This is a genomic window from Pseudomonas sp. FBCC-B1667 (genome assembly GCF_059133255.1).
Genome location: NZ_CP101437.1, coordinates 3,735,701 through 3,789,799, shown reverse-complemented (window position 1 = coordinate 3,789,799; position 54,099 = coordinate 3,735,701). Strand labels below are relative to the sequence as shown.

Annotated in this window: 64 protein-coding genes and 3 tRNA genes (2 of these 67 only partly in view); 36 read left to right on the top strand and 31 right to left on the bottom strand. The window is 57.9% G+C overall.

Going from position 1 to position 54,099, the window contains the following annotated elements; all coding sequences use genetic code 11:
• The 7 genes from NL116_RS17405 to NL116_RS17375 form a co-directional block, all read left to right on the top strand.
• Positions 1-487: the 3' portion of an amino acid ABC transporter permease gene (locus NL116_RS17405; protein ID WP_008015908.1), read on the top strand. It extends 176 nt beyond the left edge of the window; only the last 487 of its 663 coding nucleotides appear in the window; its start codon lies beyond the left edge, outside the window; the stop codon is at positions 485-487.
• Positions 488-496: 9 nt separating this feature from the next.
• Positions 497-1,159: an amino acid ABC transporter permease gene (locus NL116_RS17400; protein ID WP_494373263.1), complete on the top strand. Its 663-nt coding sequence runs from the start codon at positions 497-499 to the stop codon at positions 1,157-1,159.
• The gene (locus NL116_RS17395) at positions 1,156-1,947 is read left to right on the top strand and encodes an amino acid ABC transporter ATP-binding protein (protein WP_494373262.1); all 792 of its coding nucleotides are present in this window, start codon (positions 1,156-1,158) and stop codon (positions 1,945-1,947) included. The genes NL116_RS17400 and NL116_RS17395 overlap by 4 nt, the downstream gene beginning before the upstream one ends.
• A gap of 41 nt (positions 1,948-1,988) precedes the next feature.
• Positions 1,989-2,378: a RidA family protein gene (locus NL116_RS17390; protein WP_494373261.1), complete on the top strand. Its 390-nt coding sequence runs from the start codon at positions 1,989-1,991 to the stop codon at positions 2,376-2,378.
• A gap of 173 nt (positions 2,379-2,551) precedes the next feature.
• On the top strand, positions 2,552-3,316 hold the full coding sequence (locus NL116_RS17385) for an IclR family transcriptional regulator (RefSeq protein ID WP_494373260.1): 765 nt from the start codon (positions 2,552-2,554) through the stop codon (positions 3,314-3,316).
• Between the two features lie 39 nt (positions 3,317-3,355).
• Positions 3,356-4,573 carry an amino acid deaminase gene (locus tag NL116_RS17380; protein WP_494373259.1) on the top strand — a complete coding sequence of 406 codons (1,218 nt, stop codon included), beginning with the start codon at positions 3,356-3,358 and terminating at the stop codon, positions 4,571-4,573.
• 73 nt (positions 4,574-4,646) lie between these two features.
• The gene (locus NL116_RS17375) at positions 4,647-5,579 is read left to right on the top strand and encodes a sugar kinase (protein WP_494373258.1); all 933 of its coding nucleotides are present in this window, start codon (positions 4,647-4,649) and stop codon (positions 5,577-5,579) included.
• A gap of 111 nt (positions 5,580-5,690) precedes the next feature.
• On the opposite strand, the gene NL116_RS17370 is transcribed toward NL116_RS17375, so the two are convergent.
• Positions 5,691-5,966 carry a peptidylprolyl isomerase gene (locus NL116_RS17370; RefSeq protein WP_007898282.1) on the bottom strand — a complete coding sequence of 92 codons (276 nt, stop codon included), beginning with the start codon at positions 5,964-5,966 and terminating at the stop codon, positions 5,691-5,693.
• 65 nt (positions 5,967-6,031) lie between these two features.
• The gene (locus tag NL116_RS17365; RefSeq protein ID WP_494373257.1) at positions 6,032-8,569 is read right to left on the bottom strand and encodes a PAS domain-containing protein; all 2,538 of its coding nucleotides are present in this window, start codon (positions 8,567-8,569) and stop codon (positions 6,032-6,034) included.
• A 121-nt stretch (positions 8,570-8,690) separates the two neighbouring features.
• Between NL116_RS17365 and NL116_RS17360 the strand changes: the two genes are divergently transcribed.
• Positions 8,691-9,791 (top strand): PilT/PilU family type 4a pilus ATPase, encoded by a 1,101-nt coding sequence (locus tag NL116_RS17360; RefSeq protein ID WP_494373256.1) that lies wholly within the window; start codon positions 8,691-8,693, stop codon positions 9,789-9,791.
• 112 nt (positions 9,792-9,903) lie between these two features.
• Here the strand turns inward: NL116_RS17360 and NL116_RS17355 are convergent, their stop codons facing one another.
• From NL116_RS17355 to NL116_RS17305, 11 genes are all read right to left on the bottom strand, one after another.
• Positions 9,904-11,859, bottom strand: coding sequence for an acetoacetate--CoA ligase (locus tag NL116_RS17355; RefSeq protein ID WP_494373255.1), 1,956 nt, complete (start codon positions 11,857-11,859; stop codon positions 9,904-9,906).
• Between the two features lie 123 nt (positions 11,860-11,982).
• Positions 11,983-12,756 (bottom strand): 3-hydroxybutyrate dehydrogenase, encoded by a 774-nt coding sequence (hbdH, locus tag NL116_RS17350; protein WP_494373254.1) that lies wholly within the window; start codon positions 12,754-12,756, stop codon positions 11,983-11,985.
• A 7-nt stretch (positions 12,757-12,763) separates the two neighbouring features.
• Positions 12,764-14,155 carry a GntP family permease gene (locus NL116_RS17345; RefSeq protein ID WP_494373253.1) on the bottom strand — a complete coding sequence of 464 codons (1,392 nt, stop codon included), beginning with the start codon at positions 14,153-14,155 and terminating at the stop codon, positions 12,764-12,766.
• A gap of 286 nt (positions 14,156-14,441) precedes the next feature.
• Positions 14,442-15,857 carry a sigma-54 interaction domain-containing protein gene (locus NL116_RS17340; RefSeq protein WP_494373252.1) on the bottom strand — a complete coding sequence of 472 codons (1,416 nt, stop codon included), beginning with the start codon at positions 15,855-15,857 and terminating at the stop codon, positions 14,442-14,444.
• Positions 15,858-15,982: 125 nt separating this feature from the next.
• Entirely contained in the window at positions 15,983-17,557 is a 1,575-nt protein-coding gene (locus tag NL116_RS17335; protein ID WP_494373251.1) for an ABC transporter ATP-binding protein, read from the bottom strand.
• Between the two features lie 14 nt (positions 17,558-17,571).
• Complete coding sequence (locus NL116_RS17330) at positions 17,572-18,594, bottom strand: ABC transporter permease (RefSeq protein ID WP_494373250.1); 1,023 nt, start codon at positions 18,592-18,594, stop codon at positions 17,572-17,574.
• Positions 18,594-19,655 carry a microcin C ABC transporter permease YejB gene (locus NL116_RS17325; protein ID WP_123431829.1) on the bottom strand — a complete coding sequence of 354 codons (1,062 nt, stop codon included), beginning with the start codon at positions 19,653-19,655 and terminating at the stop codon, positions 18,594-18,596. Before NL116_RS17325 ends, NL116_RS17330 begins: the two co-directional genes overlap by 1 nt.
• The gene (locus NL116_RS17320; RefSeq protein WP_494373249.1) at positions 19,655-21,523 is read right to left on the bottom strand and encodes an extracellular solute-binding protein; all 1,869 of its coding nucleotides are present in this window, start codon (positions 21,521-21,523) and stop codon (positions 19,655-19,657) included. Before NL116_RS17320 ends, NL116_RS17325 begins: the two co-directional genes overlap by 1 nt.
• A gap of 136 nt (positions 21,524-21,659) precedes the next feature.
• On the bottom strand, positions 21,660-21,941 hold the full coding sequence (locus tag NL116_RS17315; RefSeq protein ID WP_494373248.1) for a peptidylprolyl isomerase: 282 nt from the start codon (positions 21,939-21,941) through the stop codon (positions 21,660-21,662).
• Positions 21,942-22,023: 82 nt separating this feature from the next.
• On the bottom strand, positions 22,024-22,905 hold the full coding sequence (locus tag NL116_RS17310; RefSeq protein ID WP_494373247.1) for an esterase/lipase family protein: 882 nt from the start codon (positions 22,903-22,905) through the stop codon (positions 22,024-22,026).
• 307 nt (positions 22,906-23,212) lie between these two features.
• Positions 23,213-24,286, bottom strand: a complete 1,074-nt coding sequence (locus NL116_RS17305; protein WP_494373246.1) for a 3-deoxy-7-phosphoheptulonate synthase — start codon at positions 24,284-24,286, stop codon at positions 23,213-23,215.
• A 626-nt stretch (positions 24,287-24,912) separates the two neighbouring features.
• On the opposite strand from NL116_RS17305, the gene NL116_RS17300 reads away from it, so the two are divergent.
• The 8 genes from NL116_RS17300 (at position 24,913) to NL116_RS17265 (ending at position 29,842) form a co-directional block, all read left to right on the top strand.
• Positions 24,913-25,671 carry a carbon-nitrogen hydrolase family protein gene (locus NL116_RS17300; RefSeq protein WP_494373245.1) on the top strand — a complete coding sequence of 253 codons (759 nt, stop codon included), beginning with the start codon at positions 24,913-24,915 and terminating at the stop codon, positions 25,669-25,671.
• A complete protein-coding gene (locus NL116_RS17295) occupies positions 25,672-26,115 on the top strand; it encodes a GNAT family N-acetyltransferase (RefSeq protein WP_494373244.1) in 444 nt (147 codons plus the stop codon). It abuts the gene before it with no gap.
• A gap of 127 nt (positions 26,116-26,242) precedes the next feature.
• Positions 26,243-26,884, top strand: coding sequence for a response regulator transcription factor GacA (gene gacA, locus NL116_RS17290; RefSeq protein WP_082356623.1), 642 nt, complete (start codon positions 26,243-26,245; stop codon positions 26,882-26,884).
• Position 26,885: 1 nt separating this feature from the next.
• Positions 26,886-28,709, top strand: coding sequence for an excinuclease ABC subunit UvrC (gene uvrC / locus NL116_RS17285; protein WP_494378081.1), 1,824 nt, complete (start codon positions 26,886-26,888; stop codon positions 28,707-28,709).
• A 32-nt stretch (positions 28,710-28,741) separates the two neighbouring features.
• A complete protein-coding gene (gene pgsA / locus NL116_RS17280; protein WP_027923802.1) occupies positions 28,742-29,302 on the top strand; it encodes a CDP-diacylglycerol--glycerol-3-phosphate 3-phosphatidyltransferase in 561 nt (186 codons plus the stop codon).
• 63 nt (positions 29,303-29,365) lie between these two features.
• Positions 29,366-29,441, top strand: a tRNA-Gly gene (locus tag NL116_RS17275).
• Positions 29,442-29,486: 45 nt separating this feature from the next.
• Positions 29,487-29,560: transfer RNA gene (locus NL116_RS17270), tRNA-Cys, on the top strand.
• A gap of 195 nt (positions 29,561-29,755) precedes the next feature.
• Positions 29,756-29,842, top strand: a tRNA-Leu gene (locus NL116_RS17265).
• A gap of 82 nt (positions 29,843-29,924) precedes the next feature.
• On the opposite strand, the gene NL116_RS17260 is transcribed toward NL116_RS17265, so the two are convergent.
• The 13 genes from NL116_RS17260 to NL116_RS17200 all read right to left on the bottom strand — a co-directional run bounded on the left by NL116_RS17260 (position 29,925) and on the right by NL116_RS17200 (position 38,809).
• Positions 29,925-30,959, bottom strand: a complete 1,035-nt coding sequence (locus tag NL116_RS17260) for a tyrosine-type recombinase/integrase (protein ID WP_494373243.1) — start codon at positions 30,957-30,959, stop codon at positions 29,925-29,927.
• A gap of 1 nt (position 30,960) precedes the next feature.
• Positions 30,961-31,176 carry a DUF4224 domain-containing protein gene (locus NL116_RS17255; RefSeq protein WP_494373242.1) on the bottom strand — a complete coding sequence of 72 codons (216 nt, stop codon included), beginning with the start codon at positions 31,174-31,176 and terminating at the stop codon, positions 30,961-30,963.
• A 41-nt stretch (positions 31,177-31,217) separates the two neighbouring features.
• On the bottom strand, positions 31,218-32,144 hold the full coding sequence (locus tag NL116_RS17250; RefSeq protein WP_494373241.1) for a phosphohydrolase: 927 nt from the start codon (positions 32,142-32,144) through the stop codon (positions 31,218-31,220).
• A 143-nt stretch (positions 32,145-32,287) separates the two neighbouring features.
• Positions 32,288-32,761, bottom strand: coding sequence for a hypothetical protein (locus tag NL116_RS17245; RefSeq protein WP_494373240.1), 474 nt, complete (start codon positions 32,759-32,761; stop codon positions 32,288-32,290).
• 51 nt (positions 32,762-32,812) lie between these two features.
• Positions 32,813-33,001: a hypothetical protein gene (locus NL116_RS17240; protein ID WP_494373239.1), complete on the bottom strand. Its 189-nt coding sequence runs from the start codon at positions 32,999-33,001 to the stop codon at positions 32,813-32,815.
• 446 nt (positions 33,002-33,447) lie between these two features.
• Complete coding sequence (locus NL116_RS17235) at positions 33,448-34,605, bottom strand: RNA-directed DNA polymerase (RefSeq protein ID WP_494373238.1); 1,158 nt, start codon at positions 34,603-34,605, stop codon at positions 33,448-33,450.
• A gap of 214 nt (positions 34,606-34,819) precedes the next feature.
• A complete protein-coding gene (locus NL116_RS17230) occupies positions 34,820-35,176 on the bottom strand; it encodes a four helix bundle protein (RefSeq protein ID WP_494373237.1) in 357 nt (118 codons plus the stop codon).
• Positions 35,177-35,232: 56 nt separating this feature from the next.
• Positions 35,233-35,856 carry an Lcl C-terminal domain-containing protein gene (locus tag NL116_RS17225; protein ID WP_494373236.1) on the bottom strand — a complete coding sequence of 208 codons (624 nt, stop codon included), beginning with the start codon at positions 35,854-35,856 and terminating at the stop codon, positions 35,233-35,235.
• A 70-nt stretch (positions 35,857-35,926) separates the two neighbouring features.
• Positions 35,927-36,511: an Lcl C-terminal domain-containing protein gene (locus NL116_RS17220; RefSeq protein ID WP_494373235.1), complete on the bottom strand. Its 585-nt coding sequence runs from the start codon at positions 36,509-36,511 to the stop codon at positions 35,927-35,929.
• 73 nt (positions 36,512-36,584) lie between these two features.
• Positions 36,585-37,400, bottom strand: coding sequence for a YfdQ family protein (locus NL116_RS17215; RefSeq protein ID WP_494373234.1), 816 nt, complete (start codon positions 37,398-37,400; stop codon positions 36,585-36,587).
• Between the two features lie 26 nt (positions 37,401-37,426).
• Complete coding sequence (locus tag NL116_RS17210; protein WP_494373233.1) at positions 37,427-37,774, bottom strand: YfdP family phage-associated protein; 348 nt, start codon at positions 37,772-37,774, stop codon at positions 37,427-37,429.
• Between the two features lie 91 nt (positions 37,775-37,865).
• Positions 37,866-38,132 carry a hypothetical protein gene (locus NL116_RS17205; RefSeq protein ID WP_494373232.1) on the bottom strand — a complete coding sequence of 89 codons (267 nt, stop codon included), beginning with the start codon at positions 38,130-38,132 and terminating at the stop codon, positions 37,866-37,868.
• A 257-nt stretch (positions 38,133-38,389) separates the two neighbouring features.
• Positions 38,390-38,809, bottom strand: a complete 420-nt coding sequence (locus tag NL116_RS17200; RefSeq protein ID WP_494373231.1) for a hypothetical protein — start codon at positions 38,807-38,809, stop codon at positions 38,390-38,392.
• Between the two features lie 119 nt (positions 38,810-38,928).
• Here NL116_RS17200 and NL116_RS17195 point away from each other — a divergent pair, with 119 nt between their 5' ends.
• The gene (locus tag NL116_RS17195) at positions 38,929-39,249 is read left to right on the top strand and encodes a hypothetical protein (protein WP_494373230.1); all 321 of its coding nucleotides are present in this window, start codon (positions 38,929-38,931) and stop codon (positions 39,247-39,249) included.
• Positions 39,250-39,619: 370 nt separating this feature from the next.
• Here the strand turns inward: NL116_RS17195 and NL116_RS17190 are convergent, their stop codons facing one another.
• A complete protein-coding gene (locus NL116_RS17190) occupies positions 39,620-39,763 on the bottom strand; it encodes a hypothetical protein (protein ID WP_494373229.1) in 144 nt (47 codons plus the stop codon).
• 11 nt (positions 39,764-39,774) lie between these two features.
• On the opposite strand from NL116_RS17190, the gene NL116_RS17185 reads away from it, so the two are divergent.
• A complete protein-coding gene (locus tag NL116_RS17185) occupies positions 39,775-39,978 on the top strand; it encodes a hypothetical protein (protein WP_494373228.1) in 204 nt (67 codons plus the stop codon).
• Between the two features lie 100 nt (positions 39,979-40,078).
• Here NL116_RS17185 and NL116_RS17180 read toward each other — a convergent pair whose 3' ends face one another.
• The 3 genes from NL116_RS17180 to NL116_RS17170 form a co-directional block, all read right to left on the bottom strand.
• Positions 40,079-40,300, bottom strand: a complete 222-nt coding sequence (locus NL116_RS17180) for a hypothetical protein (RefSeq protein WP_494373227.1) — start codon at positions 40,298-40,300, stop codon at positions 40,079-40,081.
• A 63-nt stretch (positions 40,301-40,363) separates the two neighbouring features.
• Positions 40,364-40,543, bottom strand: coding sequence for a hypothetical protein (locus NL116_RS17175; RefSeq protein WP_494373226.1), 180 nt, complete (start codon positions 40,541-40,543; stop codon positions 40,364-40,366).
• Positions 40,544-40,963: 420 nt separating this feature from the next.
• Positions 40,964-41,614, bottom strand: a complete 651-nt coding sequence (locus NL116_RS17170) for a helix-turn-helix domain-containing protein (RefSeq protein WP_494373225.1) — start codon at positions 41,612-41,614, stop codon at positions 40,964-40,966.
• A 95-nt stretch (positions 41,615-41,709) separates the two neighbouring features.
• Here NL116_RS17170 and NL116_RS17165 point away from each other — a divergent pair, with 95 nt between their 5' ends.
• Genes NL116_RS17165 through NL116_RS17155 form a run of 3 tightly spaced genes read left to right on the top strand, consistent with a single transcriptional unit; the run spans position 41,710 to position 42,767 of the window.
• Positions 41,710-42,018: a transcriptional regulator gene (locus tag NL116_RS17165; protein WP_494373224.1), complete on the top strand. Its 309-nt coding sequence runs from the start codon at positions 41,710-41,712 to the stop codon at positions 42,016-42,018.
• Positions 42,019-42,067: 49 nt separating this feature from the next.
• Entirely contained in the window at positions 42,068-42,532 is a 465-nt protein-coding gene (locus NL116_RS17160) for a YmfL family putative regulatory protein (protein WP_494373223.1), read from the top strand.
• A 46-nt stretch (positions 42,533-42,578) separates the two neighbouring features.
• Positions 42,579-42,767, top strand: a complete 189-nt coding sequence (locus tag NL116_RS17155) for a hypothetical protein (protein ID WP_494373222.1) — start codon at positions 42,579-42,581, stop codon at positions 42,765-42,767.
• Here the strand turns inward: NL116_RS17155 and NL116_RS17150 are convergent.
• Positions 42,736-42,930, bottom strand: a complete 195-nt coding sequence (locus NL116_RS17150; RefSeq protein WP_494373221.1) for a hypothetical protein — start codon at positions 42,928-42,930, stop codon at positions 42,736-42,738. The two genes, NL116_RS17155 and NL116_RS17150, sit on opposite strands and share 32 nt — an antisense overlap.
• Positions 42,931-43,084: 154 nt before the next feature.
• Between NL116_RS17150 and NL116_RS17145 the strand changes: the two genes are divergently transcribed.
• The 15 genes from NL116_RS17145 to NL116_RS17075 form a co-directional block, all read left to right on the top strand.
• Positions 43,085-44,077, top strand: a complete 993-nt coding sequence (locus NL116_RS17145; RefSeq protein WP_494373220.1) for a DnaT-like ssDNA-binding domain-containing protein — start codon at positions 43,085-43,087, stop codon at positions 44,075-44,077.
• Positions 44,074-44,718, top strand: a complete 645-nt coding sequence (locus NL116_RS17140; protein ID WP_494373219.1) for a hypothetical protein — start codon at positions 44,074-44,076, stop codon at positions 44,716-44,718. Before NL116_RS17145 ends, NL116_RS17140 begins: the two co-directional genes overlap by 4 nt.
• Entirely contained in the window at positions 44,715-44,918 is a 204-nt protein-coding gene (locus NL116_RS17135; protein WP_494373218.1) for a hypothetical protein, read from the top strand. Before NL116_RS17140 ends, NL116_RS17135 begins: the two co-directional genes overlap by 4 nt.
• Complete coding sequence (locus NL116_RS17130; protein WP_494373217.1) at positions 44,915-45,256, top strand: antiterminator Q family protein; 342 nt, start codon at positions 44,915-44,917, stop codon at positions 45,254-45,256. Before NL116_RS17135 ends, NL116_RS17130 begins: the two co-directional genes overlap by 4 nt.
• Positions 45,257-45,449: 193 nt before the next feature.
• Positions 45,450-45,899 (top strand): DUF1737 domain-containing protein, encoded by a 450-nt coding sequence (locus NL116_RS17125; RefSeq protein ID WP_494373216.1) that lies wholly within the window; start codon positions 45,450-45,452, stop codon positions 45,897-45,899.
• 217 nt (positions 45,900-46,116) lie between these two features.
• On the top strand, positions 46,117-46,725 hold the full coding sequence (locus NL116_RS17120; RefSeq protein WP_494373215.1) for a terminase small subunit: 609 nt from the start codon (positions 46,117-46,119) through the stop codon (positions 46,723-46,725).
• A gap of 4 nt (positions 46,726-46,729) precedes the next feature.
• Positions 46,730-48,763, top strand: a complete 2,034-nt coding sequence (locus NL116_RS17115; protein WP_494373214.1) for a phage terminase large subunit family protein — start codon at positions 46,730-46,732, stop codon at positions 48,761-48,763.
• A gap of 1 nt (position 48,764) precedes the next feature.
• Positions 48,765-48,971 (top strand): phage head-tail joining protein, encoded by a 207-nt coding sequence (locus tag NL116_RS17110; protein WP_494373213.1) that lies wholly within the window; start codon positions 48,765-48,767, stop codon positions 48,969-48,971.
• Complete coding sequence (locus NL116_RS17105; protein WP_494373212.1) at positions 48,971-50,458, top strand: phage portal protein; 1,488 nt, start codon at positions 48,971-48,973, stop codon at positions 50,456-50,458. The genes NL116_RS17110 and NL116_RS17105 overlap by 1 nt, the downstream gene beginning before the upstream one ends.
• Before the next feature lie 2 nt (positions 50,459-50,460).
• Complete coding sequence (locus tag NL116_RS17100; RefSeq protein WP_494373211.1) at positions 50,461-51,615, top strand: head maturation protease, ClpP-related; 1,155 nt, start codon at positions 50,461-50,463, stop codon at positions 51,613-51,615.
• Positions 51,612-51,956, top strand: coding sequence for a head decoration protein (locus NL116_RS17095; protein ID WP_494373210.1), 345 nt, complete (start codon positions 51,612-51,614; stop codon positions 51,954-51,956). Before NL116_RS17100 ends, NL116_RS17095 begins: the two co-directional genes overlap by 4 nt.
• A 64-nt stretch (positions 51,957-52,020) precedes the next feature.
• Positions 52,021-53,016: a major capsid protein gene (locus NL116_RS17090; RefSeq protein WP_494373209.1), complete on the top strand. Its 996-nt coding sequence runs from the start codon at positions 52,021-52,023 to the stop codon at positions 53,014-53,016.
• 2 nt (positions 53,017-53,018) lie between these two features.
• Positions 53,019-53,333 (top strand): head-tail joining protein, encoded by a 315-nt coding sequence (locus NL116_RS17085; RefSeq protein WP_494373208.1) that lies wholly within the window; start codon positions 53,019-53,021, stop codon positions 53,331-53,333.
• Positions 53,330-53,965, top strand: a complete 636-nt coding sequence (locus NL116_RS17080) for a hypothetical protein (RefSeq protein WP_494373207.1) — start codon at positions 53,330-53,332, stop codon at positions 53,963-53,965. Before NL116_RS17085 ends, NL116_RS17080 begins: the two co-directional genes overlap by 4 nt.
• Positions 53,958-54,099, top strand: partial view of a hypothetical protein gene (locus NL116_RS17075; RefSeq protein WP_494373206.1) — the beginning only. The gene runs 389 nt beyond the window's last position; the window shows 142 of its 531 coding nt (coding positions 1-142); it begins with the start codon at positions 53,958-53,960; its stop codon lies beyond the right edge, outside the window. The genes NL116_RS17080 and NL116_RS17075 overlap by 8 nt, the downstream gene beginning before the upstream one ends.

Genomic DNA, 54,099 nt, shown 5'->3' with positions numbered 1-54,099 from the left:
GTATGTGACGGTGATCCGTAATACGCCGATTCTGGTGTTGATTCTGTTGATCTACTTCGCCTTGCCGAGCCTCGGTATCCGACTGGACAAGATCCCGTCGTTCATCATTACGCTGTCGCTGTACGCCGGGGCGTATCTGACCGAAGTGTTCCGAGGCGGTTTGTTGAGCATTCCCAAAGGCCAGCGTGAAGCCGGACTCGCCATCGGTTTGGGCGAATGGCAGGTCAAGGCGTACGTGACCGTCCCGGTGATGCTGCGCAATGTGCTGCCGGCCCTGTCGAACAACTTCATTTCGCTGTTCAAGGACACCTCGCTGGCCGCAGCGATTGCGGTGCCGGAGCTGACCTATTACGCACGCAAGATCAACGTCGAGAGCTACCGGGTGATTGAAACCTGGCTGGTGACCACCGCGCTCTATGTGGCGGCCTGCTACCTCATTGCCATGATGCTGCGGTACCTCGAGCAGCGTCTGGCGATCCGCCGATAGGAGCCCCCCATGTACGAATCCCCCAGTTGGTTGCATGAGTTATGGGTCGCGCGCGAAGTGTTGTGGCAAGGCTTCTTGACCAGTGTGCAGGTATCGGCGCTGGCGATTTTGCTGGGCACGATGGTCGGCATTGTCGCCGGTCTGGTGCTGACCTACGGCAAGTTCTGGATGCGCGCGCCGTTTCGCTTCTACGTTGACCTGATTCGCGGCACGCCAGTGTTTGTATTGGTGCTGGCCTGCTTCTACATGGCGCCGGCACTGGGTTGGCAAATCAGCGCGTTTCAGGCCGGTGCCTTGGGACTGACGTTGTTTTGCGGTTCCCACGTCGCCGAGATCGTGCGCGGCGCGCTGCAAGCATTGCCCATTGGTCAGATGGAAGCGAGCAAGGCGATTGGCCTGACGTTTTACCAATCCCTCGGTTACGTGCTGTTGCCCCAAGCATTGCGACAGATCCTGCCGACCTGGGTCAACTCGTCCACCGAGATCGTCAAGGCCTCGACGCTGTTGTCGGTGATCGGTGTGGCGGAACTGCTGCTCAGTACACAGCAGATCATCGCCCGCACGTTCATGACCCTGGAGTTTTACCTGTTCGCCGGATTTCTGTTTTTCGTCATCAACTACGCCATCGAATTACTCGGCCGGCACATTGAAAAGCGGGTGGCCTTGCCATGACTCAACTCTCCAACACGCAAAACGGTCAGGCCCTGCTGGACATACGCGGCCTGCACAAACAATACGGCAAGCTCGAAGTGCTCAAGGGCGTCGACCTGACCATGCAGCGTGGCAACGTTGTCACACTGATCGGCTCCAGCGGTTCGGGCAAGACCACGTTGCTGCGCTGCGTGAACATGCTCGAAGAATTCCAGGGCGGGCAAATCATGCTCGACGGCGAATCCATCGGTTATGACGAGGTCAACGGCAAGCGCGTACGCCACCCGGAAAAAGTCATCGCCCGGCACCGTGCGATGACGGGCATGGCGTTCCAGCAGTTCAACCTGTTTCCGCACCTCACCGCGTTGCAGAACGTCACCCTGGGTTTGCTCAAGGTGAAAAAACTGCACAAGGATGAAGCGGTTGCCCTGGCAGAAAAATGGCTGGAGCGCGTCGGCTTGTTGGAGCGCCGAGATCACTATCCCGGTCAGTTGTCCGGCGGTCAGCAACAGCGCGTGGCGATTGCCCGGGCGATTGCGATGAACCCGAGCCTGATGCTGTTCGACGAAGTCACCTCGGCCCTCGACCCGGAACTGGTCGGCGAAGTGCTGAACGTGATCAAGGGCCTGGCCGACGAAGGCATGACCATGCTGCTGGTCACCCACGAAATGCGATTCGCGTTCGAAGTGTCGGACAAGATCGTTTTCATGAATCAGGGGCGCATCGAAGAGCAGGGGCCACCCAAGGAGCTGTTCGAGCGACCTCAATCACCGCGGCTGGCTGAATTTCTCAAGAACACGCGGTTCTGACTTTTACAAAAAATACTCATTTTCAATCAGGAGAAACACTCATGAGCATTACTCGTTACGGCACCGGTAGCACCGCCGCTGGCGGTCAACCTCGCCCTTTCGCCCGAGCCGTTGAAGCCGATGGCTGGCTGCACGTTTCCGGGCAGGTGCCGGCGCTGGATGGCGAGATCATTACGGGTGGCATCGTCGAACAGACGCACCAGGCCATGAAGAATCTGATTGCGATTCTGCAAGAGGCCGGTTATGGCCTGGAAGATGTGGTGCGTGCTGGCGTGTGGCTGGAGGATCCACGAGACTTCACGAGTTTCAACAAGGTCTTCTCCGAGTACTTCAAACCTGAACACGCTCCGGCCCGTGCCTGCGTGCAGGCGAACATGATGGTCGACTGCAAAGTCGAGATCGACTGCATCGCGTACAGGAAAAAAGCTTGAGCCGAATCGCGCCCATCGCGGGCAAGCCACGCTCACACAGGGTTTTGTGTGCTGCCATAGATTGCAGGCACACCTTCATCCCCCTGTGGGAGCGAGCTTGCTCGCGATGGCGGCCTAACGGTCGCCACCGCACTCTAGGTAAACTCCCGGCACTTTGAATGGGAACCACAGACATGACCGAAGACACCATCAAGCGCCGGGCACGCGGTCTGGACCGGGCGTTCGATATCCTCGACTTCCTCAAGGAAATCGGCAAACCCCTGCGCCCGAATGAAATCGCCAGCGGCATCGGCAGTCCGAAATCCACGGTCTACGAACTGGTCGCGTCCTTGCTGGAACGGCGCATTCTGGAAGCCGTGGGCAAGGACGGTCACGTCTACCTCGGCCGTCAGCTCTACTTCCTCGGTCAGGCACATTTGCGCCATTTCGACCTGACCCGCGAAGCCGATCAGGCCTTGCAGCAGATCGTCAGCCAGACCCACGAAACCGCCCAGATGTGCCTGCTCAACGGGCGCAAATACACCGTGGCGTTGATGAAGGAGGGGGAGCGGCATTTCCGCATTTCCTCGGACATCGGCGAGAACGCGCCGATTCCCTGGACGGCGTCCGGACGCCTGCTATTGGCCCATTTGAGTGACGAGGAAATTGTCGACCTGATCGACCACGACGATTTCGTCATGCCCAACGGCGAACGCCTGCCGCTGGAACAGTTTCTGGCTGAAATTCGTCAGGCCGGCATCGACGGGTTTTTCTCCTTCGATAGCGTCGCCGACACCTTTACCCATTGCTTCGCCGCCCCGGTCAAAGACCCCGGCGGCGTGGCCATTGCGACCCTGTGCATCGTAGCCCCACGGGCCGATGCCAAGACCCATTACGACGACTATCGCCGAGTGCTGATCGACAACGCCAACACTCTGGCCCGGCGTATCAACGAATAAATGCGGCTGTCTGCGGCCGCGAATGTGAGGAGTTCGACCATGTCTACTGCCAACAATACTGCCGCCGTGGAAAAGGGCTTTGCCCAGACCGGTGCCAATCTGGTCCGCGACGTCAGCCTGCCTGCGCTGGTGCTGCACCGTGAAGCGCTGGAACACAATATTCGCTGGATGCAGGCCTTTGTCAGCGACAGCGGCGCCGCGCTCGCGCCCCACGGCAAAACCAGCATGGCCCCGGCCCTGTTTCGCCGCCAACTGGACGCCGGCGCCTGGGGCATCACCCTGGCCAGCGCCACGCAAACCCGTGCGGCGTACGCCCACGGTGTGCGTCGGGTGCTGATGGCCAATCAGTTGGTCGGTACGCCGAACATGGCGCTGATCGCCGATCTGCTGACAGACCCGACGTTCGATTTCCATTGCATGGTTGATCATCCGGACAACGTCGCCGACCTCGGCGCCTACTTCGCCTCGCGCGGCGTGCGCCTGAACGTGATGATCGAATACGGCGTGGTCGGCGGTCGTTGCGGTTGCCGCACTGAAGATGAAGTCATCGCACTGGCCAAGGCCATCAACGCGCAACCGGCGCTGGCCCTGACCGGTATCGAAGGCTACGAAGGTGTGATCCATGGTGATCATGCGGTCACCGGCATCCGCGCATTTGCCGGGTCGCTGGTGCGTTTGGCCGTGCAGTTGCAGGACAGTGGCGCGTTTGCGATTGCCAAGCCGATCATCACCGCATCGGGATCGGCCTGGTATGACTTGATTGCCGAGGAGTTCGAAGCGCAAAACGCTGGCGGGCGTTTCCTCAGTGTGTTGCGTCCGGGCAGCTACGTGGCTCACGACCATGGCATCTATAAAGAAGCGCAATGCTGCGTGCTCGACCGCCGCAGCGATCTGAATGAAGGCCTGCGCCCGGCGCTGGAAGTCTGGGCGCACGTGCAGTCGATGCCGGAGCCGGGTTTTGCAGTGATCGCCCTGGGCAAGCGCGATGTGGCCTACGACGCCGGTCTGCCGGTGCCGTTGCTGCGTTACAAGGCCGGTGTGGTGCCGGCGAAGGGCGATGACGTCAGTGCCTGCAAGGTGACGGCGGTGATGGATCAGCACGCGTTCATGACCGTGGCGCCGGGGGTTGTTTTACGGGTGGGTGACATCATTTCGTTCGGCACCTCACACCCGTGCCTGACGTTCGACAAGTGGCGCACGGGGTGCCTGGTGGATGAGCAGATGAATGTCATCGAAACCATGGAAACCTGTTTCTAAGGCTTCAGACCGAGGCGCGGCCTTCGCGAGCAGGCCCGCCCAGACAACAAAGAAACACCAGAGACCCCACACCATGCACACCATCAACACCCTCGGCCCCAACACCCCGCGCATTGCCCTGATCGGCGAATGCATGATCGAGCTGCAACAACGCGCCGACGGCAGCCTGCAACAAAGCTTCGGCGGTGACACGCTGAACACCGCCGTCTACTTGTCCCGTGAAATGGGCGCGAACGGCATCGTCGATTACGTTACCGCCTTAGGCGACGACAGCTTCAGCGATGCGATGTGCCAGAACTGGGCCAGCGAAAATATCGGCCTGGGCATGGTCCAGCGTTTACCGGGACGTTTGCCCGGCTTGTATTGCATCCAGACCGACGCCGCCGGCGAGCGCCGCTTCCTGTACTGGCGCAACGAAGCGGCCGTGCGCGAGTGTTTCACCACCCCGGCTGCCGCGCCGATTCTCGCGGCACTGCCGGATTATGACGTGCTGTATTTCAGCGGCATTACCCTGGCGGTGCTCGGTGTGCAAGGTCGGGAAAAATTGCTGGAAACGCTGATCGAAGCCCGCCAGCGGGATGCGCGAATCGTCTTCGACAACAACTACCGGCCACGTTTGTGGGCGTCGGTTGAACAAGCGCGCGGGGCGTATCGCAGTGTGTTGCCGTATGTGGACCTGGCATTGCTCACCGTTGAGGACGAGCAAGCGCTGTTCCATTTTTCCAGTAGTCAGTCGGTGTTCGATGCTTATGAGCAGATCGGCACGCCGGAAGTGGTGCTCAAGCGCGGTGCAGAGGCGTGCCTGATTCGCTGTGATGGCGAGACGTTTGAAGTGCCGGCGCACAAGGTCGCGCGTGTTGTGGATACGACGGCGGCGGGGGATTCCTTCAGTGCAGCGTACTTGGCCTGTCGGCTCAAGGGCGGGAGTGCGGTTGAAGCGGCTGAGGCGGGGCATCGGTTGGCGAGTCGGGTGATTCAGGTGCCGGGAGCGCTGATCCCTGGATAAGAGGTGAATGGCCGTTTGCTGCGCAATCGGATCGCGAGCCGCTCACACACATTGGAATGCATTTCCCTGTGGGAGTGAGCCGGCTCGCGATGAGGCCCTGAAGGCAAACCATCAATCCCGGTAAAACACCTGCACCAGGTGATATCCGAATTTGCTCTTGATCGGCCCATGCACCACTCGCAGCGGTTTCTTGAAAATCACCGCATCAATCACCCCGACCATCTGCCCCGGCCGCACTTCACCCAGGTCACCGCCGCGCTTGCCGGACGGGCAGGTGGAGTACTTTTTGGCCAGCACATCGAAGGCTTCGCCCTTGGCGATGCGTTGTTTGAGCTGCTCGGCTTCTTCCGAGGTTTTCACCAGAATATGGCGGGCTTGAGCTTTCATTTGCATACCTTGCAACGATGGTGGCTATGTCAGTGCCAGCGTGGGGCGGGCGATTATGCCTCAACTCACTCGGGTTGGCCGATCATCGTGCGAATCTTGTTGGCCAGCAGGTCGATGGAAAAGGGCTTGGCCACCATGTCCATGCCTTCTTCGAGGAAGCCCTGGCGTTCGGTGGCTTTTTCCGCATAGCCGGTCATGAACAGCACCTTGAGGTCCGGGCGATATTGACGCGCGATCTCCGCCAATTGCCGTCCGTTCATGCCCGGCAACCCGACATCGGTGACCAGCAAATCAACGCGTAAATCGGACTCCAGCAAGGGCAGGGCAGCCTTCGCATCTTCGGCTTCGTGAGCGTGGTACCCCAGCTCATTCAGCAAATCCAGTACCAGCATGCGCACCGCCGGATCGTCCTCCACCAACACCACGGTTTCACCGGCAATCGCCGGCGGCGCCTCGCCCGTGACAGGCACCAGCACATCTGCCGACTCGATGGCGTACAAGCGTGGCAGGTACAAGCGCACGCTGGTGCCCTGGCCCGGCAGACTGAACAGGCTGACATGCCCGCCGGATTGCTGGGCGAAGCCGTAAATCATCGACAAGCCCAGACCGGTGCCCTGGCCGATGGGTTTGGTGGTGAAGAACGGGTCAAATGCCTTGGCCAACACCGATGGCGTCATGCCGGTGCCAGTGTCGCTGACGGCGATCATCACGTAATCCCCGGCCTTGACCGGTTCCAGTGTGGTGATGTCGCTGCCGTCGAGGTAAACGTTGGCCGTTTCAATCAGCAGCTCGCCGCCATCTGGCATCGCATCGCGAGCGTTGATGACCAGGTTAAGCAGGGCATTTTCCAGTTGGCTGACGTCGGTGCTGATCGGCCAGACATCCTCTGTTAGCTGTAGGTTGAGCTCGATGTGGTCGCCCTTGGTCCGGCTGAGCAGATCTTCCAGCGAGCGCACCAGTTCATTGGCGTTCAGCGGCTTGAGATCCAGTGACTGGCGGCGGGAGAACGCCAGCAGTCGATGGGTCAACGCAGCAGCGCGGTTGGCCGAGGACACCGCGGCTTCGGTAAAGCGGCCGATCTCGTGAGTGCGTCCGTCGGCGATATAATGCTGCATCAAGTCCAGGCTGCCGATGATCCCGGTGAGCATGTTGTTGAAGTCATGGGCGATGCCGCCGGTGAGCTGGCCGACCGCCTCCATCTTCTGTGCATGGCGCAAGGCGTCCTCGGCACGCTCGCGTTCGATCATCTCGTTTTGCAGGCGCTGATTGGCTTCGGCCAGTTGCCGGGTGCGGGCGGCGACGCGTTCTTCCAGGGTTTCATTGAGATTGCGCAGGGCTTCTTCGGTGTGTTTGCTTTCGGTTTCGTCGATCACAAAAATGTAGAAACCGTTCACCGCGCCATCCGCACCGTGGCGCGGAAGGTAATTCATCAGTGCCTGACGAAGACTGCCATCGCGGTGTGGCGTGCTGATGCTGAAACTGCAAGCCTTGCCCTTCAACGCTTCGGCGATGTATTCGGCGCGCAAGGCATAGGCCTCGTCACCCAACACCTCACGAATGGTTTTGCCAAACAGTTCCTGCGGCGTCAGGCCATACCAATCCAGGTACGCGGAATTGTTCAGGCGAAAACGCTCTTCGCTGTCGACGTAGCTGATCAGGACCGGCATCGCGTTGATGATCAATTGCAGCTCGGTTTGGCTCTGGCGCAAGGCCTGTTCGGTGCGTTTGCGCTCGGTCAGGTCCAGCGCGGCGCCGAGAAAACGCATCGGCCGGCCGTGGTGGTCCTTGTAGCAGCGCCCCCGCGCAAACACCCAGCGTAACTGGCCGTCGGGTTGCAGCAGGCGATATTCCTCGGCGTATTCGGTGCCATGGGTGATGCAATGCTTGATGCTGCGCGCAATCATCGCCCGGTCTTCCGGATGCACGCCGTGTAGATAGGCGCTGATCGGTAACTGCCCGGCCATGCCCGGATCGATACCGTGCAACTGGGCGAAATGAGCGTCGGCGAGGAAACGGTCTTCGCCGATGTCCCAGTCCCAAGTACCCACCGCGTCGGTCGCGGCCAGGGCCAATTGCAGGCGCTGCTCGGTGTCTCGTTGAGCCTTGAGGCTGGCGGCCGAGCGCTGTTCCAGCTCGAGGGCGATGCGGCGGCGTTCGTTGGTTTCGATGGCGGTGACCAGAATGCCGGCGACCTCGGCGCTTTCATCGCGGATCGGGCTGTAGGTCAAATCCAGCCAGAAGTCGGAATCATTACCGTCACGCTGCAAGGTAAAGCGCTGTTCGCTGTAGGTGCGCACCTGGCCCTGTAGGACGGCGCTGTAAATAGGGTCGGTAAAGTCCTGGAGTTCCGGCCAGATTTGGTGCGTCGGCTGTCCGAAAGCGTGTGGATGTTTGTTTCCGGCGAGCAGGGCAAAGCCATCGTTGTAGATTTGCGTGAGTTGCGGCCCCCACAGCAACAGCATCGGCATCGGTGAGTGAATCACGATATCGACGGCGGTACGCAGGCTCTGCGGCCAGGTGCCGGCAGGTCCCAAAGGGGTCTGCGTCCAGTCCAGTCGGGCAATCAAGGCCTGGGCATCGCTGCCGGTGGGTGATGCGTTCATCAAGTGGTCCTGCGCTTAAGTCGGTGTGGCGGCGTCAACTATCCTTGCACGGCGGTAGACGCTGAATGACCCGTTTTGGGTCATTATTTTTTCATTGAATGCTTCGCGGGTGCTTTTTGCCATGGAAATCGATGCACTGTTAACACAGTTGTCTAAATGTAATGGCGCTGATCTTTACCTGTCCACGGGAGCGCCGCCCAGTGCGCGATTCGACGGCGTGCTCAAATCCCTGAACGATCAGCCGTTCAAACCGGGTGAAGTGGCGGCGATTGCCGCGAATATCATGGACGCCGAACAGCGTCTGGAGTTCGACCGTGACTTGGAAATGAACCTGGCCCTGTCGCGGCCGGGAATCGGGCGCTTTCGGGTCAACGTGTTCAAGCAACGCAACGATGTGTCCATTGTGATCCGTAACATCAAACTCGACATCCCGCGTTTCGAAGACCTCAAGTTGCCGTCCGTGTTGCTGGACACCGTGATGCTCAAACAAGGCCTGATGCTGTTCGTCGGCGCCACCGACTCGGGCAAGTCGACATCGCTGGCAGCGTTGATCGATTACCGCAATCGCCACAGCCGCGGCCATATCGTCACCATTGAAGACCCGATCGAATATATCCACCGGCACCAGCAGTCGATCATCAACCAGCGCGAAGTCGGGGTCGACACCCGAAGTTTTCATGCCGCGTTGAAAAATACCCTGCGCCAGGCGCCGGATGTGGTGCTGATTGGCGAAATCCGTGATCGCGAGACCATGGAGCACGCATTGGCGTTCGCCGACACCGGTCATCTGGTGATCTCCACGTTGCACGCACACAACGCCCATCAGGCGCTGGACCGCATCATCAATTTCTTCCCCGAAGAACGTCATACGCAACTGCTGCATGACCTGGGCACCAACCTCAAGGCGTTCGTCTCCCAACGCCTGGTTCCGACCCGCGACGGCGAGCGCCGGGCGGTGGTGGAGGTGATGCTGGGTACGCCGACCATAGGCGATTTGATTCGGCGCAATAAATGGTCCGAGTTGAAAGGCATCATGGAGAAGTCCACGGATTCGGGCATGCAGACGTTTGACGGGGCGCTGTATGCGTTAGTCGTGGAAGGGGCGATCAGTGCGGAGGTGGCGTTGAAGCATGCGGATTCGGTGAACAACCTGCGGTTGCGGTTGAAACTGCACGCGGATGCGTCCGCGCCGCCCCCAGGCGAGTGGGGCCTCATGGACTGACGAAAATCAAAATGTGGGAGCGGGCTTGCTCGCGAAAGCAGTGTGTCAGTCAGCACAATGTTTACTGATACACCGCCTTCGCGAGCGAGCCCGCTCCCACACTAGATCTCTGTCATTCAAGGAGTTCAGGGCGGTTGCGGAATTGTTCCAGCGCCTCGGGATTGGCCAGGGCGTCGGTGTTCTTCACCGTTTGCCCATGCACCACATTCCTCACGGCCAGCTCGACAATTTTGCCGCTGATGGTCCGTGGAATGTCAGTCACCGCGAGAATCTTCGCCGGCACATGCCGTGGCGTGGTGTTGGCGCGGATGACCTGGCGGATCTGCTGCTGCAAGGCTTCATCCAGTTCGACGCCGTCCTGCAGCTTCACGAACAGCACCACCCGCACGTCATCCTGCCATTGTTGACCAATGGACACGCTGTCCAACACCTGCTGGACCTTCTCCACCTGACGGTAGATTTCCGCCGTGCCGATGCGCACGCCGCCGGGGTTGAGCACCGCGTCCGAGCGGCCGTGGATCATCATTGCACCGTGTGGCATTTGCTCGGCGTAATCGCCTTGAGCCCAGACACCGGGGAACTGGCTGAAATACGACGCGTGCAGCTTTTCCTGCCGAGGGTCATTCCAGAAACCGATGGGCATGGCCGGGAAGTGGCGCGTACACACCAACTCACCTTTTTCACCCATTACCGGTTGACCCTTGTCGTTCCAGACTTCGACCGCCATGCCCAGGCTCTTGCCCTGTATTTCGCCACGACGCACCGGTTGAAACGGGTTGCCGTTCACAAAGCACGAAACGACGTCCGTGCCGCCGGACATCGACGCCAGGCAAACGTCTGGTTTCAGGTCGCGGTACACATAGTCGTAACTCTGGGGCGATAGCGCGGAACCGGTGCACAGCAGGGTTTTCAGGCTGCTTAGGTCATGGCTTAGCCGCGGCTTCACGGCGTTGCTTTCCAGGGTCGCAAGGAACTTCGGGCTGGTGCCGAAGACGCTGATCTGTTCATCTTCAATCAGGTCAATCAAGCGTTCCGGGGCTGGATGGAACGGCGAGCCGTCGTACATCACTATGGCACTGCCCACGGCGAGGGCCGAGACCAGCCAGTTCCACATCATCCAGCCGCAGGTGGTGTAGTAGAACAAACGGTCGCCAGCGCCGAGATCGCAATGCAGCCCATGTTCCTTGACGTGTTGCAGCAACACGCCGCCGGTGCTGTGGATGATGCATTTCGGCACGCCGGTGGTACCGCTGGAGTAGAGGATGTACAGCGGATGCGCGAAAGGCACAGGGACGAAATCCGGCTCGCCGCCGATGTCGTAGAAATCATCCCAAAGTGTCACGTTGGCCCGGGTGTGGAAATGCTCGATGTGTACCTGTGGCCGGGCATAAGGCACCACGATCAACTGCTGCAAGGACGGCAGGCGTTCGAGAATGTCATTGACCTTGGCGGTCTGGTCGATGTCCTTGCCGGCGTAGCGGTATCCGGCGCAGGTGATCAGCACTTTCGGTTCGATCTGGCCGAAACGGTCGATGACGCCCTGGGTGCCGAAGTCCGGCGAGGAACAGGACCAGATCGCCCCCAGACTGGTGGTGCCGAGCATGGCCACCAGGGTTTGCCAGGTGTTAGGCATGCACGCGGCGACACGGTCGCCGAGGCCGACGCCGGCAGCGATCAGGCTGTGCTGGAACCCGGCGACATGCTCGGCGAGTTCGGCCCAGGTCAAGTGTTCACGCTGGCCGTTCTCGCCAATGGCAATCACCGCGACGGCATCGTCGCGCCGGCGTAACAGGTGTTCGGCAAAGTTCAGGGTGGCACCGGGAAACCACTGAGCGCTGGGCATTTGTGCGCCCTCGATCAATACCGCGTCCGGTTGATCGTGGAAGCGGATGTCGAAGAAATCGACAACGGCCTGCCAGAAGTCTTCGCGCTGATCGATGGACCATTGGTGCAGGGCCGGGTAGTCGTCGACGTGGACGTGATGGCGCTGATTGATGGAACGCCGGAAGGCTTCCATGCGCGTCTTGGCGATGCGCTCGGCACTGGGTTGCCAGAGGATGTCGGACATGGCTTGGCCTCTTGTTCTAGCTTCAGATCCAATCGCGGGCAAGCCACGCTCCCACAGGTAAGCGCGATCTAATGTGGGAGCGTGGCTTGCCCGCGATGAACGATAACGCGGTCTGGCGAGGGACTACTGCGCCAACCACCCACCATCAATGTTCCACGCCGCACCACGCACCTGGCTACCGGCCTCGCTGCACAAAAACAGCACCAGTTCACCCAGTTGCGGCGGGGTGACGAATTCCAGTGACGGCTGCTTTTCGGCGAGCAAATCATGCTGCGCCTGCTGCGGATCGATGCCGGTCGCAGCGCGGTCATCGATTTGCTTCTGCACCAACGGGGTCAACACCCAGCCCGGGCAGATCGCGTTGCACGTCACGTGCGTCGTCGCGGTTTCCAAGCCCACCACCTTGGTCAAGCCGATCACCCCATGCTTGGCCGCCACGTACGCAGCTTTACCCACCGAGCCCACCTGACCGTGCACCGAGGCAATGTTGATGATTCGCCCCCAATTTTTCGCACGCATGCGCGGCAGGCACAGGCGGGTGCTGTGAAACACCGACGACAGGTTGATCGCGATGATCGAGTCCCAGCGCTCCACCGGAAACTCTTCCACCGACGCCACGTGCTGGATGCCGGCGTTGTTGACCAGAATGTCGATGCCACCGAACTCACGTTCGGCATAGGCAATCATCTCAGTGATCTGCGCCGGGTCACTGACGTCGGCCGGATGATGACCGACCTTGCCGCCGAACTGCTGGACCTCGGCAATCACCTTGGAAGCATCGCCGAAACCATTAAGCACCACGTTGGCACCGGCCTTGGCCAGGCTGAGCGCAATGCCCAGGCCGATGCCGCTGGTGGAACCGGTGACCAGTGCGGTCTTGCCCGTAAGAGTCGTCATGAATACCTCACACAATGCCAGTGGCGTAGAAAGTGCCGATGACCACGAAGACCGCCAGGGTCTTGATCAGCGTAATACAGAAAATGTCTTTATAGGCTTCGCGATGCGTCAAGCCTGTGACCGCGAGCAGGGTAATCACTGCGCCGTTGTGCGGCAGCGTGTCCATACCGCCGCTGGCCATCGCGGCTACGCGGTGCAGCACTTCCAGCGGAATGTCGGCCGCATGGGCCGCCGCGATGAAGTCATTGGCCATGGCCGCCAGCGCGATGCTCATGCCGCCCGACGCAGAACCGGTGATGCCCGCGAGCAAGGTCACGGTAATGGCTTCGTTAACCAGCGGGTTCGGGATGCTCTTGAGCCAGTCAGCCAGGACCAGGAAGCCTGGCAACGAGGCGATCACTGCGCCAAAGCCGTATTCCGAGGCCGTGTTCATCGCCGCGAGCAACGCGCCACTGACTGCACTTTTACTGCCTTCGGCGAGTTTGCTGCGAATCGCCTGGAAGCCAAATACCAGCACCATGACGATGCCCACCAACAGTGCCGCCTGAACCGCCCAGATCGCCGTCAGTTTGGCGATTTCAGTGGTGACGGGTGTGGCCATACCCGGCAGCGCAAGGCTGTGGGTCTTGCCGTACCACTGCGGAATCCATTGGGTGAACAGCAGGTTCATGACCCCCACGGCCAGCAGCGGCGACAGGGCGATCCATGGGTTAGGCAGTTTGATGTCGGCGGAGGTTTCCGGTTCGTTGCGCAACTCGGTGCCGTAGCCTTCGCCGGCGCGCTGTGCCTTGTTGCGTTGCCGCTGAAGAAACAGCATGCCGGCGCAAAACACGAAGATCGCGCCGATCACGCCCAGCCACGGTGCCGCCCAGGCAGTGGTGTTGAAGAAGGTGCTGGGAATGATGTTCTGGATCTGCGGGGTGCCGGGCAGGGCGTCCATGGTGAACGAGAACGCGCCGAGGGCGATGGTCGCCGGGATCAAGCGCTTGGGGATGTTGCTCTGGCGGAACATTTCGGCGGCAAACGGGTAGACCGCGAAGACCACTACAAACAACGACACGCCGCCGTAAGTGAGCAGGGCGCAGACTAGCACGATAACCAGCATGGCTTGACGCGTGCCAAGCAGGCGAATGGCGGCGGCGACAATGGATCGGGAGAAGCCCGACAGCTCGATCAGCTTGCCGAACACCGCGCCGAGCAGGAACACCGGGAAATACAGTTTGATGAAGCCGACCATTTTCTCCATGAACACCCCGGTGAAGGCAGGGGCGACGGCAGAAGGGTCGGTGAGCAGGACGGCACCGAGGGCGGCAATCGGGGCGAAAAGGATAACGCTGTAGCCACGGTAAGCAGCCAGCATCAACAGCGCGAGGGCTGCCAAGGCAATGATCACACTCATGGTGTGTCTCCTGGATTGTTATTTTTGTAGGGTAGGTCTTTTGCGGGAAAGGGCTTTAGCGAGATTCGTGCCAGATAGTTATATCGTTGAAATATAAGGATATTTGTTTTGTTTTGATGCGTGTTTGAGAGGAGTGTCTCTTGTTTGAGACTTTCTTTCTCTGACAGGGCCTCTTCACAAACAGGCTCTCGCCCGCCGAAGACCGCATTCTCATGGGTAATTCGGTCAAGCTGTGGGCGCGAGCGTGCTCGCGAAGGCGTGTCTACCCATGGAGAATCGAGTCTCGCTATGTAGACTCTGCAATCCCCAACGCCACCATCTTCTTGTACAGCGTCGACCGCCCCAGTCCCAGTCGCACCGCCGCTTCCATCACCTTGCCCCCACATTGCGCGAGGGTAGATTCAATCAGCTGCCGGTCAAACCGCTCCCGAGCCTGGCTAAACGTCTCGTGCGCAACCGGCTCCATCATCAGCGGTGTCGAGCGTTCCACTGGCGTGAAGGTGCCAATCGCCGCACGGATCTCGCCGGCATCCAGCACAAGGTCATCACTGAGCAACGCCGCCCGCTCAAGGACGTTACGCAGTTCGCGAATGTTCCCCGGCCACGCATGCTGGCCCAGAAACTCCAGCGCCTCGCGGTTCAGTTCATGCTGACTGCGCAGCTCCTCAAGAATCGCTTCACTGAGCGCCGGCAGGTCGTCGAGACGATCACGCAGCGGCGGCACGTGGATCGGCAGCACGTTGAGGCGGTAATACAAGTCCGCGCGAAACTCACCGCGTTTGATCGCCGCTTCGAGGTCGGTCGAGGTGGCTGCAATCACCCGAACATCGCTCTGGACTAGTTCATTGGAGCCGACCGGCTCGAATTCCTTTTCCTGCAAAACCCGCAGCAATTTGCTTTGCAGCGGCAGCGGCATGTCGCCGATTTCATCGAGAAACAAGGTGCCGCCCTGAGCAATTTGCAGCTTGCCGGCGCGGCCCTTGCGGTCGGCGCCGGTAAACGCGCCGGGGGCGGTGCCAAAAAACTCCGCTTCCAGCAACGATTCTGGAATCGCCGCGCTGTTGATACTGACGAAGGCTTTGTGCGCCCGCGGCGAAGCACTGTGGATTGCCTGGGCCAGCAGTTCCTTGCCGGTGCCGGTTTCGCCGAGCAACAACACGGGTGACTCGGCGCTGGCGCTGCGCCGGGCACGTCGTTTGACTTCCAGGCTGGCCGCGCTGGTTCCAATAAAGTGGGCGAAGTTGTACTTGGTCTGGCGTGCCCGTAGCAGCGAGCGGGTCGACGCCAGTTCCTCTTGCATGCTCATGTAGCGCTTGAGCATCGGGGACAGGCTGCGCAATTCGTCGAACAGCGCAAAACCTATCGCGCCGATGACCACGCCGACGTCGTCATGAATCGGTAGGCGCATGACCACCAGCGGCTCTTTGGGGGTGTCTTGCATGTCGAGCAAAATCGGGCGTCCGGTACGCACCACTTCACGCAGCAGACTGCCGGGGATAACGCTTTCGCAGGCTTTACCGATCGCTACTTCAGCCGACTCCAGGCCGAAACGCCGGGCATAACGCTCGTTCATCCAGACGATGTTGGCATCGCGGTCGACAATCACCGTGCCTTCGCTGGACTGCTCGATGATCTCGAACAGCGAGCGGATCGCCAGCAGGCGGACACGCTGGTAATCCTTGAGGCTTTCGGTGGTGTTCATGGTGGTCTTGTCCAAAATGTTTGGTGTCTGGGCGGGCCTCTTCGCGAGCAAACCCGCTCCCACATTAGACCGCGATCCCAGGTGGGAGCGGGCTTGCTCGCGAAGGCCGCGACTCGGTCTTGCGACTACCGTGCATGCGCCGCCGCCAACAGCTCTTTGGTGTACGGATGCTGAGGCGATTCAAACACCTCATGGCTGGCACCGCTTTCCACCACTTTGCCATCCTTGATCACGATCATGTCGTGAGCCAGGGCGCGCACCACTGCCAGGTCGTGGCTGATGAACAAATAGGTCAGGCCGTGTTTTTCCTGAAGCTGGCGGAGCAGGGCGACCACTTGTTTTTGTACGGTGCGGTCCAGCGCCGAAGTCGGTTCGTCCAGCAGGATCAGCGCCGGTTTCAGCACCAAGGCCCGGGCGATGGCGATGCGCTGACGTTGGCCGCCGGAAAATTCGTGCGGGTAACGATGACGGCTTTGCGGGTCGAGGCCGACTTCCTCCAGCGCCCGAATCACTTCGGCCTTGCACTGTTCATCGGTCAACTGGCTGTGTACCTCAAGGCCCTCGCTGATGATCTGAGCCACCGACATTCGGGGGCTGAGGCTGCCATAAGGATCCTGGAACACCACCTGCATCTTCTTGCGCCATGGCCGCAGTTGTTTTTGCGTCAGGCCATCCAGTGCAGCGCCTTGAAAGCGGATGCTTCCTTGGGAATCAAGTAAACGCAGGATTGCCTGACCGAGCGTCGATTTGCCCGAGCCGGACTCGCCGACGATACCCAGCGTCTTGCCGCGCTGAATGTTGAGGCTGATGCCGTCCACGGCGTTGAGGTACGTCTTGCGCTGAAACAAGCCGCCGCCGAGGGGGAATTGCACGCGCAGGTTGTCCACTTCCAGCACGTTCTCGCGCTCGTCGCGGGGCAAGGCTTCGCCCTCCGGTTCGGCGTTCAACAGCACGCGGCTATAAGGGTGCTTCGGCTCGGTGAAAATTGTTTCGCAGGTGGCTTGCTCGACGATTTCCCCGGCCTTCATCACACACACGCGCTGGGCAATGCTGCGCACCAGATTGAGGTCATGGCTGATCAGCAGCAGTGACATGCCGAGCCGTTGTTGCAGGGATTTGAGCAGGATCAGAATCTTGCGCTGCACCGTGACGTCCAACGCGGTGGTCGGTTCGTCGGCGATCAACAGTTCCGGCTCACAGGCCAAGGCCATTGCGATCATCACGCGCTGACGTTGGCCGCCCGAGAGCTGATGCGGATAGGCTTTGAGCCGCTCTTTAGGCTTCTGGATGCCGACCAGGTGCAACAACTCAAGAATCCGCGCCTGGGCCGCTTTGCCGGTCAGGCCTTTGTGCAGCAGCAGGGTTTCGCCGATCTGCTTTTCGATGCTGTGCAGCGGATTGAGCGAGGTCATCGGCTCCTGAAAAATCATCGCGATCCGGTTACCGCGCAATTCACGCAGTACAGTGGCCGGAGCACCGAGCAGTTCCTTGCCGCGATAACGGATGCTGCCGGTGGATTCGGTGCGGATTTCCGGGAGCAATTGCAGGATCGAATGCGCCGTCACCGATTTCCCGGACCCGGATTCGCCGACCAGCGCCAGGCATTCGCCAGGGCGGATGTCCAGGCACAGGTTTCGTACCACGATTTCACCGCTGAAGGCGACGCTGAGGTCACGAATTTCGATCAGGGGGGTACTCATATCAACCGTCCGCGTCAGGATCTCGGATCGAAAGCATCACGTAATGCCTCGCCGATAAACACCAGTAAAGAAAGGATTAGTGCCAGGGTGAAAAATGCCGTCAGCCCGAGCCATGGCGCTTGCAAGTTCTGCTTGCCCTGACCGATCAGTTCGCCGAGGGATGCGCTGCCGGCGGGCATGCCGAAACCGAGGAAGTCGAGTGCCGTCAGGGTGGTAATCGCCCCGGTCAGAATGAACGGCAGGTAACTCAATGTCGCGTTCATCGCGTTGGGCAGAATGTGCCGCACAATCACTTTGCTATCTGACAGACCCAGCGCTCGGGCGGCTTTAACGTACTCCAGGTTACGCCCGCGCAGGAACTCGGCGCGCACCACGTCGACCAGCGCCAGCCAGGTAAACAGCGCCATCATCCCCAGCAGCCACCAGAAATTCGGCTCGACGAACCCGGACAGGATGATCAGCAGGTACAGCACCGGCAAGCCGGACCAGACTTCCAGCAAGCGCTGGCCGATCAGGTCGACCCAGCCGCCGTAATAGCCTTGAAGGGCGCCAGCGGCAATGCCGATCAGGGCGCTGACAAAGGTCAGCATCAACGCAAACAGGATCGACACCCGCGCACCAAAAATCACTCGGGCCAATACGTCCCGGGCCTGATCGTCGGTGCCCAGCCAATTCACATTGGAGGGAGGGCTCGGTGCAGGTTTGTTGAGGTCATAGTTGGGCGTGTCGTCGCTGAACGGGATGGGCGGGAACAGCATCCAGCCGCCGTCCTTTTTAATCAGCTTCTGCACATAATCGCTGCGGTAATCCGCCTGAAATGGCAATTGCCCGCCGAATGCCTGCTCGGTGTAGCGTTTAAACACCGGAAAATACAACTGGTCCTGATAGCTGACCACCAGCGGCTTGTCGTTGGCGATCAACTCGCCACCCAGGGTGAGCACAAACAGACCAATGAACAACCACAGCGACCACCAGCCCCGGCGGTTTTTCTTGAAGCGTTCGAAACGGCGACGGCCCAACGGCGAGAGCTTGAACATCAGGCATTCCTCGCCGCGAAGTCGATACGCGGGTCGACCAGGGTGTAGCAGAGGTCGCCGACGAGTTTTATCAGCAGGCCGAACAACGTGAAGATAAACAGCGAGCCGAATACCACCGGATAGTCGCGCGAGACGGCGGCTTCATAGCTCATACGGCCGAGGCCATCGAGGGAGAAAATCACTTCGATCAGCAAGGAGCCGGCGAAAAACACGCTGATAAATGCCTGAGGAATGCCCGACACCACCAGCAACATCGCATTGCGGAACACATGCCCATACAGCACCCGGCGTTCGCTCATGCCTTTGGCCCGGGCGGTGATCACGTATTGGCGGGTGATTTCGTTGAGGAACGAGTTTTTGGTAAGGATGGTCAGGGTGGCGAAACCGCCAATCACCAGCGACGTCACCGGCAACACCAGGTGCCAGAAGTAGTCGGCAATTTTGCCCACGGTGGACAGCGAGTCGAAGTTGTCCGAGACCAGCCCGCGCACCGGGAACCAGTTCAACGAGGTGCCGCCGGCAAAAACCACGATCAGGAACATCGCGAACAGGAACGCCGGCATGGCGTAGCCGATGATGATCGCGGTGCTGCTCCAGATATCGAAATGGCTGCCGTGGTGCACGGCTTTGCGGATGCCCAAGGGGATCGACACCAGGTAGGTGATCAAGGTCGCCCATAATCCGAGGGAAATGGTCACCGGCATTTTTTCCAGAATCAGGTCGGTGACCGTGGCGCCACGGAAGAAGCTCTTGCCGAAGTCGAGCCGGGCGTAACTGGTGAGCATTAGCCACAGGCGTTCGTGGGCGGGTTTGTCGAAGCCGTATTGTTTTTCGATGTCCTTGATCAGTTGCGGGTCCAGGCCTCGGCTGGCGCGCGAGGTGCCGTGCATGGTTTCGCCCGACCCGCCACCGATCGCCGCGCCGCCGATGCCTTGCAGGTGCGCAATGGCCTGTTCCACCGGACCGCCTGGTGCCGCCTGGACGATGACGAAGTTGACCAACAGAATGATCACCAGCGTCGGGATGATCAGCAGCAAGCGCCGCAGTATATAAGCCCACATCAGTGTGGCCCTCCGGGTCTGCCGCGGCTGATTTGCTCAGCGGTCATTTGCTGGTTGGTCAGTGGCGTAGTACTTATTTCCCACCAACTCTCGATGGCTTCGTCATTGCTGGCCTGCTCGTTGGGCCGACCGAAGCGGTTCCACCAGACTGTCGAGGTGCCCGGCGGGTAATAATTGGGAATCCAGTAGTAGTTCCATTGCAGCACCCGGTCGAGCGCGTGGGCGTAACGCAGCATCTCAGGCTGGGTGGTGGCGCGGACCACGCCGTTGATCAGGGTATCGACCGCCGGATTCTTCAGCACCATATAGTTGTTGGCGCCGGGGTCGTTGGCCGAGATCGAGCCGAAGTAGTTGAACAGTTCGCCGCCCGGTGAGGTGGTGACCGGGTAGCCGGTGACGATCATGTCGTAGTCGCGGCTCATCAGGCGATTAACGTACTGGGACGAATCGATGCGGCGTATGTTCAGGTCGATGCCGATTTGTTTCAGGGTGCGCTTGTAGGGCAACAGCAGTCGGTCCATGCCGTTCTGACTGACCAGGAAAGTAAAGCTCAGCGGTTCACCCTCGTCATTGACCAGTTGATCGCCATCGGGTTTCCAGCCGGCCTGTTCAAGCAGGTCCAGCGCTTGCAACTGCTTGTCGCGGATCACACCGCTGCCATCGGTTTTCGGTGCTTCGAAGACCTGGGTAAATACCTCGTCGGGGATCTGCCCGCGCAACGGTTCAAGAATCGCCCGCTCTGCCGCATCGGGCAGGTGCCGCGCCGCCAGGTCAGTGTTGGAAAAGTAGCTCTGCTGGCGGATGTACATGTCGCGCATCATCTGCCGGTTGCTCCATTCGAAATCCCAGAGCATGGCCAGCGCCTGGCGCACCCGGCGGTCCTGGAAAATCGGGTTCTGCAGGTTGAAGACAAACCCTTGGGCTGGCTGCGGTGCATCTTGCGCCAGATGCGCCTTTTGCAGGCGACCGTCGCTCAAGGCCGGGCTGTCGTAACCGATGGAGTAGCCGGTGGCGGAGAACTCGCGGTTGTAGTCGTAAGCGCCGCCACGCAACACTTGACGGGCGACGTCGGTGTCGCCGAAGTACTCGATGCTGAAATGATCGAAGTTGTAGAGGCCGCGGCTGACCGGTAAATCCTTGCCCCACCAATTGGCGTCGCGCTCGAAGGTGATGCTGCGACCGGAATCGACTTTGCCTACCTTATAAGGACCGCTACCCAAAGGGGCCTCGTACCCGCCACCGTTGGCGAAGTCGCGGGTCTTCCACCAATGCTCGGGAAACACCGGCAGCGTCGCGATGTCGAGGGGCAGGGTGCGGTTCTCGTTGCTTTTGAAATCGAACCGGACGACCAGTGGCGATTCAACTTCCACGCCTTTGACGTCAGCGAATTGGGTGCGATAGCGCAGGCTGCCCTGGGTCATCAGCAGGTCGTAGGTAAAACGCACGTCTTCGGCGGTGATCGGCGTGCCGTCGGCAAAGCGTGCCTTGGGGTTGAGATAGAACCGCAGGAACAGACCGTCGTCCGGGCGCTCCATCTTTTGTGCGACGAGGCCGTACACGGTGTACGGCTCATCCAGCGAGCGCTGGGCCAGCGGCGAGTACAGCAAACCGTCGATTTGCGTGACGCCAATGCCCTTGTCGATGTACGGCAGGATATGGTCGAAATGACCGATTTCGATCGCCGAGCGGCGCATCGTGCCACCTTTCGGGGCCTGCGGGTTGGTGTAGGCAAAATGACTGAAACCGGCGGGATACTTCGCAGGTTCGCCGTACACGGTCAATGCATGTTGCGGTGCGGCATTCACACCGGCGGCGCCCAATAGCAGTGCCACGGCAGTGAACAATAAAGAGGGGAAAGCCAGTCGCATTGTCAGCCTTAGAGCCGGAGGATCGAAAAGCACAATTTGTACGCTAGCGGCGCGTCCCTCGCCAGCCTAATAGCGTATTCGAAACACAACGGCCCACCAAAAGGCGGGCCGTTATGGGTAAAGCCTGGCGGATCGATCAGTCCTGACGACTGGTCACTTCCAGCAAGTGATACCCGAACTGGGTTTTCACTGGGCCTTGTACGACGTTGATTGGAGCGCTGAACACCACGGTGTCGAATTCCTTGACCATCTGACCAGGACCGAACGAACCCAGGTCGCCGCCTTGACGGCTGGACGGGCAAGTGGAATTGGCTTTGGCAATTTCGGCGAAATCAGCGCCGCCTTCGATCTGAGCCTTGAGTTCGTTACATTTTTCTTCCGAGGCAACCAGGATGTGACGGGCAGTGGCTTTAGCCATGGGAAATTCTCCTTTCAATATTCAGTAAAGTGCGGAGCCTACCGGATTCAGTGGCCTATTTCTCGTCAAAGTTACGGACAGATTATAGGCCTGCGTTTCTCAGGCGCTCGGCATGCTGCACATACAACGCCACGGGATCCATGGCGTTGCGGTTCAGGCCGCCGATATGACCGAGGCTGCTCAGGTGATCCAGCGGATAGTCGGAGCGGATGACTTTTCCCAGGTGGGAGCTGTAGCGGCCGACCAAACCGTCATTCTGCTCCGCTTCCGTGGTGAAGTAGTGGGAGAAGGCACTGAGGAATCCGTGCAATGGATCGAGCGCTTTCACGCCCTCGTCGAGAAGGGTTCCCTGTAATGTGCCGCTCCAGGAGTAATAACGCACGCCGTTAACCACCTCTCGGCCCTTGCCGCCCCAGGTCTTCGGCAACCCTTGAGGGTATTTGTCGTTGAAAGCCCCTACGCCTTCGGTTGTCAACGCGTTGAGCGCGGCGACAGCGTTCTGCGGTAAGTGCGGGTTGCCGCTGAGTAGCGACACAAAATCGGCAAACAGCGTCGCCACTGTCGCCGCGATATGTTCTGGAAGACGGCCGGGCGTCAACGCCTTGCGCAGAAAGTCGGCCAGTTCCGAGCCGTGGTTTGGGCCGCTGACCGATGTCACCGAAGCTACCGCATGGGGTGCTATCGCTGCCGCATAGCGTGCCACCAATGCCCCCTGGCTATGACCGATCAGGTTGACCTTGCTGGCGCCGGTTCCTTCCAGCACCCGTTCGATCTGTGCCAACAACTGTTCGCCACGTGCTTCGTTGCTATGGGTAGCCGAGAGGTGCGGGATGAACACCCTGGCGCCCGCACTTCGCAGTGACTGCTTGACGCTATGAAAGAGTTCAATTGTGCCGATGCGATCGAAGCCGAAGAGCCCGTGGATCAGCAGGATAGGGTGCTGGGTGGTTGCATTCCGTAGCATGTTCATTCCTTTTTCGCGATCGTTCAGAGGTGTGCAGATGGGCTCACTCTAAAGCACCCCGGCGTTTGGGCGGTGTATGAGGAATCCGCTGTAAGCTGATGAAAAAGGTATAGAAAGTGTAGGAAAGTTCGAAAGTGGTTGAGGTCTTGTTCGGAATGTTTCGACATCTTTTGATCTGTAACAGCGCGTTTGCCTGCGATGGCCTACTCAGGAATCGGCTTTAGCTGTCAGTGATGTCGTGTTTCCGCTACAACTCAATCTGTAGCAGCGGGCTTCGCCAGCTGCTACAGGATTGCGCTAGCTTTGTTTATTGATGCTGCGCTCGAAGCCGGTCGGCTGCCTGGCGCAACAACTGTTCTGTCCCGTTCCAGCCTAGACAGCCATCGGTCACCGAGACGCCGTAGCGCAATGTTGGACTCAAGGGCTGGCAACCTTCGAACAAATGACTCTCGATCATCATCCCAATCAGCGAACGGTCACCTTGCAGGCGCTGTTCCAGTACGTCATTGAACACCGCTGGTTGCCGCGCCGGTTCTTTGCCGCTGTTGGCGTGGCTGCAGTCGACCATGATTCGCGCCGGGATCTTGAGTCGGGTCAAATCGCGGTTCACCTGGCCGACGCTGTCGCGATCGTAGTTCGGCCCTTGATGTCCTCCGCGCAACACCAGATGCGTATCGGGATTGCCAGGCGTCTGGATGATTGCCGGATGCCCCTGGCTATCAACACCGAAATGTCGGTGCGGATGGGCGGCCGAACGCATGGCGTCGCTGGCCACGGTCACGCCGCCATCAGTGCCGTTCTTGAATCCGACCGGCATGCCCAGGCCGCTGGCCATTTCCCGGTGGATCTGTGATTCGGTGGTTCGCGCACCAATCGCCACCCAGCTCAGCAGGTCATCGAAGTAGCCAGCGGCCATGGGTTGCAGCAGTTCGGTGGCAATCGGCAAGCCAAGGCGGAGCATTTCGCGCATCAGCTCGCGTGACAACGTCAAGCCGCCAGCCATGTCATCGCTGCCATCAAGGTGCGGGTCGTAGGCCAGGCCTTTCCAGCCGACCGTGGTGCGTGGTTTTTCGACGTAGGCGCGCATCACTAGCAGCATTTCATCGCTGACGTCGTTGGCGAGCCGGGCAAGGTTGGTTGCGTATTCGAGAGCAGACTGCGGGTCATGAATCGAGCAAGGGCCGACGATCACCAGCAAACGGGAGTCGTCACCGTTGAGGATCGCGCGGACCGCGTCGCGGTGGTCGGCGACTTGCCGGGTCAGGGTATTGGTGAGCGGCAGTTGCTGCTTGAGTTGCAATGAGCTGGGCAGACGCAGGGTCAGTGCTTCATTGGCAGGGCTCAAGGTGGACAGCGGCAGAGCAGAGACGGACGAGTTCATGGCATGGCTTCCTGGGCTGGCGGCGGGTTCGTTCCCGCGCGCCCGGCCCTACTGGGGTGTTCGACAATTGGCCGGATTGGCTGCGTGGGTGTGCTTGCCACCTGTGGGTGACCGATCGGAGGCGGCAGGCTGTCCCGAGCGGAGGCTGCTAAATCGCCAGGCAGTGAAACTGTCGTAACGGTAATAAGTGGCGTAGTTCATGTCGTGAATCCTCAAAGTGTCTGGTGTGTCGCAAAAGTGTTCGGGGCTGAAAAAACAAAACCCCCGGTCGGGAGGCCGACCGGGGGTTTGGAAAACTCTGGCGGCGACCCGTTTAAAGTGGGCGCCGTGTGGGTATCAGGCGCGCCAGTGGCTAAACCAATACCCAAAATAAAAGCTGACCGAAGCACAGACGTCATTCACTCGCGCAGCCGCCACCGAACGCTGAGCGCTGGCAGTTGGAAGCTGTGAGAGGGGGTTGAGCATGGTCTGTCTCCGATGGATGCGCCGAGCTTACTAGAGGCCGGTGCGCGGTTTCAATCAGAAAATGCTATCGATTGCCGACGGCGTTTTCTATCGCTTGAGTGTGCGCTGCTTTATGACACACTTTGTGTTTTACCCATCCTCCAACGTCACAAGGACTCAACATGACGCGATTGAACATTGCTGCCGCTCAATCGATCTCGGTCCCGGGTGATCTGGCCGTCAACATGGTCATGCATCAACGTTTCATGCGGATTGCCGCGGAGCAGGGCGTTCAGTTGCTGGTTTTTCCGGAACTGTCGCTGACCGGGTATGAGCGGGGCTTGGCAGCTGAATTGGCCATCGCGCCGGATGCCGAGGTGTTGCAGCCGTTGCGTGATTTCGCTCGGGAAGTCTGTGTCACCAGTGTGGTCGGCATGCCCATTCGGCTGTCGGACGATTCGCCGGTGTTGATTGGTGCGCTGGTGTTGGGTACCGATGGTTCACTCGGGGTCTACAGCAAACAGCATCTGCACCCCGGCGAGGAAGTGGCGTTTGCGCCGGGCACAGGTGGCTCGATGTTGACGATCGGTGACGATACCGTCGCGCTGGCGGTGTGTGCTGATTTTTCTCACGCCAGTCATGCTGCCGCTGCCGCGGAGCAGGGCGCCGACCTCTACGCTGCCGGTGTGCTGATCACGGAAAACGGCTATGCCCCGGACACGGCGCTCCTGCAAGGTTATGCCGGCACGCATTCAATGACGGTGCTCATGGCCAACCACGGCGGTGCGACTGGAGGCTGGGAGTCAGCAGGACGCAGTGCCATCTGGGCGTCGGACGGTTCGCTGATTGCTGCGGCGTCGGGTCAGGGGAATGTAATGGTGGTGGCTCGCCGCGAGGCGAGTGGCTGGTACGGCACTGTTGTTGACGTTGGGGAGGCTTGAATGAGTTTCGAATGGCGCCTGGCGTCATCCGCCGATCTAGACTTCGCCCGAAAACTGACCTGTGACAACATGCTGCGCTATTACATTCAGCACGATCACCTTTGGCTGGATGAGGCGTTTGATGTCGCCTGGGCAGGGCGTGAGAGCCGCATGATTGTGCGCGATGAGGTGGTATTGGGTTTTGTCAGCCTGAGTCGCGGTGCGAATGCCTTGTACATCCGCGAACTGCATGTGCTCGAAGCGTTTCAGGGGCAGGGCGCAGGTAGTTGGGTGATCGATCAAGTCTTCGCGCTGGCGTGCAAGGAACGGCGCCCGGCGTTACGGCTTACCGTTTTCGAAAATAATCCGGCAAAAAAGCTTTACGAACGAAAAGGGCTGGAGGTGGTCGGTCAGGATGAGTGTTTCTTGAGAATGCAGCGTGATATCTACAGGCTTCATCGCTGAAACGCGCTGGCGACAAGCCTTTCAAGATGTATTGATACTTTTTATATGACGCTTGCTGCTAGGTCTGCCAGTTGCTTTTTGCTAAGGTGTCCGGCAACCCAATAAGACCAATTCGCGAGGTGTCTGCTTGATTAGGGTGCTAGTAGTCGATGACCATGATCTCGTTCGTACAGGCATTACACGAATGCTGGCTGACATCGATGGTCTGCAAGTAGTCGGCCAGGCTGAATCAGGGGAAGAATCACTGCTGAAAGCGCGTGAGTTGAAACCCGATGTGGTGTTGATGGACGTCAAGATGCCCGGTATCGGCGGTCTTGAGGCCACGCGCAAACTGTTGCGCAGTCATCCGGATATCAAAGTTGTCGCGGTCACCGTCTGTGAGGAAGATCCGTTTCCGACGCGGTTGCTGCAGGCCGGTGCCGCCGGTTACCTGACCAAGGGCGCAGGGCTGCCGGAAATGGTCCAGGCGATTCGCCTGGTGTTTGCCGGTCAACGCTACATCAGCCCGCAGATTGCCCAGCAACTGGCGATCAAGTCTTTCCAGCCAACCAACGATTCGCCCTTCGATGCATTGTCCGAACGCGAGATTCAGATCGCGTTGATGATTGTCGGCTGCCAGAAGGTCCAGATCATTTCCGACAAGCTTTGCCTGTCGCCCAAAACGGTCAACACTTACCGCTACCGCATTTTCGAGAAGCTTTCGATCAGCAGTGATGTCGAGCTGACGTTGTTGGCGGTTCGTCACGGCATGGTCGATGCAAACCTCTGACATGACTGAAGTCTTCGATCCAAGCGCTTTTCTGTCGACGGTCAGTGGACGTCCCGGTGTATATCGCATGTTCGATAGCGATGCGCGCCTGTTGTATGTCGGCAAAGCCAAAAACCTGAAAAGTCGCCTGTCGAGCTACTTCCGTAAATCCGGTCTGGCGCCCAAGACGGCGGCGCTGGTGGCGCGTATCGCTCAGGTCGAAACCACCATCACGGCCAACGAAACCGAAGCCCTGCTACTTGAGCAGACGCTGATCAAGGAATGGCGCCCGCCGTACAACATCCTGCTGCGCGATGACAAATCGTACCCCTACGTCTTTCTCTCGGATGGCCAGTTCCCGCGCTTGAGCATTCATCGCGGTGCGAAGAAGGCCAAGGGCAAATACTTTGGTCCGTACCCGAGCGCCGGGGCTATTCGCGAAAGCCTGAGCCTTCTGCAAAAGACCTTTTTTGTCCGTCAGTGCGAAGACAGCTATTACAAAAACCGCACGCGACCTTGCCTGCAATACCAGATCAAACGATGCAAGGCGCCGTGCGTGGGGTTGGTCGAGCCCGAGGTGTATGCCGAAGACGTGCGCCACTCGGTGATGTTCCTTGAGGGGCGCAGCAATGCGCTGACGGACGAGTTGTCTGCGGGCATGGAAGAGGCGGCGATCAACCTCGAATTCGAGCGCGCCGCCGAGTTGCGCGACCAGATCTCCTTGCTGCGTCGAGTCCAGGACCAGCAAAGCATGGAAGGTGGCACCGGCGATATCGACGTGATCGCCGCGTTCGTCAATCCGGGCGGTGCATGCGTTCACTTGATCAGCGTGCGCGGCGGCCGGGTATTGGGCAGCAAGAACTTCTTCCCGCAAACAGGTATCGACGAAGACGTTTCCGAAGTCATGGCCGCGTTCCTCGGCCAATACTTCATCACCAGCCCCGAGCGCGATTTGCCGAGTGAGCTGATCGTCAACGTGGTTCATGAAGACTTCCCGGCGCTGATTGAAGCCATCGATGCCCTGCGCGGGCGTGAACTGACCATCAGTCATCGGGTGCGTGGCACGCGAGCGCGCTGGCAGCAACTGGCGGTCACCAACGCCGAGCAGGCCTTGAGCGCGCGCCTGGCGAACCGTCAGCACGTCGCGGCACGTTTCGACGCGCTGGCGGAAGTCTTGAACCTGGACGAGCCACCGCAGCGTCTGGAGTGTTACGACATCAGCCATTCCAGCGGCGAAGCCACCGTGGCGTCTTGCGTGGTGTTTGGCCCGGAAGGCCCGATCAAATCCGATTATCGCCGCTACAACATCGAAGGCGTGACGGCGGGGGATGACTACGCCGCGATGCATCAGGCCCTGACCCGCCGCTTCAGCAAGTTGAAGGACGGTGAGGGCAAGCTGCCGGATATTCTGTTGGTGGACGGTGGCAAAGGTCAGTTGTCCATGGCCCGCGACGTGCTCAATGAGCTGGCGGTGCCGGACCTGATTCTGTTGGGCGTGGCCAAAGGGGCGACGCGCAAGGCCGGCTTCGAAACCTTGTACCTCAACGACGCGGCCCATGAATTCACGTTGCGCGGCGATTCCCCCGCGCTGCATTTGATTCAGCAAATACGCGACGAAGCTCACCGTTTCGCCATTACCGGGCACCGCGCTCGCCGTGGCAAAACCCGCCGCACGTCCACGCTTGAGGGCGTCGCCGGCGTCGGGCCGACGCGGCGTCGCGATTTATTGAAACATTTTGGTGGATTGCAGGAGCTGTCTCGTGCCAGCATCGAAGAGATCGCCAAAGCACCCGGGATCAGTAAAAAGCTCGCAGAGTTGATTTATGCAAATCTGCACAGCGAGTAGAATGCCAACTCACCTCGTAGCCAGTTGTGCCGATGAATATCCCTAATCTGATTACCGTTCTACGCGTCCTGCTCATCCCGATCTTCATTTTGCTGTTTTACCTGCCTTACCAATGGAGCTACGTGGCCTCCGCCTCGGTCTTCGCATTTGCTGCTGCCACAGACTGGCTGGACGGTTATCTGGCGCGACGCCTGGAGCAAAGTACTCCGTTCGGGGCGTTTCTCGATCCCGTGGCTGACAAGCTGATGGTCGCTGTCGCACTGGTCTTGCTGGTGCAAGAACACGGCAACCTGTGGCTCACGCTGCCGGCCGCTGTCATCATCGGTCGCGAAATTGTCGTCTCGGCATTACGCGAATGGATGGCCGAACTCGGTGCCCGTGCTCACGTCGCGGTATCGAACCTGGGCAAATGGAAAACCGCCGCGCAAATGCTCGCGCTGGTGATCCTGCTGGCCAATCCGTCAGACTTTAGCTTCTGGGTCTTGATCGGTTATGCCTTGTTGCTTGTGTCTGCGGGCCTGACATTGTGGTCCATGGTCCAGTACTTGCGGGCCGCCTGGCCACATCTGAAGACCGACGTTGAAAAGAAATAAAACTTTTTTGAATCAAGGGGTTGACGGGGCTTCTGGATTCTATAGAATGCGCCACACCAAGACGCGGGAATAGCTCAGTTGGTAGAGCACGACCTTGCCAAGGTCGGGGTCGCGAGTTCGAGTCTCGTTTCCCGCTCCAAGTTTGAACACATTTGTTGTTGTGCTACTGACAGCAAATGTTTGAGGCCGAGTAGCAAAATGGTTATGCAGTGGATTGCAAATCCACCTACGCCGGTTCGATTCCGACCTCGGCCTCCACTATAAACAAGCTCCGTAGATCTATGATTTACGGAGTTTTTTTATGTCCGCAGCCCTGCAAGATTTTGTCTTGAAAAGGTCAACTGCGAACTTGCTTCACCGAGGCGGGGTGTATATATTTCCCCCTCTGTTGCACAAGCGTCAGAACTGCCAGGTCGTCATTTGTCAGTCTTCAGACTGCTTCACCGCGCTACCGCCCGAATGGCGAAACTGGTAGACGCATGGGACTTAAAATCCCCCGCTCGTAAGGGCGTGCCGGTTCGATTCCGGCTTCGGGCACCATTTAAAATCAAGGGCTTGCGTGAGGTTTCTCAGGCTGGCCCTTGTTGTTTTTAGGGCCGCAATTCTGAGTTAGGGCCGCAACTCACCTTGTCGGGGTGACTTTTTTACCCTTCCTTTCGCGGATGTATTGCTCTGTCATGACGACAGTTGTGTGCCCGAGCTGATCCCTAGCTTGCATAATGTCGCCGCTCGACTCGGCTTTGTCGGTGCCTGCTTTGGCGCGCAGATCACGTAGTTGGAAGGCTGATTTCGCAACTCCAGCCGCTTCCCTTGCGATATCGAACCGGCCCCGCAACATCGCCACCGACATCGGTGTACCGTCCTCAGTCACGATCAACCGCGTCGACCTGACCTTGTGCGACGCCTTCCTAGCCATGATTCGGCTGATCAATATCTTCAGTTCGCCAATGACCTCGATGCGGCGTTTTGCCTTGGTCTTCCCCTGGGTCACCCAGATTTGACCGTCGCGCACGTCCCGCTCGTCCATCAACCGGGTATCTGTCACGCGCTGGCCGGTCAAGTAGGCGAGGTCCATGGCGTCTTTAAGACCGACGTCAGCGGCGTCATAGACGCTCTTGAACAACGAGTCCTCGATATAGATATCCTTTCGCCCTGTCTCCTTGTTGCCTTTGATTCCCGCGCAGGGGTTCGCCAGCGCGGTGTAGCCTTTGTCCCTGGCGAAATTCCAGATGGCGCTTAAAAGTGCTTTCTCGCGATTGGCTCGGACAGGGGCGGACTTGCGCCAAGTCAGATACTGGCGGACGTGCAGCGGCTGGATTGATTCCAGAGGGGCAGGGGGATCGTCGAAGAACTCCATAAGTTTTTTGAGTTCCCGCAAATTGTCTTTCTGTGTTGCGTCTCCCTTGGTGGGAATCATTTCAATTGAGTAACGTTCGCCAACATATCGGAATGTAATCACCTTTTGTACCAAGGCGGTCGCCGTTCGGTCCCGTTCTAGTTCGGCGTATTTCATTATCGCAAGACCGTAATCCGGCCCTAAGTTAATTTCCTTGCGCGGCTTCCCGCCGATGTCGTAGTAGTAATAAATCTTGCCGTTATTTTTCCTGCGTTTGCGTAACCTGGTAATCGAGTCGGGCTTGCTGGGGCGTCTTCCCATATCAACCTGCCTTCCTTGGTTTCCAGGACTGTATTTCTAATTCATTGGACATTGGCCCGATCCCGATAACTGCGGCCGTTGTGACACTTGGCCAGCCGTTTCTTTTTATCGAGTGCCGAATCCCGTTTTTAATCAAATTGCTGATTTGCCCAGCTTTAGTGCGAGCGTCGGTGAGCTCGCACACTTCTTTGTGACTCAGAAATTCTATTGAGCTCATGGAGGCTCCATGCCGCCCGATGGCGGCAGAAGGGGGGGAAGTTACAGAGTCAGTTCGTGGCCGAACGGCACGCGGAAGCCGGAGGCATTGCGGTGACCGCCACCACCGTACTGTTTGGCAATCTCGGACACGTCGAGGCCTTCGTCGGTGCTGCGCAGGCTGAAGCTTCGGCCATCTGGCGTGTCCCAGTAGCAGGCGGCGAATGGCTCGCCCTGCGCCATGAGGAGGCCGGCATCGCTTGTTAGGGTGTACGGCAGGCTGGCTGCTGGCACGTCGTGGCCACTGATCACTAGGCGGCGCTTAGTGACTGCCACTAACTCGGCAACATCCTTGTGATGCTTTCGTTCGATCGCTACGCCGTCTGATCGCAGCGTTTCAACATCAGCGGCCATCAGTCGGTCCCATACTTCGAAGTCGTAGGGGTAGCTGAAGAGACTGGCTTGGATTTCCCTGGTGCCGTCCAGCTTGAACAGCCACAAATCCCGGTCTTCGATGTGGCGCAGGAGCTGAGGTGGCTCCTTGTCAGGAAAGAAATGATCCCATGCCAGCATAGCGCCGCTGCGGTTCATGTCGAAACAGCAGGCAATGGATGGGGCATTTTGCAGACTCATGAAGTCATGCGCAGTCTGCCAGCCAAGCAGCATGGATCCGTCATCCGCGCGGCCGTCGATTTCAATTCCGGCATGGAAAGGCGGAAAGCGGGAAAGGTCTTCGGCGGCACTTTTGTGATGGTCCAGCACGATGATGCTGTGGGCTTTCCAGCTCATGCAGGCCAGTACGTCGTACTTGTAGCTGAAGTCGACGAGGACTACGTCCTTGTCGGTTACGTCCGGCGGCTCTTTACCGTAAATGCCAGGGATGAACTCGACATCGGCGCCGAGCGCCTGCCGAACAACCCAGGCCGCGCCGAAGCCATCAGCGCAGTTGCCGTGATAGATACACATCGTTTTTCGTTGAATCATGGACATTGCAACTCCTCGCCCGCCGATCGTCGGCAGGTCTCTCAGAAATTTATGGGGGATGGCTGCTGCATCGTGGGCGCCACCCGCCCGGTTCACTGCTCCATGCCAGCCATGGCGGCAAAAGGTGGAGGCTCAGTTGCTTACAAGGATTAAAGCGATTGCTTAGCTAGCAGCTCGGCGGAGGTAGCGATTACGTGCCCGGCCCGGGCCGCAGGTATATCCCGCCCGGCCAAAGCATCAATCAAGCAGCTGGAAACAAGTTCTAAGGCTGATACCAGCTCGGCAGTATTCGCGGCCGAACTACGGCCGATATCCCAGAACCTCTGGGCCCAGTGCTCTGCTGGTGGTGGGCAATGGTCTTGCGCGCCAAAGGCCATGGTTCCGGCTATCGAGTCGCACAGGTCGCGCTTGTAGGCGTTGTTGCCGTCGATGCTGAGGCCCGCACGGCGCAGGGTGCTCACCACCTCGTTGAGATCGATGCCTTGATCCTTGAACACGATGTCGAGCGTGGGTTTTCCAGGCTCGTAAACCACCAGAGCAAGCTTGGCGCCGGGCCACAGGTGTTCGCTAATGCTGGCCAGCGCGTCGTTAGCGACTTTGTGAAATCGTTCTGTTGCGGACATGGGAATTCCTCGCCAGCAGTAAACCTGCAGGCTGATATATGGTGGAATGAATTAGCTGAAGAGGTCGGGGCCGGGCTTCTTTGCGCGACGTAGCTGGATGTTGTGTTTGCGGAAGAAGTCGCGACGCGCTTTCAGCCAAGCTTTGTAAGGCCAGCCGCTGCGCTCGCTGAAGGGGTAGCTGTCGTCGATTACCTTGCCGATATCGCGGCCGGTTTCAGCCTGTTCGCGAACTTTGCTCATGTGTAACCAAGCAGATTCGTACCAAGTGAGGGTGCTTATGGCTGCACCTCTCGGTTATGGCCTTTGGCGCGAGCAACGTAGGAGCCGGTCGTGTAGCGGATGGTGATGGTAGTGCTCATATCAAACTCCAAACGAGGCCGACAACACTCAAGATCGTCAGTACGGCGCCCATCCATAAGAGCGGCTTGGCCGCGTCTTCCAGCTTTTGTTCGGGTGGTTCGTATTTCACCGAATGCGCTCCCATATCTCATTGTTTTGAAGGTTGGCCCGACTTACCTGGATGCAGCGGCGATCGATGCCTTCGAGTTCGCAGTAGCCAGCGATTTCCATGATCACGACGTACCGCTTTCTGGTTATTAGGTTGAGATAGCGCTCTTCAGGAGGTGTAGGCTCTGATTTATTTGACACAGGGAATCCTCACTGGCTGGCGTGATTCATTGATGTGGTCATTTCTTTGGATAGGTTTTTGTCAGCGCGCCATTGACCGTATGGCCGCGCATCAGCACGACATTGGCCAGCTTCTCTCGGTCTTTCGCACTGTGGCTGGCTTGGATGAGTAGCCCAAAGTAACTGTTGGCCGTTTCGCGAAGATCCTCGACCGGGACTACAGCGGTACGCTTCAGCGCTTGAGCCAGCGACCGCTTCCGAGTTGTGCGCCGCCACGGCTTGATGACATGGCCAACGAAGTCGACGCCGCGATCTACCGGCTGCAGAATGGTCTTGGTCGGGTTGAGTTTAGCGCCGAGGCTTGGCAGGAATGCATTGACCTGAGCCAACCATTCGTTGAGCTGTTTCGGTGACTCATGCAGGAACACGAAGTCATCGACGTAGCGGATGTAATGCTTGGCGCCGAGCTGGTGCTTGGCGAATTGATCCAGTGCGTCCAAATACACGTTGGCGAAGAACTGCGACGACAGGTTGCCGATCGGCAAGCCGAGGTGCGCAGGTTGGGCAGTGAGCCGCTTGTGCTGCGGTACCCGATTGAACAGATGGGCAGGACTGCGGATCTCGTAGTCCTCTCGCGGATCGTGCATCAGGATCTGCTCGGCGAGGGCGAGCCACCACCGCTCATGGATCTTACGGGCCAACTGCTGGCGCAGAACCTCTTTGTCGATGGCCACGAAGAAGTTGGCCAGGTCGCACTTCAGGTAGAAAATCGGCTTCGACCAGTTCTGGCTGGCACTGCGGATCTTCGCCTCGAGGCGCTTCCCCGCGTACAAGGTGCCGCGCCCTGGTATGCAGGCGCAACTGTCCGCTATGAAGCTGGCGTAGAAGCGCGGGGCCACATGGTTGTACAGCAGGTGGTGGACGATGCGGTCCCGAAATGCAGCGGCCCAAACCTCTCGGGCTTTCGGTCGGGTGACCACGAAGCAGATGGATCGGCCTGGCCGGTAAGTGTCGGTGACCAGGTCGTCGTGAAGCTGTATCAGGTTCCGTTCCAGGTTCATTTCGAAAGCTAGCGCGCTGGCGCTGTTGCGCTTGGAGCGCCGGCAGTCGTAATAAGCCTGGACCAGATCGCTGAACAGGTGGGGTGCAACGTTCGAATCTGCGGACGGGGCGGACGCGGAGCTCGTTGTTCTTGTCGTTGTTGTTCTGATTGCCATCTTCGAAATTCATGATGAATGCGTTATTGGCTGAGCGCTGCGACCTATCGTGCTATCTACGTCGCCAAGCCGAAGGCATAGCCGATCAGCAAGGAAACTGCGCGAGACCTGCACGGACGCTTTAGACCGTCGGTATCTCTGATGCGCATGGCGGTAGCTGTATGGCTAGCGGCACGACCAGATTAAAATCGCACAGACAAGAGGGCCTTGGCCTTCAAGTAACGGGCGCGGTTGCGGAGTGACGTTTCCAGGCATTCGCCTGCTTTCCAATTGAGGCTGTCAGCTCAATGGATTTTGCGTACTGCGGAATACTGATAAAGCGCTTTTCTTTGAAAAGCCTCAGCAGAAACTCGATCACCTGGACGCGCTCTACCAAGGCGACAAGGTGGGACTGCTTGTCCCAGGTTGCGTTTGCTCGAGCAATCAACACCATGATCTCGATGCATTCATCCCTGACCTTTGCGCCGAGACCGGCTTTGAAGTCACGAGGAATATTTCGAGTCAGGTCGGTGGCGAGGCTGAGCAAATCAAAAGCGACTTTGTGGATAGCGAGATCCGTGTGCATTGCCATGCGGCTGAAGCTCCAAAAAAGCAACCGGTCGCAAGCGACCGGATTAAATAAGCGAATTAATCAATAAGCAAAATGCTGCGGACGGGGCGGACGCGGAGCTCGCCGTACTTGGCGTTGCTGCCCTGAATGCCATCTTCGAAATCCATGATGAACGCGCTATTGGCTGAGCGCTGCGTAGATGACCAGTACCATTCCTCTTGGAAGGCCTCAGGCTGGCCTTCGCCGAAAGCTTCGACCGTGGTCTTGGCTGGCAGCTCATCTGTGTATGGCTCACCGATGGGGAGGCTACTAGCGTTAACGCCATCAAGACCATCCGCCCAGTTTTCACAGTCGGTTGGCTTGAGGTGGCGGTACTGCAGCTCCTGTACGTCTCGAGCAGGGATCGCCCAGTCGGTAAAGCCGCCGATGCTCAGTGCCAGAACCTGCTGCGCCAGCTCACTACCAGTGGCAGCCATTGCTTCGGTGTTGGCGCGGCTGTCGGTGAAGCTGTCGGCGCCTTCGATTTGCTCGCCATACTTGCCCCAGATGCCGGTGAGTTCGTGCGCGGCGCCAGCGGTGATATTCAGGCAGCGCTTACCGGTGTCCTGGTCGACCGTGATGCCACTGAAAAATCCACCGCCAAACGCTTGACCGATTTCAGGGATGGCTATTGCCGATGCTGCTTGTTCTGCTGCGGACATGTGGTTTTCCTTTTTTTAGGCGATAAAAAAGACGCTTATGCGTCTTGGATCAAAAGCAATTAATGAAGGATTAAATGAACAATCTGCGGACGGGGCGGACGCGGAGCTCGTCGTCCTTGGCGACGATGTCCTGATCGCCATCTCCGAAAACCACGATGAAAGCGTTATTGGCTGAGCGCTGCGTGCTTGACCAATGCCAGCCTTTGCTGAAGAGCTCAGGAACATTTGCCTCGGCAATTTGCAGCTCGCGTCGAGACGGCAAGTAGTAGTCACTGTGACCATCGCAGATGAAATTACGGCAAGCCTCTGCGGCAGGGTGGCTATGTTCGCTAGCAAGTAATGCGTTGGTGTTTGCAAGACCATCCGATGCGCAATCGGCGCCAACAATCTTCTCTCTGTGGTCGCCGTACTTCAGTTCGCCGAGGTCGTCACCTGTTGGTACGATCAGGTAGTAATCACGACCACCATTAATACCTCGCACCAAGCTTGCATTCACTCCGCCTTCGCCGTGCCAATAAGCGCCAAGAGGAGGCGCGTCTATTGTTGATCCTAATGTGGCCATACTAATTGCGCGCACATTGGCGCCTGGCTGGCAGGGTTCAGATGCGAAGTAGTTCACGGTCAGGTTTTTAATATGCAATGGCGATGGTTTCATTGAATTTTCTCGTAGGTTTCGTTTGCCCATTACGGGCCTTCAGTCAGGGTTTCCGACGTTGGAGTGCCAGGTTTTATTTCGGATCGAAAGCGCCAAGAGACAGCGCAGCAGCGGCACCAATCTTCTGTTGCAGCACGGTCTTGAACTCCTGCGCGATGTCTTCACGCTGAACCTCTTCCCCGACCCAGCGCAGTTTCAGAACCGGTTGCGCGCCGCTGGTAATGACCGATATGCGCAGCGTGATTTGCTGCTCGGTTAGGCCCTCGAACGGAATCACGCGGAATTGAAGGGCGGTTGGCAGCGTTTCTTTGCTGCGCGCCTCGATCTGATCCATGGCGCTGCGGCTGGCGCTCGTGTCGCCCACTGTTGTTTCCGATTCGCTGGTGGCCTTGATGGTTATTGTGCGTACCGCGGCGATGGCCTTGGCCACCGGGATTGAATTACCTTCGTCGTCGACCGGCGTCAGGAGTTGGTGCCAATCTTCGATCCAGTCGCTCAAGTCCTTCTGGCTCATACCGCGCCCGCCAATTGCCTGTGCGGCGGTATAGCCAGCGGTTGCCTTCAGTTTCAGGATTGCGCGGTCGTCAGCATGTCCGGGTTCGCCGGGGGTGCCAAGATTGAAGAGCATCATGCAGCTCATTTCATCCTGGTTGATGAAGCCCCGGGCGTTTGCCTCGGCGCGATCCACCACGTAGGCGCTGAAGTCGGCCAGTGAGTGCGTGGAAAAGATGCCACGGAAGCGGGAGCGGTGGCTTTGGTACTTTTCCAGATTTACCACTTCGGTACCGCTAGGGAGTACCACGGTAGGAGTGTCGGTTTGAAGCTGCTTCCCAATCGCCTCGAGGGCCGTATCGGTGATGTGTTGGATTGCTTCTTTGGTCAATGACATGTGTCAATTCCTTCGTTGGCGAACGCTTAAGTGCGAGGGGTGATAGGCGCTTCGTCGCGTGTAAAGAGCTGGTCATGCCGCTCCGCGAAGAGGCTGATTTTTCCGCCGGTACCGACATGCATCGGTGTGTCCAGGCTCGTGTTCTCGCTGCGGGTGCCGCGCTTGGTCGGAACCTTGTAGTCGAGTTTGTGTTTGATCTTCACCTGGTGGGATTCGCCGATCTGGCTGAAGTCCAGGGTGATAACAAGCTTTCCGGCTTTGCCATGATCCACAACGCCCGCGGCAACCTCGGAAAGGGCGTGGCCAATCTGGCTGGCAAAGGCGCCACCGTTCAGCTCTTCGAGGAACTCGGCGGTATCGGTTGGGTTGGGCATGGATGTTTCTCCGGGATGGCCATCAGGCCGCTGGGTGGTAGGTTGAATTGCGATTGGCGAATGCGCTGGCGCGCCTGGCGGTTGATACGCCTCACGATGGTCTTAAGAGGCGCTGCGCCTTTTCTTCAAACTGGATAGCGATATCGACTGCCGATTCGTAGGACCAGCGAAATGCTTGGGTCTTGCCGGTGACCAGATCCACGATGTGGTAAGCCTTGCCGACGGTTTTTACCTGGAAGCGCACAGACTTCTCGGGTGTTGGTAAGTCGGCAAGCCGGGCGAACGTGTCACGAGCCGCTTGGGTGCGAATCATCAAGGCGCTGAGAACCTCCCGGCGCTGTTGCATCAGTGGGTGCATGGCTGATCCCTCGGTGGTGGGTTGCGTATTCAGGTGTTTAAAGCGGATGCATGGGTCGTCACCATGGCTGGAAGAAACTTCCGAGAAGTCAGCCGGGCAAGGTGACGCTTGAAAGTGAGGAGGGTGCATCGGTGAGCTCTGAAGCGATGGCGTACAAACCATCCAACGAAACCACCGTTGTACTTCAGAGCTCGCCGATGCACTCTCGAAAAGAGAGGATCGGGCAGTTAACGACAGGCTGTCGTGGCGCTGGTTGATTAGGTCGTGGTAGCAAGTTGCTTGATGATGCCTCTTGTCTGGTCACTGAATACGCCAAGACCGATAAGTTCGTCTCGACCCAACAAGTAGTTTGCGTTTTTATTCAGATTCTCGGCTATGAAAGTTAACTCTTGAATCATGCGCTCGGCAGTTTTTTGTACTGAATTTGAAAAGTCAGTTGGTTCTTGTTCCGTGGTTCTTGAGCGGAAATCACTAAGCCCTTTATGTATTTTTGCGATTTGCTTCAATAGAAGTTCGTGTACTTGTGCGCCGGGAAGGGTGATCTTGATACCTACGATAGTTGGAGTGAAGGTTTTAATTTCACCGAAGATTTGACTGTTGTCGTTTTGATTCATATTAGTTTCCCTAATTAATTTCCCTTTGCCTCCGTCACCAGATGCAAAGGGTGAAATAGCCATGTGATAAATCATGTTACGAATTCGCGAAGCAGGGGAATGGTGCCCGGATATTTAGCCACGCCGGGCCGTGGTAGCCTCTCAGGTTCCACAACAATCGAGGCAATATCGAATGACTACAGATGCACAAGCAAAACCAGAAAATCTGGCAGGACGACTCAGTGCAACGCCTTCACGGAAGGGGCTTTAATATGAGGGTTACTCTCTATCGCAACAGACAGCGTGACAAGGTTCTGATTGTTAAATACGGCACAAACGTTAAGAATCTTTCAATTGAAGATCCTTCATTTGCAAGAGGCCTTATATTTGTGCGTGATATCGACATTGAAACAGATAAGTTGCCTGTATATTTAAAGAAGGATGAGGTTTATTTGGCGATAGAGGCTAATGGTTTTCATGTCGTCAGAGACGAGTATGAAATTATAGAGAGGTCAGAGTCGTAACGAATGCAAAGCGAAGCTTGCGAATAGCTTCGTCCGATAATTTGCTTAAATCGATATAGATAGGGCAGCCTACCCATAGATCCTGTTGTACCTCGATGGTCAGCTCTGAAATAAAAATAACAACAGGGCGATCATCGAGATATGTTTGGGTGGTCTTTGTGTAGCCCTTTAGCGCCCAGTCAAGCGCAAAGGCGATCCGCTGAAATACTTCTTCTCTGGGGGCATGCTGGGGTTTTCATAACCGCAGCGTCAGGCTTGACCCACAGCTCTTCCCCATCATCATTCACTATTCGAATTTCCATCACGCACCTCGTTCCTGGTTGATTTCCCGTCTAGCCCTGTTGCCAAGGCCAGCCAGTGAAATATTCCATCAGGCAAGGGCTAGCGTGTAGCCATCGGCGCCAAAGTGCTTGGTCAGCGCTGCATGTACAGCTTCCAATGAGTAAGCAATTCCGCTGACTTTGTGGCCGTTATAGATGTACATTCCGTCTTTCAATTCATAGGTGCATTTCATAAGGAGATTCCATGGTTTTGGAAATCGAGCCACGTTATGGCGTGAAGGTTTATGTTGGGGAGGGAGGGCACATTTGCATCATGCAGGAGACCGGTGTTACCGAAGATCAGGTAATCATTCTCCACATCGAGGAAGCCGAGCAGCTGATTCCGATGATCCAGGCAGTGGTCAAGCAGGCAAAAGAATCAAACGAGAAATCTGCTGAAAACGAGTGATAGGCTCTCTCCAAGAAGCCCTTCATGATGTTTCTTGGAGAGCATCCAACCTCTTGCGAGGGGTCGGGCACGTCGGGCTGACATGGCGCTGGTTGTTCTGTTACACCGGCGTACAGTGACCGATAGCGACACAGCCCGAGACGCCCTTGATCCACACGATCGCCGTGTGTCCACCCAGCATCTGGGCTTGTGTCATCGTAGTGGTCCGCTTCGGCCTGGCGTCTCGATGGAAGCGGTAATCGACTTCGGCGCCGACGGCGTGCGAGGCGTTCCAGGCCTGAACTGCTGCAGCCTCCCGCAGCGGGTCTCGTTGTTTTCGCATTGGCATTGATTGTTCTCCGGTTGCTTTCCCAATGCACCCGGTCGCCCAGGTGTATCAGTGAAATCAGTCGTGGTATCCAGGCTTGTCGCCGAGATGCTTTTTGCTTTCAGCTGTCATCGCCTCTGCGAGATCGAATGCGGCTACAGCAACCTCATGCGCAGGTCTTGGGGCGGATCCAGACAGCAGGCCTATCATTGCTGCAATTGCGATCCCTTCTCGGTTTTCGTGTTCAGCGCGAGTCATGGTGTTGCTCCGTTTGGTTGATTTCCCGCACACCCCTCGAGAGAAGGGTGTGAAGTGAAATGTTCCGTATTGCTTAGCAAACCTTGCGTGCCGAATGACCGGTCACGGAAGCAGGCTGTGTAGCAGTGTTGTTCCCCTGGCCTCAGCCGGGGTCTGTCTTCTGGTTTTTAAAGAGCGGTGGGTTGCCCCATATCGCGGCGGTGTATAGCTGCGATGCGGCAAAATATAACCATGAGCATTATTTTGGTCAATAACAAAAAACATATTCCTAAAAATATTTGCAAGGTGGCTATTTGATATCTCTAAAAATACTAAGCGGTATGTCGTCTTTGAGACGGGGAGGATGCTGGTAGCGCGGTGCCAGTCGAAAAAAGATCAAAAAAAACCCCGTCCATGGACGGGGCTGATCGCTCTGAATTTTTACTCAGGAATGTAAGTGCCTATGACCACGCCAAGAATGGTCATTCTTGGCTCCATTTCATAGGTCGGAATTTGAGGGTTCGCCGCCTTCAAATATTGGCGACCACCACTGAAAACCAAAATCTTGAATTCAGCCTCTTTAGACTCGGGGAGCGCTACGATGACTCGGGAGCCATTAGTGGCTTCTCTGCCGGGATCAATATAAAGCCGGCTTCCGACGGGATATGACTTCTCTCCGGGGTATGGAGATGTCATCTCATCAGATTGAACTATAAGGCAAAAACCACCTTCAGGACGAGGCGGTCCAGGTACCCATTCGGTTGGGATTAGGTGCTTGAGTTCGGATACTTCCATGGTTCCCCCTACCATTTTCCAAGTGAGCATAGGCCACTTTCCAGACATGGTATCTGAGGACGTTGGAATTAACGGGGAGGTTTTCGAAAACTCAAGCATCTCCCCCAGGCCTTCCAAAAGCCACATGGGGTCAACGCCACAAACAAAAGCGATTTTCGTGATGTAGGTGCTGCCCTTTGCTCGACCGCTTTCCAGGCGAGAGATGATGGGTTGTTCGATGCCGGCCCTAGTGGCGAGCTCTTTTTGAGTAAGGCTGGCGTGAAGGCGAGCTTGCTTCAGTCGTTGTGCGAGATTCATAGGGATCAAATTTATAACACTGAACATAGGGTTGCAAATGCGCACAGACATGCCAATAATATAACAAATAGCATTTTATTGGTGCGGTGAAGCCCTTGAAAACAGAACATGTTCATGACCTTGTGGAGGTGAAGCTGACGCCAGTACAGGAAGCTGTTCGGCGACTCATCAAATTTTTTGATGGGCAAAAATCCGCTGCAACAGCCCTTGGTGTTACGCAGCCAGTCATCTCTCGATGGTTGGCCGGAAAGCATTTTGTTGGCGTTGCGACCGCTTTCAAAATAGAAGCGGCAACTGGGGGGGCGATTAGAGCGTGGGAGCTTTGCCCCGGGTTGCCAAAGCCGGAGCTCGAAACCGCATCCAATAATCCTGTCGGCACTGAGGCGCTAAGCCATGCGAGCTGATCCAGTGGTGTTCATTCTGAACGCAGCAGCCCGGTAGGGAAACTAGGCCATGACAACCTCTGTACTAGAGACCCGCCGCCAGGTGATGGCCGCTGTGTCGAATGCCTTCCCGGGTGGTATGGATTGCGCAGCAGCTCGCCTTGGCATCAAACCGAAACGACTCGACAACCAGGTCTACGAGACTGTCGGGTGCAAGCCTCTTAGCGACTCGCAAATCCACGCCCTCGAATCCGAAACCGGTACTACGCACCTCCCTGACTACATCTGCGCGATGTACGGCGGGATTTTCGTGCGCCTGCCTGATGTTGAGGACCTAGACAACGTCGATCTGCACCACCGCTCGCTGAACACGATGGCGAAGCGGGGGATGGTCGACCAGATGATCGTCCAGGCACTGAAGAACGGCGAGATCGACCAATCCGAAGCGCAAGAAATTCTCGCCCTGCACGCCAAGCACATGGCGGCACGGCATGAAGAAGTGAAGGCCGTAATCGAACTGCATCGGGCGAAGTGAGGTTATCAATCTTGCTGACAGCCCTCGAATTTATCGGAGAAACATCATGAGCAAAGCAAAGAAAAAACTGGGTAAGGCGCAGATTCGAATTGCGAGCGAGGTGCTTGCAGATGCGCTTAGAGACAGCCTCTTCATGGAAGACAAAAAGCGACTGAAGGCCTCGGCGAAAGCTGCTGCCGAAGCCCTCATTGCGGGTCTGCAGGTTATTTCGAAAGCGTCTCGTAATAAGCAGTGAGTGCTTTGTGCGTGGCGATCATTGCGGAGGCCGCATTTTCTCCACCATTCGAGGTTAAGAGAGCCCCGCTTGGAGTAAACGCACCTGCTTGAACGAGCAGGGCGAGGATTTCCTGAGCGGCGATTTTTGGTTCGTCGATTGGGTTTGTAAGTTTTTCAGTCATGTCCGGCCTCCTTGGGCCTTTTCGTTTGGAAGCAATAAGTTACCACGGAAGCGCCGGATACCTTTTTTGGCTTTCACACGCTGCAAAGCTTTCGAGTTTTGTGGGGAGGGGGAGCTTATTGCCGGGCAATCGTGAATTGCCCTGAGTGAGTGGTATGGCAAATTTTCAGATCAGCGACGCGGAGTGGTCTGTCCTGGCAGAAGAGCCGGCAGACGTGTTTAAACTCTATTGCGTGATACGTCGGCATATGGATTACTCTACCGGCGTCGCGGGCAGCCACAAGCGTCGTTTCAGTGAGCAGGGGTTCAAGGAAGCTCTGTACATTGCCCCCTTGCGCGGGCGGAAAAAGTCGGGATCACCAACCCGGCAAAAGGTTCGTTCTCTGATTGCTCGCCTGATCAAGATCGGCGCGCTCTTACTTGTTGGTCCGCTCGTTTTCCAGCTGCCGTACGCCGATCGGGATGGTACGTCCAAACCATCAGCAACCAACCTGCAACCAAAACTACAACCAATCCAGCAGACCGATAAATTCAGCCTGCAAGCCACGGATTACACGGCGTACAGCCAAAGCAAAAAGCACTCAGAAAACACCTCACAAAAAACGGCGTGCTCGAACAGCAACCTACCTCCGCTTTCCGTTTTACCTATTTCTATTTCTTCTGCTGAAACTCCGGTGATTCAGGTTTTCTCAATGGCGTCGGCGTGGCTGCCTGATCCTGTGAGCTGGCCTGATGTGCTCGCGGTCAATGGCCTGAAAACGGCGGACTTCACCGGTCGACGGTTGAAGTCGTTTCGGTCCTACTGGCTTACCCGGAAGGGTAAGCAGCAATCCCAAGCCCAATGGGAGCACGAGTTCGCCCAGCACCTGCTACGAAACGTCGATCATGAAAAAGCTAAGCAGGCCAGACAGGCTAGGCAGGGCGATCAGCTGCAACTTCGCCTGCCGCGCAAAGTCACCATGGGCCTCGTGTCGAGAAAACCAAATCATGCCAGCGGTGGGCACGACATGAGTGAGATTGCCGCCGAGGCCATTGCCCAGGGCGAAGCTAAAGCCGCCGAAGTTCGAGACGCCCAGGGTGTATCGGGGGATCGCGAGACGCTCCGGGAGCAGCTGCGTGCCCAACTCAAGATCCGGAGAAGCTCATGACCGAACTTGAAGAGGCCATGCTCATCAGGGCGGGAATTCCTCCGCTAGAAAAAGCATTCGGCGAAGTACTCAGATACGCCAGTCCGAACTGGACAGGTAAGGCAAAGCGGTGGTCATGCGACGTGGTTTTCCATGCTGCTTTCGAGGCGAAGTTTCTCAAGCAGAAAAACGCTTCCCAGGAGCAGCTGGCATTGCTGTTCGAGGAGAAGTTCTACGAGGCATGCCAGATCTTTGCTCGTGGAGGGCGTTTGCATCAGCGCCCGAAATACCAGTGTAAGCCCACCGAATTGGGCCGGCGGTCGCTGCAAGAGATTCGAGCAAAAGTCACTGTCCGATCCTCTCCCGCGGTACCGAGCAAACCGACGGCACCATGCAAAATCCAATGGACCCAAAAGCTCAACAGCAAAAGCGAGTTGATCAGTGATGAGTGGGTCAGTGACAGCGGGTACAGCCTGACAATCCTGCGTGAGCCTTCGGTGCGCTATGCCATCACCCGACCGGGCGAGTCGGTGCCATTTGCCTGCACGGATGATCGACGTGACGTAGGGGCGCTGATCATCGCTGACATGCAGGGCGATGGGCGGGATGAGGCGGGGCGCTCGCAGCCGCACGTAAACAACAATCATGAGGGTTCCAAATGATGATTTTGCTTGATCCGCACACCGGCCAGGCAGTGGCTCCGTCCGCAATAAGCTCAATGCGATTCAGTGAGTCGTGCGGTAACCGTTACCTGGAGATCATGATGAAAAACGGTAGCTTGCTGCACGTACAGCACCAGGATGGTGATGGAGATTCAGTCAATATCTACCAGCTGCACAAGCAGCTTCTGGAGGCCGCATGAGCATCTCAAATCGAACCACCGAGGACATGTTGGAGCACTGGGGGCGTTGGGTGGTTTTGGGCTCAGGCGTCTCGTGTTGTGCGTCGCGGGAAAACGATCTGCCTACACCAATGATCACCGATGATGATGCTCTCGTGATGGATGGTCTGGTTGGGCGGTTGCGTAGTCGTTACGCTGAGTGTGGAGAGGTGATCATCAAGTACTACACGTCGAGAGATACCGACCTGAGTACCGTTGGTGAAAGACTGGGGTTTGGGCGCTCCAAGACCCGCGATCTTTGGAAGTCAGGCATCGCGTGGATAGATGGCGCTCTCGATCTGCGTAGACGACGCGCTTGACAGGATCGATCCGGATCTATAGATTTTTCGTTACTTTGAGGTTTTTGCGTTTGCAGCAACACACTCTGAAAAAGCCCGGCCACCGCGTCGGGCTTTTTGCTTTCTACGGCCTCGCCATTGTGCGGGGCTTTTTTGTTCTTGGCGTTTGGCAATAGCAAGCCCTTTCCAACAGCTCAATCCTGAGGTTTAGATAATGGCCTTCACCGAATACGATGCCGTCACTGCAGACCATGCCGCGGACCTAGTCGCCAAGATGGCTGTGTTAATTGCAGATGGTTGGCAACCCTACGGCAGCCCTGTCTCCATCACTGAGGGGTTTCAGGTTCTACAGGTTGTCGTGAAAGGTACAGCAAGTGGAGCCGGCGGGGGCAGTGTCGACTCGGACGGCATTACGGATGCGTCTGATGTCGGAAAGGCTGTGCTGGTGAGTGTCGACCAGGCGGCTGCCCGTGCGGCTACAGGGAGTGGCACTTCCAGTTTTTCTGGTAGCTATGCCGACCTGACCAATAAACCAACCATTCCGGCAGCGGCTGCAGTAGGTGATGCGGCGATGCTCCTTGCTGGCACCGACACTGTGACCCGCACATGGTCGGCCAAGCTGATCCATGACGAGGTTGTTCGACAGATCGCCGCGATCCCGTGACAGCCATGATTAACCGTTGCTGGCAGGGCGCGACACCCTCTGTTTCTCACGCAAACTTGTCGGGGGCGCGCACGCTGCCGGGGACCCTGCCAAAAACCGAGGGACACGGGACAGGGAACCCGCTGGACTTTGTTAGCGAATGGCATGGCAGCTTACTGAAATTTCAATCCATTGAAATTGTAATGAATTCATTGAAAAGTCGTTGAAAGGAGGGCGCATGACAGAGCCACTCTACCTGTCTAAAAGCGCCTTCGCGGCTCGGATTGGTCGGACGCCCAGTTACATCACCTGGTTGAAAAATAATGAGCGCCTCGTCATGGCGCCAAACGGAAAGTTCGTCGATGTCTTCTTGACCGAAGCACTCATTCGAGAGACCGCCGACCCTAGCAAGGCTGCCGTCTCAGCTCGACATGAACAGGGGCGAGTTGATCGAGATGTGCGCAGTCAGCTTTCCCCTCATGTTGAAACAGCCCCCCTTGAACCTGTGGAGTCGAACTCAGTCGGTGCGCCTCGAGGACTTCCAGATTTTCAGAGGGCTAAGGCCCATCGTGAGTTCTATCTTGGGCAGTTGGCCGAGGCGGAGTTTCACAAGGTGCAGGGTAGCTTGGTCGATAAGGACGCAGTCGACCGTGCGGCGTTTACTGCCGGGCGCACAGTGAGGGATCTTTTCATGGGCATGCCGCCGCAACTAGCTCCTGAGTTGGCGTCAATGACTGACCCTTGGGAAATCGAAAAATATCTTGCGAACGCGTTTCGTCGATCCTTCACGGATGCCGAGCGAATATCCGTCGCAGATCTTGAGCATGCTGTAACTAACGCGAGATGAATCTATGCCCACTGGATACGCAGACGGCGGGGAGGTATACCGCGAAGCGTATTTTCGGGGGCTAAAACCTGACCCGGATTTATGGGTAGATGAATGGGCCGATGAGTACATGTTGATCCCGCGTGACGCGGGTGCTGCAGAGCCTGGCAAATACCGAACTGCGCGGACACCATATGCCCGAGAGCCGATGCGCTGCCTTTCACCTAGTCATCCTTGCAAGCGTGTGGTGACGATGGTGGCTTCGCAGTTGATGAAAACTCAGATCGCCTTGAACTGGATTGGCGCCTTGATCCACATGTCGCCGTCGAACATTCTCACCTTGCTGCCTAGTCTGGGGTTGGCCAAGCGGGTGTCGTCGCGGATCGGTAAGACCATTAAGGCCGTCCCGGTTTTGCGGGAACGCGTCGCTGCTAGTCGTTCTCGGGATGCGCGCAACACCATGGACACCAAGGAGTTTGAGGGCGGTTCGTTGTACGTCACAACTGCCGGTTCTGCGGCGAACCTTTCGGAGCTTTCGGCGCGCTTCATTTACGGTGATGAAGTCGATCGCTGGGAGTTAGATGTTGGAGATGAGGGCGACCCCATCGAGTTGGCGGAAACCCGTGGCAGTACGTTCGGGCGCAATGCAAAGTTCTACTTTTCCAGTTCGCCGACGATCAAGGGGGCCTCAAGGATCGCAGATCTGTTCGAGTCTAGTGACCAGCGTTATTTCTATGTGCCTTGCCCATCTTGCGGTCACATGCAAACTCTTGAATGGGAATTCCTGCACTACTCGGCGGACTATCAGGTGGTGCACTATCAGTGTGCTGGGCCGGATTGTGATGTGCTAATCGAGGAGCACCACAAGGGCGAGATGTTGGCGCACGGAGAATGGCGAGCTCATGCCAAGGGTGATGGCGAGACGGTTGGCTTTAACCTCAATGCGCTGTACGCACCGCTAGGTTGGACAGGCTGGGCATCGTTGGCCAAGCAGTTTGATAAGGCTAAAAAGGCTCAAGCCAAAGGCGACCTTGAGCCGATGCAGGTGTTCTACAACACCCGTCTGGCAAAAGTTTGGGACGCGGCGCAAGAGCAGACCAAGGCCGATACCCTGCGGGCTCGGGCGCGTCTGGAGGATTATGGGCTCGGGTCGATGTCGGCAGCGGTCCTGATGATCACCGGCGCCGTCGACGTTCAAGCCAACCGCCTGGAGTTCATGGCCATGGGCTGGGGCGTCGGCATGGAACGCTGGGTGATTGATTACCAGATTGTCGCCGGTGATCCTGCCGACGATCGCACCTGGGCTGCGCTGGATGAATTGCTCAAGGTCAAATATCGCCACCCGTGTGGCGTCGGTCTGGGTATTCTCGCCGTGGCCGTCGACTCCGGTGGTCACCACACCGACGAGGTCTATCAGTTTTGCCGCGTCCGCCGCTGGCGAAACGTGTTCGCCATCAAGGGTGCGAGCAAACCTGGTCGACCGGTGATTGCCCAGCGCCCATCGATGGTGGATGTGACGTGGAAAGGCCAGACCGAACGCAACGGTGCCGAGCTGTGGTTTGTCGGTACCGACACGGCGAAGGACTGGATCTACAACCGCTACCCATTCGAAACGGGACCGGGTGCGCTGCATTTTGCCAACGATCTGCCGGATGACTTCTTCGACCAATGCGTCGCGGAACGCAAGGTGGCGCGTTACGTGCGCGGCCACAAGCGTATCGAGTGGGTCAAGGGTAAGGCCGAACGCAACGAAGCGCTCGACCTGATGGTGTATTGCCTGGCGATGGCGCATTACCTGGGCATCAATCGCTACAAGGAACACGACTGGCAGCGAATTCGTCAGGCGTTGGCGCAGTCGGGATTGTTTGACGATGCAGTGGTCACCAAGCCCGTGCAGGCCGAACGCGTCAGTAATGCCGATCCAGTAACGCCAGACGCTGTACCAGAACCCGCTCCTGTCCCAGCTCCGCAATCCGCCACGCCGGCTGTGATTTCCGCACCGGCAGCCTCACCACTTCAACGCCGTGTGGCGCCCAGTGGCTACCTGAAGAGACGTTGATATGGCCTTTACCCAAAAGCAACTCGATGCTATCGAGGCGGCGATTGCGCGCGGTGAAAAAATCGTGAAGTACACCGACCGCACTGTGGAATACCGCGACGTAGATGAATTGCTGCGGGCACGCGACGAGATTCGAACCGGCTTGGCTACGGCAGCCGGTCCACGCTCGCGGGTGTCACGGCTTTACCATGGAGGCAAGGGACTGTAATGGCGCTTACTTACCCTGCGCTGAGTAGCAGAGGATTCTTGCTGCCGACCAACATCAACGCCATCAAGGCCAGCTTTGAAGGCGCGGCGGATGGGCGCCGGTCGGCAAGCTGGGATGCGCCGGACAGCGACATCAATAGCCTGGTGACGCCGGCGCTGCGCAATTTGCGTGCACGCTCCCGGGCGGCAGTGCGCAACGACCCATATGCCTTTAATGCGATCGACAAGCGTGTCAGTAACCTGATCGGTACCGGCATCACCCCCAGACCGAAAACGCTGGACGATAAACTACGGCATCTGCTGCAGGACCTTTGGCAGGACTGGGTTGATGAATCGGACGCCGATGGTCTGACCGATTTTTACGGTCAGCAGGCGTTGATTGCTCGGACAGTCGAAACTTCCGGCGAGTGCTTTGTTCGCTTACGGCCACGCAGTCTGAATGACGGTCTCTCGGTGCCCTTGCAGTTGCAGATCCTGGCGCCGGAGTTTGTGCCGCACGACAAGTTTGAGATGGCCAAAAATGGCAACACCATCCGCGCCGGGATCGAGTTCACCCCGGACAGTCGGCGAGTTGCCTATTGGATGTACCGCACGCATCCGCGCGCGCCTTCCTCGCTAAGTGGCGGTTACAACCAACTGGTGAGGGTGCCGGCAGATCAGGTGCTACACATCTTTGAGCCGATCGAACCAGGACAACTGCGCGGCGTGCCCCGGCTGTCGCCGGTGCTGAAACGCCTGCGCAGTCTGGATAATTACGACGATGCGGTGTTGTTCCGACAGGAGGTGGCCAACCTGTTTGCCGGTTTCATCAAGCGGCCACCGATCGACCAAGGTCCGGTGCCGCGCGACCCCATCACGGGGGCGCCGCTCGAGTTGTCGAAAGACGGCTTCACGCCGATGGTTGCGCTTGAGCCGGGCACCATGCAGGAGTTGTTGCCCGGTGAAGAAGTGGAGTTCTCCAAGCCACCGGATGCTGGGAACAACTATCCCGACTTCATGCGACAGCAATTGATGGCTGCGGCAGCGGGTGCAGGGATGCCATACGAAATCCTAACGGGTGACATGCGCGACGTGAATGATCGCGCGCTGCGGGTGGTGCTGAACGAATTTCGGCGCCGACTAGAGCAGCTGCAATTTGGCGTCTATGTGCATCAACTCTGCCGCCCGGTGCGAGCCGCGTGGATGGACATGGCAGTGTTGTCCGGGGCTTTGACACTGGACGATTACGCACAGCGGCGGCGTGAATATTTGCGTACCCGTTGGGTGCCACAAGGCTGGGCCTACATCCATCCGGTGCAGGACGTGCAATCGCGCATGCTGGAAGTCAACGCTGGATTCGCCTCGCGTAGTGAGATGGTGTTGCGCACCGGCTATGACTCCGAAACGGTGGATGAAGAAAATGCTGCCGATGCCGCCCGGGCCCGTGAAAAAGGTCTCAACTACAGCACGCTCGTCGAGGTGGTCGAACCGCCCGATGAAAAGGAGTAACCATGAGCAAGACCGTATCACCCGTGATTTACAACCGGGCTGGCAAACGCGTGACTGTGCAGGACAAGTCCTGGTACGTCATGCAGGCCAGCACCGAAGGCACCGATCAGGTGATTGAAGTGTTTGTCTATGGCGAGATCGGTTACTGGGGCATCACGGCCAATCAGTTTGTGCAGGACCTGCGCGCCATGGATGATGGTGTCTCGCCGGTGGTTGTCGCCTTCAACAGCATCGGCGGCGATTTGTTCGACGGGTTGGCGATTCACAACGCGCTGAGTCGCCTCGGTGAACGTTGTACCGGCCGCGTCGATGCATTGGCGGCGAGCGCTGCCAGTGTTGCCGTGTGCGGGGCACACCGGGTCGTCATCGCGGCCAACGCCATGTTGATGATCCACAACCCTTGGACCTACGCGGCCGGGGACGCTGATGACTTCCGCAAGGTCGCTGACGTGCTTGACCAGACCTTGGAAGCGATCATCGCGGCCTACAAGTCCAAGGCACCGGACATTGACGAGGCCGAGTTGCGGCGCCTGGTCGATGCCGAAACCTGGCTCACCGCCAATGAAGCGGTGGCTTTGGGGCTGGCCGATGAAGTCGGGGACGGGATCACGGTAAAGGCCAGCCTTGGCCAGGGTGGCGTGCTGCAGCGTTATCAACATGCCCCCGCGGCCTTGTTGGCCCAGCTCGACGAACCGCCAGAGCCGGAGCCGGAGTTGCAGCCAACTGATCCGCTACCGACTCCACCGGTTGTCGATTCGGCGAAGCTGGCATTGATGATCAGCCAGCGCTGTGCGGCGGAGGGGGTCAGTAACCTGGTTGAAGCGCTACTCAGTTCGACGAAGCTTGAAAGCGAAGCGATCGTGCAGGCGGGCCTGGCTCGCGCCAAGGCGGTGAACGATCTGTGTGTCGCGGCGCGGTTGCCGGAGTTCAGTGCCGAGTACGTGGCGGCTGGATTGGATGCCCCGGCCGTGCGAGCGCGTCTGTTCGACAAGATTGTAAGCGGCGGTAAAGGTTTTGAAATCGACAACAGCCTGCCGTTGCAAGACGACCCTGCGCCGAAAGTGCAGGCCAAACAAACTGATTCATCCTCGATCTGGGCCTCTCGCCGAGCGGCTCAATCCGGGCATTCCAAGTCTGGCAAAGGAGCAAGACCATGAGCAGCCAAACCGAATCCTTTCACGCCGGTGAGTTTCTGCTGTCTGAAGGGGCCGGCAAGATTTCACGGGAAGCCGTCATTGTTGCGGCAGGTCCTGCGTTGGAGGCGGGTCAGTTGTTGGGGCTAGTCACTGCTTCCGGTCAACTGGCGCCTTATGACCCTGCCGCCTCGGATGGTACCGAGGTTGCCTTGTGCATTCTTTATGCTCCACTGAGTGAGTCGCCCGACCCGCGCCGGGCCAGCGCCGTCATTCGACTGGCTGAAGTCAGCGGTGTGCACTTGACGGGGCTGGATGCGGACGCGGAGCTGGCCTTAGCCGAACGCTTTGTGATTATCCGCTAAGTCCTTTCGCCCCCTATACCAGCCCCGCCATGAGCGGGGTTTTGCATTTTTGGAGAGTACACCCATGGCCGATATTGGCATTTTTAACGACGATGCGTTTTCCGTTTCCTCACTGACAGCGGCGATCAACGAGCAGGAATACCTGCCGGGTCGCATCAGCAGCATGGGGTTGTTTCGGGAAGAAGGCATTACCACCATCACCGTACAGATCGAAAAGGACGGCGATACCCTGGCCTTGGTACCTGCCGGTGAGCGCGGCACCTCGGGCCTGGTGGTCGGGGCGAGCAAGCGCTTGCTGATTCCCTTTAACACTGTGCACCTGCCGCAACGGTTTGCGATCAAGGCCGACGAGATCCAGGGTATTCGTGCATTTGGGACAACCTCTGAACTGCAGGCCGTTCAGGGTGTGGTCAACACTCGACTGGCCAAGGCCCGTCGACAACTGGACGCCACCCACGAGTACCAGCGCATGGGGGCGTTGAACGGCCAGGTTGTCGATGCGGATGGCACCACCGTGCTGCTGGACATCTACAAGGCGTTCGGTGTGCAGCAACCGAGGCTGTCCATGGGGTTTGCCGATGCCGCCACCAAGGTGCGACTCAAGTGCGCTGAAGCGCTGGATATGCAGGAGGATGCGCTGGGAGGCACCTCGGCCTCGGGCGCGCGCGCCCTCTGCGGCAAGAACTTCTGGAGCAAACTGATTACCCACAAGTCGGTTGAAGAGACCTACCTGAACACCATTCAGGCGGCGCAACTGCGCGGTGACTCGCGTGAAAGCTTCGAGTTGGGCGGCATCGTCTGGGAGCGCTACCGTGGCCGGATCGGCGGTCGCGCGTTCATTCATGATGACCGCGCGTTACTGATTCCTGAAGATGTGCCCGACATGTACATCTCCTGTTTTGCTCCGGCCGATTACATGGAAACGGCCAACACCCAAGGCTTGCCGTATTACGGTAAGGTTGAACTGCTGCCATTTGGCAAAGGCATCGATGGTGAAGCCCAGTCCAACCCGTTGCACCTGTGCACTAGACCCAAAGCCCAGATCCGCCTGGACCTTTGATCATGGCCTTTCGTGAGCTGGTGGATGAGGTCGACTCCGCGGTGTTCGAGCTGTTGGGCGACGTCGGGTATATCGAAGGTAGGGAGGTGCAGGGGATGTTCGCGGCACCTTGGCTGCAACCACAGATGGGCCTGAATAAAACCAGCCTGCGAGAGCCACGTTTTGTGATTCGCGTGGCGGACGCAGTGGGCGTGGAAAAAGCCCAATCGGTGCGCATCGACCTGCCGGCGCTGGACGGTGGTGGGGACTACACACTGGTCAGCGTTCAACCCGGTGGCGATGGGCTGGTGGCGCTGATTCTGAGGATGAAGGTGTGAGTACCGACCTTATCTCTCTGGGCCTTTCTGCCAAGGACGTGAAAGCCTTTGAGGATTTGGCCAAGTTGGTGCCCAAGGCGGTGGAGAACGCCCAGCGTCGGGCTATCAACAAAACCCTCGGATGGTTGCGGACCCACATCGGTCGTGCAGTGAGCAAGGAAGAGAAAATAGCAGCCACGGCGGTGCGGCAGCGTTTGCGTAGTTATCCGATGCAGGGTGGTAGCAAGGAGGGGAAGCTTTGGTTCGGCATGAATCCGATCGAAGCCAGCCGGGTTGGACGGCCACGGCAAAGCAAGGCGGGTGTCTCGGTAGCTGGCCGGCGCTACCGCGGGGCGTTCTACAAGCGCGTGTATGGCGGGACGGCGGAGGTCTGGATCCGCACCGCCAGCAAGCACTTAAAGGCGGAGGATTACCCGGGCAGTTCCGTGTCGGCAGCGGGCGGTGCCAGCTCAGGTTGGATCGCCGAAAACGACGGTCGATTTCCCCTAGCCAAGGCCAAGGTGTCGCTGGAAGACGTCGAATCACAATTCAACACATGGGCGAAAAAGGCCGATGAGCGTTTGCTTGTAGTGTTCAAGCAGGAAATGAATTTCGAGCTACAAAAATATCTAAAGGGGACTGCTCGTGCCTGATCCGACATTTACGCTTGATCAGTTGTACTCCGCGATCGAGCAGCATATCCGTGTTGCGCTGCCCGCCGCCGAGCTTGTGGCGACCTGTCCGGAAATTACCGATCGAATGGCCCTGCCGGCGGTATTGTTGGAGC

Coding starts and splice junctions, on each gene's coding strand:
- NL116_RS17400 (WP_494373263.1), top strand. CDS start 497: ATGTACGAATCCCCCAGTTGGTTGCATGAGTTATGGGTCGCGCGCGAA.
- NL116_RS17395 (WP_494373262.1), top strand. CDS start 1,156: ATGACTCAACTCTCCAACACGCAAAACGGTCAGGCCCTGCTGGACATA.
- NL116_RS17390 (WP_494373261.1), top strand. CDS start 1,989: ATGAGCATTACTCGTTACGGCACCGGTAGCACCGCCGCTGGCGGTCAA.
- NL116_RS17385 (WP_494373260.1), top strand. CDS start 2,552: ATGACCGAAGACACCATCAAGCGCCGGGCACGCGGTCTGGACCGGGCG.
- NL116_RS17380 (WP_494373259.1), top strand. CDS start 3,356: ATGTCTACTGCCAACAATACTGCCGCCGTGGAAAAGGGCTTTGCCCAG.
- NL116_RS17375 (WP_494373258.1), top strand. CDS start 4,647: ATGCACACCATCAACACCCTCGGCCCCAACACCCCGCGCATTGCCCTG.
- NL116_RS17370 (WP_007898282.1), bottom strand. CDS start 5,966: ATGAAAGCTCAAGCCCGCCATATTCTGGTGAAAACCTCGGAAGAAGCC.
- NL116_RS17365 (WP_494373257.1), bottom strand. CDS start 8,569: ATGAACGCATCACCCACCGGCAGCGATGCCCAGGCCTTGATTGCCCGA.
- NL116_RS17360 (WP_494373256.1), top strand. CDS start 8,691: ATGGAAATCGATGCACTGTTAACACAGTTGTCTAAATGTAATGGCGCT.
- NL116_RS17355 (WP_494373255.1), bottom strand. CDS start 11,859: ATGTCCGACATCCTCTGGCAACCCAGTGCCGAGCGCATCGCCAAGACG.
- hbdH (WP_494373254.1), bottom strand. CDS start 12,756: ATGACGACTCTTACGGGCAAGACCGCACTGGTCACCGGTTCCACCAGC.
- NL116_RS17345 (WP_494373253.1), bottom strand. CDS start 14,155: ATGAGTGTGATCATTGCCTTGGCAGCCCTCGCGCTGTTGATGCTGGCT.
- NL116_RS17340 (WP_494373252.1), bottom strand. CDS start 15,857: ATGAACACCACCGAAAGCCTCAAGGATTACCAGCGTGTCCGCCTGCTG.
- NL116_RS17335 (WP_494373251.1), bottom strand. CDS start 17,557: ATGAGTACCCCCCTGATCGAAATTCGTGACCTCAGCGTCGCCTTCAGC.
- NL116_RS17330 (WP_494373250.1), bottom strand. CDS start 18,594: ATGTTCAAGCTCTCGCCGTTGGGCCGTCGCCGTTTCGAACGCTTCAAG.
- NL116_RS17325 (WP_123431829.1), bottom strand. CDS start 19,655: ATGTGGGCTTATATACTGCGGCGCTTGCTGCTGATCATCCCGACGCTG.
- NL116_RS17320 (WP_494373249.1), bottom strand. CDS start 21,523: ATGCGACTGGCTTTCCCCTCTTTATTGTTCACTGCCGTGGCACTGCTA.
- NL116_RS17315 (WP_494373248.1), bottom strand. CDS start 21,941: ATGGCTAAAGCCACTGCCCGTCACATCCTGGTTGCCTCGGAAGAAAAA.
- NL116_RS17310 (WP_494373247.1), bottom strand. CDS start 22,905: ATGCTACGGAATGCAACCACCCAGCACCCTATCCTGCTGATCCACGGG.
- NL116_RS17305 (WP_494373246.1), bottom strand. CDS start 24,286: ATGAACTCGTCCGTCTCTGCTCTGCCGCTGTCCACCTTGAGCCCTGCC.
- NL116_RS17300 (WP_494373245.1), top strand. CDS start 24,913: ATGACGCGATTGAACATTGCTGCCGCTCAATCGATCTCGGTCCCGGGT.
- NL116_RS17295 (WP_494373244.1), top strand. CDS start 25,672: ATGAGTTTCGAATGGCGCCTGGCGTCATCCGCCGATCTAGACTTCGCC.
- uvrC (WP_494378081.1), top strand. CDS start 26,886: ATGACTGAAGTCTTCGATCCAAGCGCTTTTCTGTCGACGGTCAGTGGA.
- pgsA (WP_027923802.1), top strand. CDS start 28,742: ATGAATATCCCTAATCTGATTACCGTTCTACGCGTCCTGCTCATCCCG.
- NL116_RS17260 (WP_494373243.1), bottom strand. CDS start 30,959: ATGGGAAGACGCCCCAGCAAGCCCGACTCGATTACCAGGTTACGCAAA.
- NL116_RS17255 (WP_494373242.1), bottom strand. CDS start 31,176: ATGAGCTCAATAGAATTTCTGAGTCACAAAGAAGTGTGCGAGCTCACC.
- NL116_RS17250 (WP_494373241.1), bottom strand. CDS start 32,144: ATGTCCATGATTCAACGAAAAACGATGTGTATCTATCACGGCAACTGC.
- NL116_RS17245 (WP_494373240.1), bottom strand. CDS start 32,761: ATGTCCGCAACAGAACGATTTCACAAAGTCGCTAACGACGCGCTGGCC.
- NL116_RS17240 (WP_494373239.1), bottom strand. CDS start 33,001: ATGAGCAAAGTTCGCGAACAGGCTGAAACCGGCCGCGATATCGGCAAG.
- NL116_RS17235 (WP_494373238.1), bottom strand. CDS start 34,605: ATGGCAATCAGAACAACAACGACAAGAACAACGAGCTCCGCGTCCGCC.
- NL116_RS17230 (WP_494373237.1), bottom strand. CDS start 35,176: ATGGCAATGCACACGGATCTCGCTATCCACAAAGTCGCTTTTGATTTG.
- NL116_RS17225 (WP_494373236.1), bottom strand. CDS start 35,856: ATGTCCGCAGCAGAACAAGCAGCATCGGCAATAGCCATCCCTGAAATC.
- NL116_RS17220 (WP_494373235.1), bottom strand. CDS start 36,511: ATGAAACCATCGCCATTGCATATTAAAAACCTGACCGTGAACTACTTC.
- NL116_RS17215 (WP_494373234.1), bottom strand. CDS start 37,400: ATGTCATTGACCAAAGAAGCAATCCAACACATCACCGATACGGCCCTC.
- NL116_RS17210 (WP_494373233.1), bottom strand. CDS start 37,774: ATGCCCAACCCAACCGATACCGCCGAGTTCCTCGAAGAGCTGAACGGT.
- NL116_RS17205 (WP_494373232.1), bottom strand. CDS start 38,132: ATGCACCCACTGATGCAACAGCGCCGGGAGGTTCTCAGCGCCTTGATG.
- NL116_RS17200 (WP_494373231.1), bottom strand. CDS start 38,809: ATGGCTATTTCACCCTTTGCATCTGGTGACGGAGGCAAAGGGAAATTA.
- NL116_RS17195 (WP_494373230.1), top strand. CDS start 38,929: ATGCACAAGCAAAACCAGAAAATCTGGCAGGACGACTCAGTGCAACGC.
- NL116_RS17190 (WP_494373229.1), bottom strand. CDS start 39,763: ATGAAATGCACCTATGAATTGAAAGACGGAATGTACATCTATAACGGC.
- NL116_RS17185 (WP_494373228.1), top strand. CDS start 39,775: ATGGTTTTGGAAATCGAGCCACGTTATGGCGTGAAGGTTTATGTTGGG.
- NL116_RS17180 (WP_494373227.1), bottom strand. CDS start 40,300: ATGCGAAAACAACGAGACCCGCTGCGGGAGGCTGCAGCAGTTCAGGCC.
- NL116_RS17175 (WP_494373226.1), bottom strand. CDS start 40,543: ATGACTCGCGCTGAACACGAAAACCGAGAAGGGATCGCAATTGCAGCA.
- NL116_RS17170 (WP_494373225.1), bottom strand. CDS start 41,614: ATGAATCTCGCACAACGACTGAAGCAAGCTCGCCTTCACGCCAGCCTT.
- NL116_RS17160 (WP_494373223.1), top strand. CDS start 42,068: ATGACAACCTCTGTACTAGAGACCCGCCGCCAGGTGATGGCCGCTGTG.
- NL116_RS17155 (WP_494373222.1), top strand. CDS start 42,579: ATGAGCAAAGCAAAGAAAAAACTGGGTAAGGCGCAGATTCGAATTGCG.
- NL116_RS17150 (WP_494373221.1), bottom strand. CDS start 42,930: ATGACTGAAAAACTTACAAACCCAATCGACGAACCAAAAATCGCCGCT.
- NL116_RS17145 (WP_494373220.1), top strand. CDS start 43,085: ATGGCAAATTTTCAGATCAGCGACGCGGAGTGGTCTGTCCTGGCAGAA.
- NL116_RS17140 (WP_494373219.1), top strand. CDS start 44,074: ATGACCGAACTTGAAGAGGCCATGCTCATCAGGGCGGGAATTCCTCCG.
- NL116_RS17135 (WP_494373218.1), top strand. CDS start 44,715: ATGATGATTTTGCTTGATCCGCACACCGGCCAGGCAGTGGCTCCGTCC.
- NL116_RS17130 (WP_494373217.1), top strand. CDS start 44,915: ATGAGCATCTCAAATCGAACCACCGAGGACATGTTGGAGCACTGGGGG.
- NL116_RS17125 (WP_494373216.1), top strand. CDS start 45,450: ATGGCCTTCACCGAATACGATGCCGTCACTGCAGACCATGCCGCGGAC.
- NL116_RS17120 (WP_494373215.1), top strand. CDS start 46,117: ATGACAGAGCCACTCTACCTGTCTAAAAGCGCCTTCGCGGCTCGGATT.
- NL116_RS17115 (WP_494373214.1), top strand. CDS start 46,730: ATGCCCACTGGATACGCAGACGGCGGGGAGGTATACCGCGAAGCGTAT.
- NL116_RS17110 (WP_494373213.1), top strand. CDS start 48,765: ATGGCCTTTACCCAAAAGCAACTCGATGCTATCGAGGCGGCGATTGCG.
- NL116_RS17105 (WP_494373212.1), top strand. CDS start 48,971: ATGGCGCTTACTTACCCTGCGCTGAGTAGCAGAGGATTCTTGCTGCCG.
- NL116_RS17100 (WP_494373211.1), top strand. CDS start 50,461: ATGAGCAAGACCGTATCACCCGTGATTTACAACCGGGCTGGCAAACGC.
- NL116_RS17095 (WP_494373210.1), top strand. CDS start 51,612: ATGAGCAGCCAAACCGAATCCTTTCACGCCGGTGAGTTTCTGCTGTCT.
- NL116_RS17090 (WP_494373209.1), top strand. CDS start 52,021: ATGGCCGATATTGGCATTTTTAACGACGATGCGTTTTCCGTTTCCTCA.
- NL116_RS17085 (WP_494373208.1), top strand. CDS start 53,019: ATGGCCTTTCGTGAGCTGGTGGATGAGGTCGACTCCGCGGTGTTCGAG.